Genomic DNA, 57,358 nt, shown 5'->3' on the forward strand with positions numbered 1-57,358 from the left:
CCCGCCCGGCCGGTGGCGGGGGGGGCCGGGGGGATCCACGTTGTCCACGGTTTTGGCGGGGGGGCCCCCCCCCCCCCCTGGCGGGGGGGGGGGGGGGGGCCCCCCCCCCCCCCCCGGCCCGCTCAGGCGGGATAGGAGACGTACCGGTCCGCCCAGTAGCCGTCGAAGTCGACCGGTTTACCCGCCATGTCCCAGCCGAGGATGTTGTCCTCACCGGTACTCACCAGCAGCTCCAAGAGGACCTTCGTCATCGGCCCGGAATGCTCCTCGTGCCAGGAGTCCCGGTCGTTGTAGGCGACCGCCCACTCGTCCGGATCCGCCGGGCCGGGAACCCACCAGAACGATCCCCCCGCGCCGTTGGTCCCCCATGGGTAGATCCCGCCCGGCTCCGGGAAGAGCCGGTACGGGACACCCCGCAGGTATTCGAGATCCTCGTCGCCGAAGATCTCGAGCAGTTCGGCGTTCTCGTTCTTGACGTTCGCGCACGCATCGACACTTTCGGCGGGATTCGAGAAGGAGACGACGCCGCGGAATCCTCCGGAGGGAAAGCGGGTCAGCAGTTCCTTGTAGTCGCCGGGGAGCGGTGTCCCCAGTTCGCGTTCGACGGTGGTCCAGTCCGTCCCGGGCACGAAGTCCCCGGGCCGCCATCCGACGAGCTCGCAGATTTCGTCGACGTACGACCGTTTCGGCACGTCCGTCCTCCGTTCTCTTGATCGTCAGGCCGTCCGGAAGGCGGGACAGGTTTCCTTGACGAGGTTACCGGTGGGAATGTTCTCGATCTTCGCGAAGCACTTCGCGCCGTTCGAAGCGATCGCCTCGATGAAGATCCACCTCGGCATCGCGGCGGTCTTGGTCGCGTACTGCACGTGGACCTCGTAGATGACCGAGACGTCTTGACTGGGATACCGGTCCAGCATGTCCCCCACCGCGTTCTCCACCTTCTTGACGTCGGAGAGGTTGACCTTCGACCACTGGGTCACGATGTTGTCCACCAGCATGGAACCGTGGAGCCTGGCGGGCACCAGGTGTCCCTTGTGGACAGCCGTGCCGTTCAGCTTCGGCGGCGAGGTGTCGGGGTGTCCGACGGGCGCCGCCGGTTCTCCCGATCGTTTCGCCGTCTGGTTGACGCAGACGATGCCTCCCGTGGCGCGTTTGGCGTCGTTGCCGAGCCAGGTGAAGTCCTCCATGGGGTAGTTGAAGGAGATGTTCGCCGGGATCACGCTCTTGAAACAGCCCTCCACCTCCCGCTGCCGGGCGATGGTGCTGAGCCGCTGTCCTGGTTGAGGACTGACCGCGGGCTGCTTCTTGTGTTCGTCCTCCACCTTCTTGCGCAGTGCTTCCCTGTCCACGACCTGGCAGGCGGGCGGTGCCGCCGCTGCCGCCGCGGCGGGGTTCTTGCATCCCTTGAGCTGCCTGATCAGGTCACGCAGGTTGTCGGTGATGCGGCGGCCGAGCATCTTCACGTCCTTGAAGGTGCGGATGCCCTTCACGATGCGCACGGTCGCCCCGACCGCGTCCGGGATCTTCCGCAGCACCGACGCGATCTTGAGGATCGGCAGCGCGTTGATCACGGTCATCACGCAGGAGATGAAGTCGCCTTCCATGAAGCACCGCTTCGCGTCGGTGTAGCCGATCAGGTCGAGGATGACCTGGCCGCCTTCGTCGACGATGAGGTCCATGAGGCCCCTGTTCGCGTCGGCACGGGCACGGTTGTACTCGTCGACACCCGCTTGCCCCTTCTCCGTGCGCAGCAGTTGCTCTTCCTCCGGCGTCAGCGCGGGAACCTCGCTGTCGTCGGTGATGGCCTGTTCGGCCTCGGCGCGTTCGCGTGCTTCTTCCTCCTGGCGGAGCAATTCCTGCATCTCGGCCAGCTGGTCCTGGATCGCCTTGGCGTCCGCCGCCGCGTTCGCCGCCCGGTCCTCCACGTTCTTCGCGTACTTCTCCGCGTTCGTGGCCGCGGAATCGGCGTCCCGGGCGTGATCCGCTGCCCGGTTCGCGGACTCGCGAGCGGCGTCCGCGTCACGCTGGGCCTGCTCCGCCGCTTGCTGAGCGGCGACCGCGTCCTGCTGTGCCCGGGTGGCGGCGGCGGTGGCTTCGTTCGCCGCGCGGGTCGCGTCGTCGGCGGCCTTCCTCGCCGCGACGGCGTCGGCCGCCGCCTGGTCGGCCGCCCGTCCCGCCAACGCGGCGTCGGCCGCCGCCTGATCGGCAGCCGCACGTGAGGCCTTGGCGTCGGCCTGTGCCTCGGCGTCGACGGCACCCGCCTCGGCCGATGCCTTCCTTGCCGCGGCCGCGGCCACCGCCGCGGCGGCCGCGGACTGCTGGGCCGCCGCCGCCGAATTCGCCGCGTTGGCCGCCGAAGTGGCGGCCGCCGCCGCGGCCTCGAACGCCGGCTTCACCTCGACCCCGGCGTTCCTGGCCGCCTCGGCGGCCCGGCTCGCCTGCGCGGCGGCATCGGCCGCGGCGGACTGTGCGGCCCGGACCTGGGTGTCGCCGACGTCCTTCGCCCGGTTCGCCACCATGAGCACGAAGTCCGCGTCCAGGTCGTCGCCGGTGAACGGGCTGACCAGGTTGATCGCCTGGTCGGCCGGGGCGGCGATCCCGGCCCCCGACAGTCCCGCCGCGACCGCCGCGCGGGTCGCGATCCCCGCCTGGGTGGCCGCGGTGGCGGCCTCCGCCGCGGCGGCGTTGGCCTCCTCCTGGGTTCGATGCGCGGCGGTGAGCGCGTGCTCCGAGTGCACCGCGGCCTCCTGCGCCAGGTTCGCCGCGTTGCGGGCGTTCTCGGCGGCACGCGATTCCGCGGCCGTCGCCTCCTCCGCCGACGCACGGGCCTTCATCGCCTCCGCGTGGACGGCGGAGGCTTCCCGCTCGGCGCGCGCCGCCGCCTCGTTGGCGCGGGCTGCCGCGGCTTCCGCTTCGTTCGCCGCCGTACGGGACTTCTCCGCCGCGACTTCGGCTTCCCTGGCCGCCGCCCGCGCCTGCGACGCCGCCGCCTGCGCTCGATCCGCGTGCGCCCGCGACCGGCCCGCGGCGGCCTGTGACTCCGTCGCCGCCGCACGAGCCGACGCCGCCGCCTGGCCGGCCTGGGTGGCGAGGCCGTCGGCCGCCTGCGCGGCGTCCCTCGCCGTGTTCGCCTCGGCCCGGGCCTGAGTCGCCGCGGCCCGCACCTTTTCCTTTTCCTCTTGGAGGATCTCCGACGACGCTTCCGCCCGCGCGGCCAGCTGTTCGAGCGCCTGGGCCTTCTTCGCGGTCGTCTCGGCCGACTGCCGCACCCGTGCGGCGTCCTCCCGAGCCTGGTGGGCCTTGCCCTCCTCGACACCGGCGTTCTGGTCGATGCCCGCCGCGATCTGTTCTTGACGCCGGGCCTCCTTGGCGGCGTCGGCGGCGATCTGTTCCTGTCCTTGGGCGGCGACGCGCTTCTCGGAGGCGATCCGCTGCTGTGATTCGGCCTCCTGCCGCTTCTGCTGGGCGATACCCGCCTCGCGTTTGGCCTTGTCCCGCTCGCTCGCGGCTTCCCGCTGCTTGGCCTCGGCCTCCTGCCTCTTGAGAGCCGCCTGACCACGCCACTGTTCGGCTTCACGCCGCTTGGCGTCGGCGATATCGCGTTCCCGCTCGGCGTCCGCACGTGCCTGCTTGACCTTCGCGGCGTGTGCCTTGGCGTTCTGCAGCGCGGTTTCCGCGTCGGTCTTCGCCTGCTGTGCCTGTGCCGCCGCTTGAGCGGCCGCCGCGGCCTGTTCACCGGCGGCCGTGGCCAGGCGCTCCGCCGCGTCGGCGTGGGACTGCGCGTTGGCCCGCCAGCGGCGGGCGTTCTCTTCCCTGGCCCTGGCCTTCTCCGCCGCGTCGGTGGCCGCGGCGTCGGCGGCGATCGCGTCGATCGCGTGCGCCGCGGTTTCGGCGGCCTGCTTCGCGGCGTTCGCGGCGGCCGCCATGCCTTGGACGACCTTCGCCCACTGGGTGCCGTGCGGCATCTGGTTCTGCACGAGGATGTCCACCTGAGCGCTCGCCAGCGCGGCCGCCGACTGGGCCTGCTGAGCATCGGTCCGCGCGTCCCGGACGAACCGGGCGGCGTCGTCCTTCGCCCGCTGGTACAGCTCGGGGTGATAGCTGTTCCCCGCCTGATCGGCGGCCAGCGCCCGCGCGGCCTCCCGGGACGCGTTGGCCGCCAGTGTCATGTCGTTGGCGGTCCGCTCCAGCGCTTGGACGCCGCTCACGTGCGCGGAGAGCAGGTTCTGCCGCGCCCGCATGACCCGCGCGATCCGTTGCGCCAGTTCCGAGTTCGCTTCGGCTTCCTTGCGCTGTCGTTCGAGTTCGGCGAGCCGGCTCTCACGGGCCTCCGCGTCGCGTTTGGCGGCGGCCAGGTACCCCGTCTTGAGATATTCCTCGATCGCGGCATCGCCCTGGGCCAGCGCGGCCTTCGCGGCGGCGGAGACCTCGGGTGTCCCCCGGTCCGCGGCGATCTGCACGTGGGCGCGCCGCCGGTCCCGGATCTCCTTCTCGTAGGCGCCGGAACGGCGATCCTGTTCCGTGGCGATGTCCCGCCCGAAGGCCAGGAAGTTCTCGCGGTCGTAGGCGTTGCCCCGCAGCGCGCGGTCGACGGCGGCGTTGAACGCCGGGCCGCCGGTGCCCGCGAGGGACTGGATCACCGCGCGGTTGCGGTCGTCGGCTTCCTGCTTACGGCGTTCCGCCCGTGCCTTGGCTTCCTGGTGCCCACGCTCGAAGAACGTCGTGATGGCCGCGTCGTCGCCGGCTTCGGCCTTCTTCAAGGCTTCCCGCGCCGCCACGCGGACTTCCTCATGCTCGTCCAGCGCCGCGATGTCGGCGAGCAGATCCAGCTGCAACTGCCGCAGCAGCGCCTCCTCTTCAGGATCGATCGTCGCCGTCGCCGGGGCGGGCGTCGCCGCGCCCGGCGGTGTGGCGGGCGCCTGCTGCGCGGCCACCACCACCGGGACGGCGGGCGCGGCGGCGGCGAGTTCCAACCCCGCGCCCGAGATGACCAAGGCCGTGGTCACGGTCAGCACGACCGCGCCGCGGCACCATCCGGAGGCGAGTGGCCCCCGTCTGGCGCGTCGCGTCTTCCTTTTCATGGCACACCACTCCCCAGTAGCGGAAAGATTTCGTTAATCGCGCACGAGAAGAATCCCGGGAGGGTTTCCGGGCACCGGAGAAAACGGGACGGGTGCAGCTGCCCGCCACCCCGCCCCGTCGACCGTCGATTACCCGTCTCGGCGTTGAATCGAGCACACCGGAGCCTTTTTCGAATTTACTCGAAAGAAAAGGCCTTCAGTGCTTGAAAAGAGATGCCCGGCTGAGCTCAGCCCGCGGGCGACATTTGGTCTCGATGCTCTTTCGCATGCTTTTCGACACTCGCCCAGTACTGGGTCTGCCCGTCGGCGAACGTGCCGTCGGCGGCCCAGTTGGCACGATTCTTGTCCGCCCTGGTGGCGATCATCGACCAGACCGGGTCGACACTGGCGTTCGCCCGGTCGATCACCGTCCGCCAGTACCGGGCCTGCTCGGCGCAGGCCAGCGCTTCGTTCTCCCAGACCGCGCGGGCTTCGTCGGCTTTTTCCCTGGTCGTGGCCCATGCCCGGGCGGCGACCGCGCGGGCTTGCTCCGCCGCGGCACCCTCGGCCGCGAGAGCCTCCCGCTCGGCTTCCTCCGCGTCCGCGATCAGCTGCGGGATCAAGGCGTAGAAGCGGACACCCGCCTCCTGCGTGCGGATCCGGTAGACCTCGACATCCGTCGCGGCCGCGGCCATCCACTCGGAGGCGAAGAACGCCCGAAGATGACTGTCCGTGCCCCCGGCCCGCAAGGCGTGCTGGGCGGCCAGGCGCACCTGCTCACCCGGATCGAACTCCGCCAGCAACCGAACGAACGCGCGATCCTGGTCGAGAATCTGCTGTTTGTGCTGCTCATCGGCCTCACGAGCGGCGTCGTCGAGCGCCTTCGCCGCCGCGAAACCCGTCCGGAAGAACTGCTCCTGCTGCGCGGCACTGCCCTTGTACGCCGCCGTGGCCTCGGCGTGCACGTTCGGCGAATACTGCGCGCTGTAGTTGGTCATGACCCGCCGCGCGAACTCCTTGTTCCGCGCGTGGTATCCCTCGGCCCGCTTCCTGGCCTCGAAGAACCCCGTCCGGACGAACGCCCGCAGCGCCGGCTCGCCCTCGTCCGACCGCAGCGCCTGCCACGCCGCCACCCTGACCAGATCCTCCGAGTGGTACAACGCGTTCTGGCGGACGATCGGATAGTAAATCGAATTCTCGATACCGGGAACACTCGAACCAATGGCCGTTTCCGTTACTCCATTCGCCGTAGCGACATTTGCGCCGATCCCGATGATCGACACCACGAGGGCGCCGAACAGTGCACGAAGTCTCATCCCCAGAACCCCAGACCCCAGAATTGCGTGCTCGCGCACGCCTGAGGACGACTATGGCACAAGGACACAACACCCGTAAAGGACGTGATCCACATCACAGTCGCAGTCTTTTTTTCGCCATTAACTGGTCTCCTATTCGAACTCGCGATGGAGACCGAATGACGGTCTCGCGCGTTACATCCAAGGAGAGGATGTCTTGAACGGATACTGGGGTCCCTCCGGCGTGCCATCGGCACGGCGAAGAGGGGTTTTCAAGAGATTGATCATCGCCACCGCGATCGTCGCGACGACGGCGGGCGTCGCGACACCCGTCACAGCCTTCGCCGCCCCGCCGTCGGCGCCGGCGGCCGCCGCGCAGTCCACGGACATCGACAAGGGCAATGCCGCCGCCGTCCTGAAGATCGTGGCCGGACCCGATCTCCTGGTCCTCAGCGACCGGGGCTTCGTCGCCGCGATGTACTACGCGGCCGACGACATCGACAAGCAGCATCCGCTCGAACCCGAGCACCAGAAGCTCAAGGAGACGGCCATCGCCGCGCTCGCCGCCGACGGCGAGGCGGCGTCCACGCAATGGATCAAGGTCGGGATCCACGACGCGCACCGGGAAGACGAGAAGATCGTCACCGACCGCCGTCAGCAGCAGGAGCAGGAACGCGCCGCCAAGGCGCTGGCCGCTTCGACCCTCAGCATCCCGGTGGACAACACCGTCCTGGCGAAATCGATCTTCGACTTCATCGTCCACTTGGAACTCAACGCCGACGGCTACAAGGACATGGCCGTCAAGGAGGCCGCCCGCACGGCGCTGCGGGGTACCGCGGACGATCAGTGGCGCTTCCTGACGGTTGTGCTCTTCGCCGAGCACAAGAAGGACGTGGACCGGGTCATCCAGGACGACGCGACCAAGGACGAAGCGGCCAAGGCCGCTGAACGGGCGAAGGCCGCCAAGGCGAACGCCGTGTCGCACACGCTGGGATCCGTCCCTCCGGCGCGGCTGGAGTACCTGGTCAACCTGAAGGACCGGGATTTCGTCGTCGAAATCTGGAAGTCGGTGCCCCGCGACACCGAGGTCCACGGCGCCGCCGAAGACGCCGTCGGCAGCCTCGACCCCGCCGACTGGGCCTTCTTCATCAACCAGGGCGCCGAGGAAGCGCACCTGCGGGACATCGTCAACGAGCTCAACAAGCGCGATCAGGAGTACATCCGCCTGATCACCGAACTGCGCACGCGCGCGGCGAACCAGCTGATCCGGCCGGCGCTGGTCGCCGCCGCGGACGCGGCGCTCGCCGCCAAGCGCAGCGATCGCGAGAAGTTCCTTCGCACCGGCCAATACGAGAACCTGGTCCAGACCTTGCGGGTCGACGCGTACAGCGGTGTCGACGTCTACCTGACCGACCGCAACGGCGACGTGGTGCTCGAACAGTGGCAGCCGGGCGACCGCCCGGAGGCGCGGTGGAGGATCGAGCCGGGGCTGAGCAATCCCGAGTGCTTCTCGTTCCAGTCGGTCAGCCGCCCCAACCACTACCTGCGCTGGCGTTCGGGAGCGTCTTCCGCGGCCGGCACGGCGATGATCCCTCCGCAGTCGCAACGTGTGCGGGCCTACGTCGACCCGACCGACGGCTCCAACGCCTTCAAGGGTGACGCGACCTGGTGTGTGCGGGGTGACGCCTCCAGCGTCTCCATCCGCCCTTCGCGCAGTTCCGGCAAGTACCTGTTCGTCACCGGCGCGATCGATGACGACTCCTACGCGATCGCGACGAAGTGGCACGCCGAGGCTCCGCTGGCCCCGCACCCGATCGACCGGCGCTACGCCGCGGAGCAGCCGCTGCGCGACAAGCTCGGCAAGCCCGTCGGCGACTTCGTTCCCGAAGGGACTTCCAACGGAGTCGGCCTCGGCCACCGGTTGTACGAACGGGGCAGGCTCTACCTCACCGCCGGCAACGACGGGACCACTCAGCGCTTCGCGGTGCAGGCGGTCTACAACGGACCGGTCCTCGACAAGCTCCTCGCACTCGGCGGGCCCGCCGGCGTCGGCGGCGCGATGACCGACCAGGTGCCCACCAAGGACGGCAACGGCCAGGTCCTGCGGGTCGTCAAACCCACGATGGGCGGGCCGAACCTCCACATCGTGTGGAGCGCGTCGACGGGTGTCCACATCGTCTTCGGCCTGATCGGGGAGATCTGGGCGAATTCGGGCGGGGAAACGGGCCCCTACGGCTACCCGCTCTCCGACGAGGGCACCGTCAGTGGCACGAACGTCCGCTACAGCCGGTTCGTCGCGGGCACCATCTACTACGTGCCCGGTAGCGCGATCCGGCAGGTCAAGGGTGAGATCCACCGGAAGTTCGCCGCCATGGGCTTCGAGGCGGGCATGGGCTATCCCGCGGCGGACGCCGGCACCTACGGCCCGGACGGCAGCCCCATGCAGCGCTTCACCTCGGGCTCGGTCTACATCACCCGTAACGGAACCGTCGCGATCAACGGTGACATCCACCGGAAGTTCGCCGAGCACGGTTACGAAGCCGGCGCCCTCGGGCATCCGACGAGCGATATCCGGTCCACTTCGGACGGTGTGGGCAAGGTCGTCGACTTCGCCACCGGTTCGGGCTCGATCTACTGGCATCCCAGCACCGGCGCACGCCTGGTCTACGGGAGCATCAGTGTGAAGTACAAATCGATGGGGGCCGAGCGTTCTTACCTCGGCTACCCGAAGTCCGACGAGACCGGCCTCCCCATGGGCAAGCGCAGTGTGTTCCAGAACGGCCGGATCGACTGGAGCAACGAGAACGGCGGAACCGTCGCCTACCGGGTCGCCGCGGTCCCCCACAAGACGGTCGACCTCAGGGGAGCCAAGTCGGGTCGCTGTATCCAGACGGCCGGTCTCATCGGGGAAGGCGCGTTGAACGACCTCGCCGGCATGGAGCTGTGGGACTGCGTCGGCGGCGTCAAGCAACTTTGGGACGTGACCCATCTCGGCAACAACGTCTACGTCCTTAAGAACCGCCACTCGGGCAAGTGCCTCGACCTGCGATACGGCGAACTGCACAACGGCAACTCGATCGTCCAGTACCAGTGCCACAACGGGACGACGCAGCAGTGGGAGTTCACCACCACCGCTGACGGCTCGGTCGCCCTACGCAGCGTGCATTCGGCGAAGATCGTCGAAGCCGCGGGTGGCGCGAACCCCAACGCCACCGCCGTCGTCCAGCAGGTGGACAGCGGTCAGGCACACCAGCGATGGACCGTCCACCCCTACTGATCGAAGACAACGCTTCGTGAGGAGCAAGTGCGATGACGGCCGCGACCCGAATCAAGGTCGCGGCCGTTCCGCACCGAAGGCCGTCACGAATCCCGGTGTCCCGCCCAGCGCGGCCGGGTCGCCGGCGCCGGGCCCGGTGGCCTGGCCGCCGCGCTTTCCGTCCTTTTGCGACCGCCCTGATCGGGTAGCTTCACACGATTGACTGGTCCGCGATGTCGAAGATGGACAAGAATGCGGGACACGGTTGTCTTCCGTTGATCGAGGCAGGCGTCAGGACCGTCGTGGTCACCCTGAGCCGTGGCCTCGCTCGGGCTCCGATCTCAACGACAAGGACCAAACATGTCGACTACACACCCCACTGTGGTCATCACCGGCGGGACCGGCGGCATGGGGCTGGCAACGGCAAGGCTCATGGGTCACCACCACCGAATCGTGCTGGCAGACCTCGATCGGACGCGCCTCGACGATGCGGTGCGCGAGCTGGCTGTGGCCGACGTCGAAGCAATCGGAGTGGTGTGCGACATCACCGACAAGGAGTCCGTCGAGCGAGTGTTCCAGCGCGCGGAGTCTGAAGGAGGTCACGTTCGCGCAGTGGTCCACGCCGCTGGAATCAGTCCGCACATGGGTACGGCGGAGCGCATTGCCCGCATCAACGCGACCGGCACCGTCAACATCGCGCAAGCCTTCCTCGCGCGGGCCGCGGACGGTGACGCGCTCGTCAATGTGGCATCGACCGCCGGACACAGTGTTCCCAAGATCCTGATCCCGCGCAGTGCATTCCGCCTCGCCGAGCAACGACCTGACGACTTCGAGAAGGCGATCGTCAGTCGCGCGAGGTTCGTCGGCCGGAAGCTGAAACCCGGACTGGCCTACGCGATCAGCAAGAACTTCGTCCACTGGTACAGCCGTTACCTCGCGGCCGAGTTCGGCGAACGGGGAGCGCGGGTCGTTTCCGTCTCTCCAGGGAGCTTCGATACCGCGATGGGGCGCCTGGAGGAGAACCACGGCGCGGGCGACCTGGTGAAGGCGGCAGCGATCAAGCGATTCGGCAAGCCCGAGGAGATCGCGACCGTGCTCGCGTTCTGCGCGAGCGAAGCACCCGGCTACCTGACCGGCATCGACGTCCTGGTCGACGGGGGCACCAAGGCCGGGAAAGAGTTCGCGAAGGTACAGAAGAAAGCTCTCTAGGAGGAGAGCCTCGCTCCGTCCACCACGTGGCGTCGTTGAGCGCCTTCTCGATGAACGGCACCAGCCTGCCGACGATCGGCGGCTTCATGACCGAGTAGTGGTCGCCGGGGAGCCAAGCCTTCTACACGGCTTCCGGGCACTGGTTGCGGAGGCCGGGCGCCGCCCGCGATGACACGGACGCCCTGCGTGCGTCGGGGCCCCGCGGCGGGTCAGTCGTTCAGCGCACGACGACGCTCGCCGTCGCGCGTTACGGGCAGCGTGAGGGCGACCGCAGCGACGGCCACCAGGAGCCCCGCGATGACCAGGAACGCCCGTCCGTAGTCCGCGGCCAGCGCGTCCGGGGTGTCGAGATCGCTTCCGGCGACGGTGACCAGCACCGCGAGCCCGAGCGCGCCGCCGAACTGTTTGGTGGTGTTCATCAACCCGGAGGCGGCACCGGCGTCCGCGGCGTCGATACCGGACGTGACCGTGGTGGTGATCGGAGTATTGAGCAGCCCGCTGCCGACCGAGAACACGATCGCCGGTCCCAGGATTCCGAGCAGGTAGCCACTGTCCGCGGTGATCCGGCTCTGCCACCAGAACCCCACGGCGGCGATCAGCGCACCGGCGACGATCACCACCCGGCCCTCGACGTGGCGCATCAGCCAGGGCGTCACGCGTACACCGACGACTATGGCCACCAAGGTATGCGGCAGAAAGCCCAGACCGGTCTGAAGCGGCGAGTAGCGCAAGGACTTCTGCATGTACAGGGTCAGGAAGAACCACATCGGGTTCAGGCAACCCCCGGCCAGCAGTAACGCCATGTTCCCCGCGATGAGCGCCCGCGACCGGAACAGGCGCAGCGGGATCAGCGGCGCACGGGCGAACCTCGCCTCCACCACCACGAACAGGACCACCGCGACGGCACCGGCGGCCAGGGCGACGATCGTCACCGACCCGCCCCAACCATGAGTGCGGGCCTGGGCGATGCCGTAGGTCAGCAGCGTGAGACCGGCGGTGGCCAGCGTCGCCCCCGCGACGTCGAGGTGGCGCCCCTGCCCGCGTCCATCGTCCTCGCCAAGGAAGCGGGCTGCCAGGAAGATCACGGCGGCGCCGATCGGGACGTTGATCAGCAGAATCGACCGCCACGTCAGGTACTCGGTGAGCACGCCGCCCACGAGGTTGCCGGCCGTGCCGCCCGCGATCCCCACGGCGGTCCACGTGGCCAAGGCCCGCGTCCGCGCGGTGCCTTCGGCGAAGGTGGCGGTGAGGACGGTCAGGGTGGCGGGGGCGAGCACGGCGGCACCCAGACCCTGCACCGCACGAGCCACGATCACCAGAGACGCGGAGCTCGCCAGCCCCCCGACGAGGCTGGCACCCGAGAACACGACGAGTCCGATGCCGAAGATCCGCTTGCGGCCGAAGAGGTCCGCGAGCCGGCCGCCGAGCAGAAGGAACCCGGCGAAGGCCAGCGCGTAGGCGTTGACCACCCATTGCAGCCCGGCCTCGTCGGTGCCGAGCGCCCGCTGGATCGAGGGCAGCGCGACGTTGACCACCGAGATGTCGAGCACCACCATGAACTGCGCGGCGCACGCCAGCGCGAGCACGACCCCTCCCGCAGTCCCCGGCTCGTCCTTACTCGTCGCGCCGGCCGGCAGCCGGCTGCCGGATGCCTCCCGCCGCCCCACTGATCCTCACCACCAATTCGACGACCCCGTTATGATACAGACGTACCATATACATGCGTATCATAAAAAGTGTCACCTGGCGGAGGGAGTACTCGGTGCCGAGGACGGTGGACCACGAGGAGCGTCGTGCGCAGATCGCCGAGGCACTGGTGCGGGTCGCGGGGCGGGACGGCCTGCACGCGGTGACGATGCGGGCAGTGGCCGCCGAGTCGGGGGTTTCGCTGCGGCTGGTGCAGTACTACTTCGCGACTAAGGCGCAGCTCATGCTCGGTGCGTTACGGCATCTGGAGCGGCGGAGTCATCAGCGCTGGGCGCAACGGCTGGCCGCGTTACCGGACCCGGTCTCGCCAAGGGCCTTCATCGAGGCCTTCCTCGCCGAGGCCCTGCCCACCGACGAGCAGAGCCGCGTATTTCACCTCGTCGGCACCTCGTACGCGGTGCTGGCCATGACCGACCCCGAGCTCGCCGAAGAACCCTTCGTCGCCGGGGTGGACAACCTGGATCAGCAGCTCGCGGACGCGCTGGCGCGGGCCCAAGCCGACGGCCTGCTGGCGCCGGAGCTCGACGTCGCCGCCGAGGCCGCGCGCCTGCTCGCCCTCAGCCACGGGCTGGGCACCAGTGTGCTGATCGGACAGCGCAGCACGGAAGCCGCTCACTCCGTGCTGCGCTACCACCTGGACCAGCTGTTTGGCTGAGCCCTAGTGGCTGCCGGGGAGTTCCCCGGAAAGCTTGCCGTGCATACGGGCGCTGTGCCGGCTGAGCCCGATGATCTCCACCGTCTTGCCACGCGCCTCGTACTTGGTGGCGATCACTGCATCGCCACAAAACTCGAGCCGATCCCTCACGCCCCCGCCGTCTCATCACCGCTCAGGGAATGGGATACCGGTTCGACCCGTAGCCCGCCGAGCCGATCGGCCCGGGAGTCCCGAGCCGATCGGCGGGTGATGCCGGTTACGGGAAGTACGGGTTGTCGTAGCCGTACTCCTTGCAGGAGTCCACCCCCGGCCGGATGTCCGTGCAGACCCGCAGCGTGGGACCGTAGATGCCGTTGGTGTCAGATCCCGCGATGCCCTTCCAGGTAATGGTCTTGTTGCAGCCCTCGTTGTTGTCGCGCCGCTTGCCCTGCCACTCGCTCGTCCACCCCTTGTTGATGATGAAGTAGAAGTAGACGGGGTTCCCGTCGCACTTCGCGTCCTTCAACGTGATGTCGGCTTTGAAGCTGCCACGGCCGGTCCACGTCAGCGTCCCGCTGAAGCTCGCGCCGCCGTCGGGCGACTTCCCGGAGATGGATTTCGACTGGTCCGCCGACGCGGATCCCGCGCCGACGAACGTCAGCGCGAGCACCATGAACGCCGACACAAGACATGCGACAAGCCTCGAACGAACTCTCATGACAATCCCCTCGTGATCTGCCGGCCGGGAGAACAGGCCGCGCTGGATCAGCAGATTACCGATGCCGGGTACCGATTTCTGTCAGGTGAACACCCGACAGCAAGGGGAAGACGGACGATGGATGAGCGCCCGCCGCCCCAGCCGCGGAGCGCGAGACCGCCAGAACCCTCCAGAGATGTGGGCATGGTCCCCCGAACCTTGTCCCGTACTGGTTCTTCCTACGACGACGCGGTTCACGGCAGTTCGTGTGGGTTCAAGTGAGCATCCGCAGGCCGGCGGCGGCGAGCGGCGCGACGGCGGTGCCGGCAAGCTCCGGCACGATCGGCGGACAACTACACCGCGCGTACCTGTCACCAAGCCGCCTCATCGGAAAGGTCATGTCGGTCCGGCACAGATCAGGACCTACAAGATCCAGGAAACACGCCCTGATGGTGAAGGCTATGGGCGGACGGCGACGGCGTCCACTTCGAAGAGCATGTCCGGCAAGGCCAGCGCCGCGACGCCGAGAAGTGTCTGCGTGGGTGGCCGCCCACCCCAGATCCGCCCGATGAGCGTACCGATGGTCTCGAGCTTGGCGGCGTCATGTCCGACGACGTACGTCCGAAGCTGCACGACGTGACTGAAGTCGAGCCCGACCTCCTCCAGCGCGATCCTCACGTTCTCCAGCGACTGTGTGACCTGGTCGGTGAAGTCGCCCGACGTGACGTGACCGTCGGCATCGGATGCGTACTGGCCGGCGATGAAGACGAGTTCACCGGCTGTGGTGGCGATGTGGCTGTAGCCGAATCGCACCGGGTCGTGCAGCCCGGACGGGTTGATGATGTCGTGCGCCATGAGTACGTCCTCCACCGAATTCCGACCTACTTCGGGGTAGGTCGCCGGCTGTCCGTGGCAACGAGCAACAGCGCCGTGCCGCGTGACACCCCCGCCCATCTCCATGATGCTGGATGCGACATACCCAGAAGGCGAGAACAACCCGCCGGCCATCCGTATTCCACTGGATGGCCGAGAGGGCTCGTACGCCGGTGACGCGGTCGGTGGCGCAGGCGATCGCTTATCCGGCACCGCCGTCGACAGAAGCACCTCACTGCCTTGCCCCGACGCGGAAAGCCTGGTGGGCCACCGTCCTTGCGATGACCCACCAGGCTTCGTCCCGCGGCCGGTGACCGCGGTGGCCGGTCAGAAGGTGACCGTGAACCCGTCGATCGAACCGGTGTCGAACTTGTAGACGTCCTGCGCGCTCAGCTTCCAGGTGCCGTTGGCGTTCTCCCCGGAGGCGTCGACCGTGTACGTCTCGTGGACACCGCCCGCGGAACCGACCCCGCCGGAACTCTTCAGCCGGTAGGCCTTGCCGCTCGGCCCGATCAGGTCGAGCACCAAGTCACCCGTGTAGGTGTGGCTGATGTCGACCTTCACCGGCAGCGACGAAGACGCCCTGCCGTCGCAACCCTCCTGCGTCAGCGAACTCGTCACCGCGGCGCCGGCGTCCGGAATCGCCACCGGGGTGGTGTTCGACTTCGCCCCGCACGTCGGCACCGGACCGCCGCCCCCGATGAACGACACGTTCAGCAGCTTGTTCAGCGAACCGCTGCCCGGATTCTTGACGACCCCGTCGGAAGCGTTGTTCACCAAGGCGTCGCGCACCTGCTTCGGCGTCGCGGACGGGTTCGCCGCCAGGTAGAGCGCGGCCGCGCCGACGACGTGCGGCGTCGCCATCGAGGTCCCGCTCATTCCCGCCGTCCCACCGCTGCTCGGGCTCAGCGACGTGATATTGCTACCCGGCGCGAAGATGTCCGTGCAGGGACCGTAGTTGGAGAAGCCGGACCGGTTGTCGCTGGAGTCCGTGGCGTTCACCGTGATGGCTTCCGGCACCCGGGCGGGACTCGTGTTGCACGCGTCGGTCGACGCGTTGCCCGCCGCGACACCATAGACCACGCCCGACGCGATGGACCGCTTGACCGCGTCGTCACCCACACCTGGCGCGTCCATGGTGAGACTCATGTTCGCCACGGCCGGCTTCACCGCGTTGGCCGTCACCCAGTCGACCGCGTCGATGATGCCCGAATCGGGGCCGGAGTTGTTGCAACCCAGCACCTTCAGCCCGACGATCTTGACCTTCTTCGCCACTCCGTAGGTCTTGCTGCCGATCGTACCGGCGGTGTGGCTGCCATGGCCGTGGCAGTCCTTGCCGTCACCACCCATGAAGTCCTTGCCGAGACTGGCTCTGCCTTCGTACTCGGGGTTGTCGGGATTGATGCCGCTGTCGAGGTCGTACGCGGTGACCCCCTCACCCTTGTTGTTGTAGGTGTACTTCTTGTCCAACGGCAGAGCTTTCTGGTCGACACGGTCCAGGCCCCACGTCGGGTTCGTCTGCGTGTCCGCGCCGCGGGCCGTACCGTCCTGGTAGACGGCCTTGACCGACGGGTCCGCCGCGAGCCGCCGCGCCTGCTTCTCGGTCATCTTCTTGACCGAGAAGCCGTTCAGTGCCGCGGACCAGGTGGACCGCACCTCGCCGCCGAAGCGTTCGGTCAGCGACGACGCCGACGCCTGCGCGGTCGCGACACCGTCCTTCAGCACGACGATGTACTGGTCGCCGTAGTGCTGTTTCGCCTGCACCACGACACCTTCGGCTTCGGCCGCGACGGCGTTTCCGATGCCCAGCGCCAGCAAGGGGGTCAGCGCGCCCAAAGTCAGCAGTAACTTACGCATGGATGATCACCTCAGGATTCTGGGAGGTCACTGGACGGTGAGCGTGTACGTGGCGGTCGAGATCTTGCCGGTACCGTCTTTCGCGGTGACGGTGATCGGGTAGGTGCCCGCCCGGTAGGGGGCGTAGATCCGCATCTCGGAACTGCCGCCGCTGGAGATGTTCTGCGGGGTGAAGAACGGGGCGATGGGCAGGCCCTGTCCCGAGGCCGAAAGAGCGATGGTGCCGCTGCCGCCGGTCGCGGAAACCATCGCGCTCAGGAATCCCGAGGCGCGAACGGTGCCCGACGCCGGGTTCACCGTCACCTTGAGGTCACCCGGCTGGCTTCCGCCCTTCCCGACGGTCAGCGTCAGCGTGGTGGTCACGGTGTCGGTCGTTCCCTTGCCGGAGACGGTGATCGTGTAGTCCTTCTCCGGGGTGTTCGCGGCGGTCTCGATCGTCAGTTTCGCGGTGTCACCGGAGTTGATGGACGACGGCTGGAAGGTCGCCTTGGCGCCGTCCGGCAGCCCGGACGCGGTGAGCGCGACGCTCTCGCTGCCGTTCTTGCCCGGCTTGCTCGTGATCGACGTCGAGATGTACTTGCCGGGGTCGGCCTTCACCGAGCCGGGCGAAGCCGCGAGGGTGAACTTGTCGGTGCTGGGCACCTCACCGATCTGCTGCTTGACCCAGTCGCCCATCTCGTTGTTGAGCCTGCTGTAGACGCTGTACCACCGGAAGTCGCTGCGGCTCCACGACGTGATGCCGACGACGACGCCGTTCACGATGAACGGGCCACCGCTGTCACCGGGAAGGACGGTCTTGCGGCCGTCGGAGTACCCGGCGCAGATCATCGTCTTGGGGTCGACGCCGTTCTCCACCCCGGTGCACTGGTTCGCGGGGACGATCGGCAGCGTCAGCTTCTGCAGCGTGACGTCGGCGGGGCTGTCGTTGTGGGTCTTCTTGCCGTAGCCCAGGCTGAAACCGTCCTTGCCCGGCGCCTCGAGGCCGGTGTCGGCGGAGGTGGCGACCTTCGCGTAACCGCCGGCGGGGACGGGGATGTCGGCGTCGGTGGTGATGATCGCGACGTCGTAGCCGTACCAGGGCTGGGTGAACTTCGGGTGGACCTTGTAGTCGACGGCCTTGAGCTGCGTGCCGCCGGCGCTCACCAGATCGTCGAGTCCATAGAGGACGGACTTCTCCCCGGCCAGTTCCTTGCAGTGCGCCGCGACCATCACCTTGCGGGGCGCCACGACGGAACCGCTGCAGCTCTGCCCCTTCGGCCGGGGACCGCCTTCACGCAGTGCCGCGATGGCGAAGGGATAGTCCTTCACCGAAGCGGGCACGCCGCCGATGCCCTGGGCGTGGGCGCCGTCGGGAATCGGGGCGGCATCGGTGGGAGCGATCGCCGAAGCGGTCGATTGGGGTGCCGCCCCGGCGGTTCCGCCGGCCACGGGGATCGACAGCGCCGCCACACCCAGTGCCAGCAGTCCGAGAACTCTTTTCCTTCTCACGGTGTTTCCTTTCAGCAGGGAGGAAATCAGAAGGTCAGGGCAAAGCTGTCGAGTACGCCGGTGTCGAACCGGTAGACGTCCTGGACACGCAACTTCCAGGCGCCGGAACGGTTCTCGCCCGAGGTGTCGACGGTGTAGGTCTTGAAGAGGTCGATGGTGCTGGCGCCGCCCGCCTGCTCGAGGTTGACGACCTTGCCGCTCGGCGTGATGAGGTCGATCTTGAGATCGCCCGTGTACGGGTGTTTGATCGCCACGGCCACCGAAGTGCCGGAGGTTCCCTTCGCGTCACAGGAACCGATGGTCACGGTGCTGACCACGGCTTCACCGGCGTCCGGGATCGCGACGTCGTCGCCGTTGGTGCCGCCCGCGCAGGACGGCGGGTTGGGCGTGCCTCCGCCGAGGAAACCGGTGTACAGCAGCTTGTTCGGCGATCCCTTGGCATCGGAGATCTTGCCGGGCGTGGTGTTGTCGAGAAGCGCCTTGGTGACCTGCGCCGGGGTGGCCGACGGGTTCTCGGTCAGGTAGAGCGCCGCCGCGCCCGCGACGTGCGGGGTGGCCATCGACGTACCGCTCATCTGCTGTGTACCGCCGCCATTGCGGGTGGAGGTGATGTTGCTGCCCGGTCCGAACAGGTCTGTGCAGGTGCCGTAGTTCGACGACTGGGACGAGTTGAAGATCGACCGCCTGTCCTGCGCGTCGCTCGCCGCGACCGTGATCGCCTCCGGCGTCCGAGCCGGCGAGACGTTGCAGGCGTCCTGCCCCTCGTTGCCCGCGGCGACCGTGACGGTGATCCCGGCCTGGACCGCGCCCCGCACCGCTTGGTCCACAGTGGACGTCGCGCCGCCGCCGAGGCTCATCGTGAGCACCGCGGGCTTCTTGGCGTTCTTGGTGACCCAGTCGATACCGGACACGATCGTCGACCACGGCGCGCTGGAATTGCAGCCGAGTACACGGACGGCGACGATCTTCACGCCCTTCGCGACGCCGTAGGTCGTGCTGCCGACGGTGCCCGCGACGTGCGTGCCGTGGCCATGACAGTCCGACGCGTCGCCGTCATTGTCGACGAAGTCGTAGCCGCTGCTCGCGCGCCCGCCGAACTCGCTCTGCCGATAGTCGGTCCCGGTGTCGAGGACGTAGACGGTGGCACCGTCGCCCTTGTTGGCGTAGCCGTACTTCTTGTCCAGCGGCAGATCTTTCTGGTCGATCCGGTCCAGTCCCCAGGTGGGATCGTTCTGGACGTCGGTCGCGTACGCGATGCCGTCCGGCTCGACCGAGGCGACCGCGGGATCCGCGGCGAGCCGCTCGGCCTGCGCTTCGGTCATCCGGCTCGCGAAACCGCGCAGTGCGGCGTTGTAGGTGCGGGTGACCTGCCCGCCGTAACCGGCTGCCAGTGCCTGGACGTTCGTGGTGGTGGCCTGTCCCGCCTTGAGAGTGACCAGGTAGGCGCCGGGTATCGTCGTAGGCCCCCCTTTCAGGATCGCTTGGCTCCCCGCCGACGCGGTGGCGGGAAGTCCGAGTGCGGTGCCGGAAAGGGCAAGGGCGAGACCGGCGACCACGGCGGCCCTTCGAGTGCGGAAACGTTCAGCCATCGGCATACTCCTCTGGAGCGGGGAAAGACAGGGAGAGAGACGAACGTGATCGCGACCACGTTGCGACAACTGTGAAATCTCAAGCCAGGGGAAACAATAGTGGTCCTCCCGCACCGGCTACTCAATTAAATAGCGCGAAGTCCTGACCAGGGGTTTTCTTCAGGAAAACAGCTACAACGCCGATCGCGGAAAAATATTCGGTACAGTAGCGAAAACAGATGCGGGAACCCACTTATTGGCGCGAGCACACAAATGCGGACCCGATTCTGCGATCATCGGTTGAGCGGCGCGGTCAGGCTGTCGTCGAGTCGTGTGGAAGGGAGAGCCGGGTGCGCAGCAATTCCTCGCTCAACACCGCACGCGAAGGCAGATCGAGTTTGCTCAGCGCCCGGCCGATATGGGTCTCGACCGTGCGCGCCGACAGGAAGAGCCGTTCCGCGATCTGGCGGTTGGTGAGATTTCGCGCCGCGAGGAGCACGACTTCACGCTCGCGGGGTGACAGAGCCTGGCCGTAGCCTCGGCGCCCACGCCGCGGGGTGCGGGGGTCCTCGCGGCGGACCAGGACCCGGCGGCACCGCTGAGCGTCCACAAGGGCCCCGAGCGCACGATAGGTCGTCTCGGCCGAGGTGAACGCACCCAGGAGTCGCTCCTGGTCATCGAGTTGAAGATGGCATTCACCGGCGAGTTCGTCCGCGCCCGCGGCGGCGTAAGGGCGCGGCAGGGCGTGATATGCCTTGGCCGCCTGGCTGAACAGTTCGGCGGCTTCGGCTGGCCGGGCGCGGGCGAGCAAGCCCTGGCAGAGTATCTCCGCGGCGTGCGCCAGTGGTGCGTCGCGACCGGCGATGCCTTGCCGGTACTCGGCCACAAGCTCCCGGGCGGCGCCGGCCTCCTGCCGGTCGAGCATGATCCGCACGGCCAAGGGCATCAGCTCCGCCGCCCAGACCCAGTTGTTCTTACGGCGCAGACTGTCCAAACCGAAATCGGCGAGCCGCCATGCCGCGGCGAGATCCTTTCCCGCGAGCAGCACCGCCACTCGCCCGGCGAACGCGGACGCCTGCAGCGGCGCGCTTCCACCGGCGAGGGCGAAAGCGGCGTCGAAATTACTCAGTGCCGACGCCCGATGCCCCAGCTCGAAATCGCGCCAGCCGAGTGCGAGCAACGGTTCCGCGGCGAGCGAGCTTTCGTGGCCGACCCGGTCGGCCAGGCGACGGGCATCGGTCTCCACCTGTGCCCACGCTCCGGTCGCGACATCGATCCGGAGACTGGCTCCGTCAGCCAGAGCTTCCAGATACGGCTGGTGCTCATCCAGGATCAGGCGGCGCGCCGTCGCGAGGTACGTCCGGGCGACCGGGTAGTGACCGTTCCACGCGGCCGCGTCGGCGAGATTGATGTAGGTCCGGCTGACCTGCCGTCGCACGTCCGCCGACGACGGCGAGGCCAGGAGGGCGCCGACGTCCTGCCAGACTCCGGGATCGGCCACCTGCATCCGGCTGGACATCCGGTTCGCGGCCACCGCGGCGAGCACCTCGACGTCGCGGATACCCTTGCTCGCCTGTTCTGCTTGGTCGAGCCAGCGCAGGTTCTCCTCGACCGGCACCGCTCCGACATGGGGTAGTGCCAGCGTGGCCAGGCCGCGGGCGAGCAGGGCACGCTTGCCGGAGAGGTCGCTGAGTGCGAGTTCGATCTCCGCACGCCCGGCGTCCACCTGCCCGGCCTGGTTGATCAGCACCCTGCCGAGGTTGAGCCGGATCTCGCCCCGTGCCGTCCTGGTCAGCGACCAGTCGCGCAGCGCGGTGCGGAGCAGCTGAACCGTGCCCTCGTCGACCAGGCCATGCACCATCTCCCTGCTGAGCCGGACGGCGAACTTCTCTCTCTCCGCCCGCGGTAGTCCTGGGCCCTCGATTACCGCCGCGAGCAACCGGACGGCGTCGTCCGGGCTTCCCTCCGCCATCGCGCTGTCGACGGCGACGGAGGTCCATCGGACCCACTCCGCCAGTTCACCCGCCTCGCGATGGTGATGAGCGATCCGTGCCGCGGCCGGTTCCGTACCGGCGGCGAGCAGCCTGGCGGCGCGCGTGTGCGACAGGCATCGACGCGGTCCCGGAATCGATTCGTACACGGTGTCGGCCAGCAACGGACTGCGGACTCTGTACCGGTCCTGCCCCAAATCCAGCAGGAATCCGGCATCCAGTGCGCACATCAAGGCTTCGACGATTCCGTCGTCGCCCACACCGGACACCTCCGCGAGCGCGCGGCTTCCCGACGGATGCCCCAGCACCGCCGCCGCTTCGACGAGCGACGCGCAGCCGGGCGAGGTCTCCGCGAGCCGCGCGGCCACCGACGTGGCCCAGGCCGACGGGAGAACGGACTCCGCGAGCTTCATCGCGGACCGCTCGTCCGCGACCTCCGCGATCGCCTTGACTACCGCGCCGACCGCGCCGGCGACTCCGCCGGTCCGCCGGTGGATCCGCTCGGCGAGTTCACGCGACCCCACCATCTCGGCGACATGCTCGATCTCCAGCGGCTCCAGAGTGAAATGTGCGGTCACCCCCGACCGGGGAGGCCACCAGGTGGCCCCGGGCACGGGTTGCCGCCGACCTGGCACCGAACTGGTCACCACAGCCAGGCGTGGTGAAGGGCAGGCCGCCAGATAGCGCAGGAGATCGCGCGTCTCCTCGTCGGCGTCGTGGACGTCGTCGACGAGGAGGACGGTGCGCTCGTGCAGCGTCAGCAGTTCACGCAACGCCCTGAAGACCAACGCACGCGGCGAACCGGCCGGCTCCAGGGGCGGCGGCAACAGGGCCTCGAGTTCCGGTAGCAGTGGCCGGAGACAGCCCGCGAGGGGTGACAGCATCGCGGCCGATGCGGCCCACTCGACGGTAGCTGCCTTCAGGGCCTCGAGTACCGGCCCGAACGGGACGGGATCGGCCAGTCGCGCGCAACGCGCCTCGATCACGATGGAGTCCTGGCGCTCGTGACTGCCGAGCCTGCCGAGCAACGTCGTCCGCCCGGCGCCGGGTTCACCCTCGACCACGACAAAGGCGGCAGGCCGGTCGACCTCCTTGACCACCTCGGGCCACTCCGGACGGCTCGTCATCAATGTGGCCGGGCAAGGTCGACAAGACAGTCGAACAGAACCTCCGCCGCGTCACGCACCGCATGCGAGGTGGCGTCGAACGTTCCGATGGCTCCGGAGAGCTGCTCCCAGGCAGGCCTGCCCACCGCCCGGGCGATCACGGCCCTGACCGCGGCCGGTTCGCCGGGCAGCGAGCGCAACGCATCCCCTCCCCTGCTGAGCCCGCTACCCGGCGCGAGTGCGTCGAGGCACCGCGCGAGCACCTCGCCGATGAGCCGGAGCGCCACCGGACGTGAGGAACCCCGTAGGTACGGGGCGACGTCCGGCATGGTGGCCATCCGGTGCGCCACACCCGCCACCATGCGCTCCCTGACCAGGTGCAATTCGAGAGGGGACACCACAGTCTCCTGGACTCGCTTCGACACGGTCTTCCCTTCGGCAGGCAGTCCCCTACACCTTCTACCCGGACAATGGCACTGACCAGAAGAAAGGCAATAAGTAAGGGCCCTGAGCAATCCGGGTTTGGTCGCCGGCGAGGTGACAGTGCAACCACGCGGTCACCGCGCCCACCAGCCGGTAGCGAGTCTCCCCCTGCCGGACGTGCGTGATGCCCTTTGGCCGGCCGGACACGATCGAGGACACATCCAATCGACCTGCCCCTCGACGCCACGGTGACCACACCGAACGGCACTCGTGTCACCCTCGAATCCATGACGGACGAGGCCGCCGTTGTCCGGATCGAAGAAGCCCCCGCACCGCCGGGCGCTGTTCCCCCGCCGCCCCGCGGACCTGTTGGTGGTACTTCTGCTGGTGAGGCCGAAGAACCCGGTCCGCCGAGAGGTTGTTCGCGCCACCTGTTCCGATATGCGGAGACGACCCGGACCGGGCTAGGCTCGGCTCCCGACCGGTTGGTGAGGCAGGGAACGGGTGAATTCGTCGGCGGAGCCCGCGGCATCACGGGGAGTCGTATCGTTGGTCCATCGGACCAGCTACATCGGCCGTGAGCGCTTGACGAGGCAGGCCGTGGCATCGCTGGACACCAGCCCGGTGATCACGTTGACCGGCGCGGGTGGGGTGGGCAAGACGCGGCTGGCCGCGGCGGTGGCCGATACCGTCGGCGGGAAATACCCCGATGGAGTGACGCTCGTCGAGCTGGCGGAGGTCCAGGACGACGGCCTCGTACCCAACGTAGTGGCCGAGCGGCTCGGGTTGTACGACCAGTCCGCGCGCCCGCAGCTGGAGGTGGTCGCCGGCTTCCTGCGATCCCGGCGGCTCTTGCTCGTGTTGGACAACTGCGAGCACGTCCTGGAGGCCGTCGCCGGTTTCGTCACCGCGCTCGTCGCTGCTTGCCCGGAATTGAGCGTGCTCACGACGAGCCGTCAATCCCTGGGAATCCTAGGAGAGCAGGTACTGGTGGTACCTCCGTTGTCGGTACCGGACGCCGAAGCGGCCAGTACCGCGGCCGAACTGGAGGCCTACGAAGCCCCGCGGTTGTTCGCCGATCGGGCGCGCGCCGTAATGCCCGCCTTCGAGATCGGTGACGGGAACTTCCGGGACATCGCCACGATCTGCCGCGGATTGGACGGACTGCCGTTGGCCATCGAACTGGCCGCGGTACGACTTCGCGTGCTGTCGGTGTCGCAGCTCCGTATCCGTCTGGCCGATCCGCTGGCCTTGCTGTCACGGGGACGCCGAGGCGGCCCGGCCCGGCACCGGACCCTGCGCGCGATGATCGACTGGAGCTACGCGCTGTGTTCTGAATCCGAGCAGCGTGTCCTGGCCCGCGCTTCGACGTTTTCCAGAGGGTTCGCGCTGGCTGCCGCGGAACGGGTCTGCGCGGGCGACGGGGTCCTGGCCAAGGACGTACTCGACCTGGTGCACGGGCTGATCGACAAGTCCCTGCTGACCGCGGAGGAGGTCGGGGGCGAGCTCCGGTACGGCATGCTGGAGACGCTGCGCGAATACGGCGCCGAGCGGCTGGCCGAGACGGGCGAAACGGAACGCGTGGCCCGCCTGCACCGCGATTGGTGCGCCGACCTCACGGCTCGTTACGCGGCTGCCTGGATCGGGCCGGACCAGGTCGCCTGGCTACGGCGGATCTCCCTCGAACACGCCAATCTCCGCGCCGCGCTCGAGCGGTGCGCCGCCTCGCCGGACGAGGCGGTCGTCGGTCTGCGGATGATCAATCAGCTCGACGTGTACTGGTCCGCACGCGGACTGCTCAACGAAGCGCACCGATGGCTGGACAGGCTGATGGCCGCCGCGCCGCCCGAGACCCCGGAGTGGCCGCAAAGTCTTCTGCTCCGCACGTGGTACTCCGTCCTTCGTGGCGACGCCGACGCCGCGAAGGACGACGTGCGCATCAGCCGGGAACTGGCCGCGCGGACCGGCGGTGAGGTCACCGCCGCATACGCCGAAGCGATACGGGCGACCGCGGTCCTCTACTTCGGCACCGAGCCCGTCGACTGGTTGGGCTCGGTCAGGGAGGTGTTCGGGCGGCATGGGCTACCCGCGGCCGAAGCGTACGCCGAATTCCATCACCGGCACGCGACCGCGTTCGACGGCGATCTCGAAACGGCCAGGGAGCGGTTCGCCGCGAGCATCGCGGCCGCGGAGGCTACCGGCGAGCTCTACTGGCGGTCCTGGGACTGGTGGGCGTTGAGCGTGACGGAGGAGCTCCACGGTGACCCGGACGCCTCCGAGCGGGCCGCGCTGGAATCGTTCCGCTTGCAGCAGGTCCTGGGCAACCGATCGGCCGAACCCCATACCGTGGTCGCGCTCGGGTGCGCGGTCACCCACCGCGGCGACTGGGTCCGCGCGGCGACCCTGTTCGGCATCGGCAGCACGATGTGGGCGGCCATCGGCACCGATCCGCGGCATTTCGGCAGGTTCACCGCCCACAACGTCGAGGTGGCGGCACGGGTCGTCGAGACCCTGGGCCTCGACAAGGTCAAGCAGCACTACCGGTTCGGCAAGTCCCTTTCCCACCAGGACGCCGTGCGCTACGTGCTGGAGGGGTCGGCGGCTACGACGGCGAGGGCGTCGAACGGCCCCCTGAGCACGCGGGAATCCGAGGTCGCCGAACTGGTCACGCGTGGGCTGACCAATCGGCAGATCGCCGCCGAGCTGTTCATCTCGCCGCGGACCGCCGACACACACCTCAGCCACATCTACACCAAGCTCGGCGTCGGCTCACGCGCCGAACTCGCGGCCTGGGTGGTGCGCCGCGCCGATACGCATATCGGAGATCCGAATACGTAGTTTCCCGGATGGAGCCGGCCAGCCCGATCGTCCAGGCTCGAAGATCGTCAGGCAGGGCGACTTCAAAGGAGAAGACGATCATGAGCGCACGAAGGAGCCGGTTGACGGCGGTGCTCGGGCTGGCCATCGGTGCCGTGGCCGTGGTGGCGCCCACGGCCACGGCCACGCCGTCGGCGACGGCTTGCCCGGATCTGGACGTGGTCTTCGCTCGCGGGACCACGGAGATCCCCGGCCCCGGCGTCGTCGGCAAGCCTCTGATCCCAGCCGTTCAGCGGGCTCTTCCCGGCAAGTCGGTCAGCTCGTACGCCGTCGATTACGCGGCCTCGATCGACCAGAGCAGCGCGGGGCCCGGTGCCACCGACATGACGCGCCACGTCGTCCGCCTGGCGGCGGCCTGCCCGGGCACGAAGTTCGTGCTCGGCGGCCTGTCGCAGGGTGCCAGCGTCACCGACATCGCCATCGGCGTGAAAAGCGGCCTGGGTTCCGGTGAGACCGTTCCGGCCGGCCTCGCCGACCGTGTGGTGGCGGTCGTGGTCTTCGGCAACCCCCTCGGCGGTCTGTTCCGGCAGACGATCAAGGACACCAGCCCCGTTTACGGGCCGAAAGCGCTCGAAATCTGCAACCTCGGCGACCTCGTCTGCGGCGGACTCGGGACTCGCGGACCTGGTTTCGGGCATTTGTCCTACTCGTTCGACGGAAGCGTCGAGATGGCGGCAGGGTTCATCGGCCACAACTACCGCTGATCCGGAAAGGCTCGCACCTCCGAATGGACGCAAGCGCGTCAAGCTGATCATCCGTGTCGTGGAGCCGGATGCGGCTCCGAACGCTCCGTGTTCGACCGCATGGAGCAAGTCCCTGCCCTGCTCCAGACGAGGATGCCGAGCGGAGCCGGCCGAATGTTTTCCCTCCGGGGAAAAGAGGTGGTGAGCACGTCAGCCACCCTCGATCCTCTTGCCAGCGCCATACAGCGCGGTCACCAGTAGTCGATCGAGGGGAATCGCAATGAAAAACAGACTTCGGATGATGGTCCTCGCGGGCACCGTGGGGATGGCAACCTTGGCCTTCGCGGCGCCGGGGGTCGCCGCGGAGCCACAGAACTCGGGCGTGCCCACCGACGTCGTGATCGGGCAACCGGTGTCGGCCGCCGAAGCCGCCGCCCTCGACGTCTCGATCCAGGCCGACAAGCACGGCTGCAGCGGCAACGAGGCGTCGAACAACACCTACGTCCACGTCTGCTTCGTACGCAACGGCGACAAGATCTTCGTGAAGGACGACGAGGCGAACAGCCGTTCGGCCGTGGGAGCGCTCCGCTTCAAGGACGGAGGCACGTGGAAGACGCGTGGCTGCCTCAACCCGCACTCGCACGCCAGCGGTATCTGGGTGTACTGCAGCTTCTCCGAGGCCGATGAGAACACCACGGCCCACTACCAGGGGTTCGACGTGAACAGCAGTGGCACGGCTGACCACCACACCCGGTGGCATTCCGAGTCGACCAGCTGACGGGCCAGGCACACGGGGGACGGCCGGTCCCGCGAGGAGACCGGCCGTCTTTCACCCGTTCTGTGCGGACAGGTACGGGTGAGCCGTCGCGGTCGGTGCTCAGGCACAGCGAGCAGACCGTCTCGCCTGCCGCGGAGGCCGCCATGTCCGGCCGTTCGTAGAACCGGCCCCCGGTGATGGTCGCCGATCAACCGTCCATCCGGGCCGCCGGCGCTTCGCGCATCGCGAACCTGTAAAGCATCTTCGCACCACGACGGGACCCGACATCGCTGTCCGAGAACAGTTCGGTCACCTCGAGTTCGACGGCCTGATCCCCGGCGATCCTGCGCATGATCGCGGCCAGGACGTGGTCGTCGACCCCGACCGCCACCTCGAAGTACCGCACCCCGTCGCTCCGGACCCGCAGTGCCATGTCCGCCACCATCGCGTACGCCAAGTCCTCGGGAGCGGGACCTCGCCGGACGGCGGCCTGCCACACGAAACAGCTGGAGGAGTCGCGGGGTTTGACGTAGCCGAGCAGGAAACCGGCCAGTCCGGTCCTGTCGACGGCGACCAAGGACGTGGAAGCGAAATCCCGGCAAACGCGGACATAGGTGCCGGGCGGCTCGGCTTCCGTCCCTTCCGAGCGGCACGCGAGTTCGTACATCGAGGCCGCGTCGAGCACATCGGGTCTTCTGAGCACAAGGTCTGTCGTTCTCACGGCTGATTCCCGCACCACAACCCCCATTCGGTGATCGACTCCATGGACAGGTGTCAGTCTCCGATACCCCGCAGTACCGTCAGCGCGCCGGCGGCGGAACTGTCGACCTCGGTCTCGACTTCGGCGAGTTCATGGAGCGCGGCGCACGCCGCCGACACACGGGGCACCTCACGCGAACGACTCGCGGCGGATCGGAGAAGATACGGCAACCGCGACCATCGACGGGCCGCGGTACGCAGCACTCGACGTTGACACGCCCTCGTCGTCCCGAATCGAAGTTGCTCTCCGAGAAATCGGCAACGAAACAAATGGTGTTGCGCAGCGGTCCAGCAGCCGTGCAGTACGCCGGGATCGGAGGCGAGAACGGGTTCACGGGAAATCCGGTCCGCGAGACGATCCAACGCCGACGCACTGTCGTCGTTCCAGCGGTCCGACGATTCCACGATCGCGGCAGCCGAGCGTCTTCGGACAACAAGGTACCGCGTTCCGGCAGGCACCGGCGTCGCATATCCGAAGGCCATCACGGTGCGAAGACGATTCGGCGCGGAGCCACGATGAGGGACGGCCATAAGCTCCGCAAGGTCGCCTTCCCGGATCCAGTCGCGGAAAGGCGCGTCGGAACCTTCAGCGCCCGCCTCGACGAAACGATCCTCAACGTGCCAACTATGACCGTCGAGACCGTCGATGAGCAGGAATCCGGCTTCCGCGTCCGGTCGGCGCCACTCCCTTGGCCGGCGTCCCACCACCAGTGCACAACCATGCCGTTCGATTTCACGTGACAGAATCCGGCGAACCTGGGCGAAATCGGTGCAGCCGCCGTAAAGAAGCCGGGAACCGTCACCGAGGCGGTTGAGCGGGCAGTTGTGATGCGAAACCATGACGAGACCGTCGGCTCTACGCAGGTCCATATCGAACCTGATCGACGCCGCGAGCCTGCCTACCCGGTCAGTACTGCCGCAATGATCCAGATAGGCGGCGATATTGGCGGTGTAACGACTCAAACCTGCTTCTGCCGCCGGGCCAACCATCGACAACCTTCCGAACGCGAACGACTCGGCGGGCGACACGATTATCGTCACACCGGCCGAACATCGACTCGTCGCTATTCTGCCGCGCAGCGTATTCCCTTGCTGCGAATTGAGTCTGGCTCTCGCCGAGCATAGTGCACATCATGGGATGACCCATCCGCTGACCGGGTGACGACCGGCACTCGAACCCGCCTCAATTCTACGAATATCGTAGCCGCTACGACGATCATTGCGAGCACCCGAATAGAAGCTCGAATTTCGTTACCGATTTCCGTCCCGGCTTCCATAAGCGTAGCGCGGTAAGCGCTTGCGGCCGATTCGACGACGAGGACTCGCCCGGACCGGCCGCTGCCCGGCGTGATCGGCAGAACCCTCGAATGGCGGATGTACAGCGCCACCATTCGAGCGCAAGCCTGGAGTCGGCGACAGGAAATCGCCGGTTCGCAACGGCAAGTCGTCACGTCAGGACAAGTCCCTTGTGGACCAAGAAGATCTGTCCGGCAATGACAGGGCCGCCCACGTTCCCCTGGTGGCGCCATGCCCCTTGAGAACTCGGTCCGACCGGTCTCCTTTCCCGAGCCGGCGGCGGCGGTCGACGTAGCTGTGCCACCGATCGGTGGCGTTCGGAGACGTGATGCCCGAAGGATCCGTGGAAGAACTGATACTGGGAAGAATTCTCGAACAGCGCGCCGAGTCGCATCGGCACGAGCCGTTCCTGGAATTTCGTGACGTCACCTTCACTTTCGGCGAGGTGGACACCCGGACGAACCGGCTCGCGCAGGGACTGGCGGCGACCGGCGTAGGGGCAGGCGACCACGTCGCCGTGATGCTGCCCAACTGCCCGGAGATCGTGTTCGCCATCTTCGCGCTGGCCAAACTCGGAGCCGTCGCGGTACCGGTCAACACGGCCTATCGCGGTGACCTGCTGAGACACGTTCTCACGAGTTCCGAATGCTCTTCGGTCATCATCGATCAGCCACTCGCGAGCCGTCTTCCCACGGCTCCGGAACTCCTGCCGGATCTCCGCCGGGTGATCGTGCGCACCGAGCCGGGAGCCGGTCCTCCCGATGTCCGCACCTTCTGGGACACGACCACCCTGGCCGACCTCATGGTGCACCAGGACGTCCGTCCCGATCACGCCGCCTGCTTCTCCGATCTTCTGGCGATCATGTACACGTCGGGATCTACGGGTCCGTCCAAAGGCGCGCTGGTTCCGCACGCACTGGCACTGGCATGCGCGCAGGACGTCACGGACTTCGTGAACCCGGACGGCGAGAAGATCTATTGCCCGCTGCCACTGTTCCACGCGGCCGGCCTGTGGGACGGCATGATGTCGGCACTGCTGACCGGCGGGACGATCGCCGTCGTCGAACGTTTCAGCGCCTCTCGGTTCTGGGACGACGTGCGTCATTTCGACGCCAAGGTGGCCATCTCGGTGTTCTCGATGCTGCCCATCCTGCTCAACCGGCCGCCTACGCCACGAGACAGAGAACATCCGCTGAAGGTCTTCTACACCGGGAAGTCCGCTCTGGACGCGAAGTTCCACGAACGCTTCGGCGTCCGTTCGGTCGAGGCGTACACCAGCACCGAAGCGGGTGTGCCGATCGCGAGCCCGTTCGGCCGGTGGCGCACCGGATCGTGCGGGGTGGTCAACTCCAGACGCTTCGAAGCGGCAGTGGTCGACGACAGAGACCGGCCGCTGCCACCGGGTTCCGCCGGCGAACTGGTCCTGCGTCCCAAGCAGCCCTACGTCCTGACGGGCGGCTACTACGGACGGTTCGACGCCACCGCGCGCGCCTTCCGCAACATGTGGTTCCACACCGGTGATCGGGTCAGGCAGGACGATGACGGCTATTTCTATTTCCTGGACCGCATGGCCGACGCGATCCGGCGCCGGGGAGAGAACATCTCCGCGTTCGACATCGAATCGCAGGTGAACTCGCACCCCGCCGTCCAGGAGTGCGCCGTCTTCGGGGTTCCTTCGGACCTCGGCGAAGACGAGGTGAAGATCGCGGTCGTTCTCCGGCAGGACTCCGCACTGACCCATGAGGAGCTGCTGACCTACTGCCGGGAGAAGCTGCCGGGCTTCATGGTGCCCCGCTATGTCGAGTTCGTTCACGCGTTGCCCCGCACGGCGACCGACAAGGTGGCGAAGCACGAACTGCGGGCCGCCGGCGATCACGGGATCACACCATCCACTTGGGACAGTCGCGAACTCGCCCACGTGCCGGAACCGGCGACGGAAGGGGTCGGATGAACTGGGACGACTCCCCCGGGCAAGCCGCGTTCCGCGAAGAGGTACGGCGATTCGTCCGAGACCGCTTTCCGGACTCCTATCACCCCGATCCGGCCGCCGAGCAAGGTCTCGAACCAGAGGATGTCCGGGGGTACGACTGGATGGCCGACCGGCGCAGCGCGGATCCGGCCCGGGCCCGCGGAGCCCGCGAGTGGGCCTCCGCGCTGGCCGCGCGCGGCTGGATCGCGCCGCGCTGGCGCCGGGAGTACGGCGGAGCGGAGATGTCGGCGTCCGAGGAGTTCGTGCTCTACGAGGAGCTGATGCGAGCAGGTGTACCGGCGGTCAACGGGCTCGGCGTCTTCCTGCTCGGGCCGACACTGCTCGCACACGGCACGCCCGAGCAGCGGGCCACGCATCTGCCGCCGACCGCTCGGGGCGAGCGGACCTGGGCGCAGGGATTCTCCGAGCCGGAAGCCGGATCCGATCTCGCGGGCCTGCGCACCCGCGCGGTGCGGGAGGGCGGGCACTACGTGGTCGACGGGCAAAAGGTGTGGACCTCGCTGGGACAGCACGCCGACTGGTTGTTCGTCCTGGTCCGCACCGGTGACGACGCCGGGGCACCGCGCCACCGCGGCATCACCTTCCTGCTGATCGATGTGAAGACCCCGGGAATCACCATCCGCCCGATCACCGACATCCGGGGCGCGCGTCCCTATTCGGAGATCTTCTTCGAAGGTGTCCGCGTCCCCGTGGCCAACAGGGTGGGCGAAGAGAACCGGGGTTGGTACGTCGCCATGGACACCCTGAGTTTCGAACGCGCGGGTATCGGCGCGACGGTCAAGCTGGAGCAGGATCTCAAGCGCCTCGTCGAGTTTCTCAGGTCCCCGTGCGGGACCGCCTACCTGCGGCCGGAGTGGAGGCACGGCGCACGGGCCGCGGTGGCGCGTCGCTACGTCGAGATCAGAGCGCTGTACAACATCGCACGCAGTTCGGCGTCACCATCAGCCGCCGTCCCTGGCTACGAGGCCTCGGTCAACCAGGTGTTCGGCGCCGAACTGCAGCAACGGCTGGCGAGGACCGGAACCCGGGTCTTCGGCGGCCACAGCGTGCTGCGGCGCGGGGAGGCGGGCCGATCCGCACCACTCGACGGCGCCTTCACCCGCCTGCGGCTCGACGCGATCGCCTCCACTTTCCTCGGCGGCACTTCGGAGATCCAGCGCAACGTCATCGCGACCAGGGGCCTCGGGCTACCCAGGGGCTGAGCAGACGCGAGGAGGATTCGATGTACGACGGACTGAATGTGACGGTCAAGGATCGAGTGTGCTGGATCACCCTCGACAGGCCGGACAAGCTCAACGCGGTGACCCCGGAAATGATTCACGCCCTGCACCGGGTTTTCACCGAGATCGACGAAGACCCGGACGTCTGCGTGGCCGTACTGCGTGGTGCGGGCGACCGGGCGTTCTGCGCCGGGATGGACCTCCGATGGTCCGAATCACTGACGAACGCCGATCGCGTGGAGCAGGGCAGGCTCGGCTCCAGGACCTTCGCGATGATGGACCGGCTGTCGATCCCGGTGTTCGCGGCCGTGCACGGTTACGTCCTCGGCGGCGGTCTCGAGCTGGCGCTCGCCGCCGACTTCATCGTCGCCCACGAGGACGCGAAGCTGGGCTTGGTCGAGATCACCTTGTCGGCAAGGCCGCCGTTCCGGCCGAAGATGACCGAGGACGGCGACCCCGATCAGCCCGAAGCCGGCGGCAATGCTCCGGGATGGGGCGGCGTGAAACGACTGCCGGCACGGGTCGGACGGGCGCGCGCCAAGCAGATGCTGTTCACCGGGATCCGGTTGGACGCCCGGCGCGCGTTCGAGTGGGGACTGGTGAACGAACTGTTCCCGGCAGCGGATTTCGACTCCGAGGTCGCCGCGCTCGCCGAACGGATCGCCGCGATGAACCGGTACAACCTGCGCCTGGTCAAGGAACTGGTGACCGGCGGCTACGACTGGATCGAACCACACCCTGTCTGACTCCCGGAGGAGGGACCCGTGCTCCGTATCTATCGGATCGCCCATATCGCGGTGGTCACGCACGATCTGGCCGGGCAGACCGCGCTGATGACGAACGTCTTCGGCTTCCGGCCCCTGCGCACTTGGGACAACCGTCGTGACGGCGTCCGGGGTGTGAGCATGGCGGTGCCCGGCGCGCACGGCCAGTACTGGGTCGTTCTCGCCCCGTCCGGCCAGGACTCACCACTCCGGGTATGGCTCGACGAACACGGCGGCCGCGGCGGGCTGCACCACGTGGGAGCGGAAGTGCCGGATCTCGATGAGGCCGTGCTGGAACTGGAGCGGCACGGTTTGAAGATCACCGATTCGATACCGGGCCGGTGGGTGGAGGCCTCGCTGTCCCCACCACGTCACGAACCCGGTGTCCTGTGGCGCCTGCGCGGTCCGGGTCAGCCGGCGATGGTCGGCGACGACGAGACCACGGCGATCCCCTCGGCCGACACCGAGGGACCGGCGCTCGGCATCGTGGGCATCGACCACATCTGCCAGGCCTTTCACGACCGCGACGAGCTGGCGGACTGGTACGAGGAGCTGGCAGGCTTCGTCCAGGTCTGGCGGACACCCGACGACGAGATCCCGGACATGGCCGACCTGGTGCTCAACATCCCCGGCTCCACGATCTGCTGGGAGGTGATCACCGGTCGTGGCGAAGATTCCTTTGTGGACAGATTCCTGGCGCGGAACGGACCCGCGGCGCACCACGTGACCTTCGAGGTCTCCGATTGGGATGACGCCATGGCCGCCTGCGACGCGCATCGAGTGCCGACGTTCGGGCTCGACGAAGGTGTGAAGGACGGCGCCGCTTGGAAACACACCTTCATCCATCCCAAACACACAGGTGGTGTGCTCGTTCAGCTCTTCTGGGAAGCGGAGCCGGGAGTCTGGGCCCGTTCGGACAAGATTCCGCCTGCCAGGAAGAAGTGATCATGGACCTCACCCTGACCCCCGAGCAGGAGCTCATCCGAACCACCGCCAGGGAAGTGCTACGGGCGAAGACCGCGATGGCGGGAGCCCGCGCCGTCCGGTCCGGTGACGGCTTCTCCTCCGGGCTGTGGAAGGACATGATCGAACTCGGCTGGCCGGGACTGTCCATACCGGAAGCATTCGACGGCGTCGGCGAAGGGTTCTTGGAGAGTTGCCTGCTGTTCGAGGAACTGGGCGCCGTACAGGTTCCGAGCCCGCTGCTGACCACGACGGCCTGCGCCGGGATGCCGATCGACCGCTTCGGCACGGCGGGGCAACGATCGTCCTGGCTCACCCGGCTGGCCTCCGGCGGGCAAGTGACCTATGCGCCGGCCGCGGTCGGCACGGGTTCGATCGTCACCGCGGTCGCCGACACGGACCACTTCACCTTGAGCGGGACCGCCGATCTCGTCCCCTTCGCCGCGACGGCCGACGGATTCCTGGTGATCGCACGAACCGGTACGGGCTCGACGGCGTTCCTGGTCGATATCGCGCAGACGACGGGGATCACCGCGGACAGGCAGCCGGCCATCGGGCCGACCCCGTACTTCCGGGTCCGGTTCGAAGCTGCCCCGGTCCCCGCCGACGCCATGCTGGGACGAGCCGGGGGCGGACACGAGGTTCTCGAAACCGCCGAGGCGTTCGGCGCCGCCGCGACCTGCGCGGAGATGGTCGGCGGCGCGCGGCGCGTACTCGACATGACCGTCGAATACGCCTGTCAGCGCCATCAGTTCGGCAAGCCGATCGGGACCTTCCAAGCGGTGCAGCACCACTGCGCGAACATCGCCATCGACGTGCTGACAGCGAGATTCATCGCCTACGAGGCGATCTGGGGCCTCTCGTCCTCCCCTGCCCTCACCGACGACGTGGCGCTGACCGTCGCCTCCGCCAAAAGTTGGGTGAGCGACGCGTATCAGCGAGTATGCGCGCTGGGACATCAGGTGCACGGAGCCGTCGGCTTCACCGCCGAGCACGACCTGCACCTCTACCTCCTCCATGCGACGAGTTCGGCCCTCGCGTTCGGCGACGCCGACACTCACCTGGACCGCGTGGCGGACGCGCTCGGTCTGCCGCACTGACCGAATCCGACCGGGAGAACCGAGATGGGAGTTCTGAACGTGGATCACTCACGGCCGTTCAAGGTCCGCGACTTCTCGTCGCACGAAGACCTGCGCTTCGCCTATCTGAATCTCAAAGCTCATCCTCGTGGGGAAATGATGCTGAACCGGCTCGTCGAAGCCGGCTTCGTTCCCAGCCTGATCATCGAAGAAGACTCCCTGCTCGCCGAGAAGGGCCGCGTCTCCCAGCTTCGGAAGTTACGGCAGGCTGTCGGATTCGTCCCACCCAAGCCGACAGCGCAGCTCTGCGCCGAACACCGCATCGAACACGTGACGGTGGACGACCACAACAACGCGGCCACGCGCGAGGCGCTGCTCGAAGCGAACCTCGATCTCGGTGTACTCGGCGACACCCGGATCCTGCGGACCCCGGTGATGGACGCCGTACCGGGCGGGATCGTCAACGTCCATCCTGGACGGTTACCCGACGTCCGAGGCAACAACCCGTACATCTGGGCCGTCATCCACGGCCTGCCTCAGGGCGTCAGCGCCCACCTCATCGACGCGGGAGTCGATCTCGGCCCCCTGATCCTCGTCCACGATATGGATCCACCCCTGGTCGCCACGTTGCCCCAGCTGCTTCTCCAGATCAACGAGGCGTGCGGTGACGTCGTTGTGGCCGCCCTCGACCGGCTGGTCCGGGGCGAGGCGACCTTGACCGACCAACCGCGTGGCGGCGGGCCGGCCTTCCGTGAGGCCCGCCCGGAAATCTGGGCTCTCGCGGAGAAGATGCTGTCGGAGAAGGCCGAAGAACACGCTGCCGCGGCCCACGCCTACTGAGGGATGTGAAACTCGTGAACACCCGCAATGGAACACAGCTCCGCTTCGAGCCGCTGGACGCGCCGCTCGGCGCCCGCGTCGTCGGTCTCGACATCCGGGAGGTGCCGAGCGAGAGCGTCTCCGAACGGATACGGGCCGGTCTGGAGGAGTTCGGGGTACTTCTCGTCCAGGATCAGGAGATAACGCCGGATGAGCAGGTCCGGTTCTGTCGCGCCTTCGGCGAGCTCGATCTCCCCCCTCGCTTCGAAGACCGGCAGGCCGGGAACCCGGAGATCTTCGTCATCGGCAACCCCTCCGAAAAGGCCGTCCTGTTCGCCCCCGACGACGAGAACGGCGAATCGGACGCACGACAACTCGAGTGGCACGCGGATCATTCCCAGTACGCGGCACCGACCTGGATCAGCATGATGTACGGCGTCAAGGTCCCACCCGAAGGTGGTGACACCCTGTTCGCCTGCACGTACTCCTCCTATGAGGCGCTGGACGAGGTGACGAAGAAGCAGTTCGACGACGTGGTACTCCTGCACTCGGTCCGCGGAGTGAACGATTTCCTTCGCGAGCTGGGCAAACCCGAGATCATCAGCGCGGCGGAGCTGGAGCTTGAAAGGGAGCCGCCGCAACGTTGGCCCCTCGTCCGCACACACCCCCGAAGCGGGCGGAAAGCGCTCTACTTCGGCGCGCGAATGTGTGTCGGCGCGGTCGGCATGGACGAGCGGGAGGGTCGCGAACTCATCCGCACGGTGACCGAACACGCGTGCCGTCCGCAATTCGTCTATCGGCACAAATGGCGCCAGGGCGACGCCGTCCTCTGGGACAACCGGCGGGTGGTCCACGCCGCCACGAACTTCGACACCAAGAGGTACAAGCGGGTCATCCACCGAACCACCGTGAAGGAGGACATGCCGATCCGATGACCCGGATACGAACACGCACCGACTGGGCCGACGAAGACTTCGACGACACTCGGCCCGCCGGCACCGCGGGCTTGCTGGCACTCGCCACCGACGTCAACATCGAAGACGACCTTCGAGGGCTTCTCCCGTCCGCCATCAGGTTGTGCACGACACGGATGTCGAACACGAATCCGATCACGGCGGAGACCCTGCGTCAGACGGCGGACAGGATCACCCCGGCCGCCGCGGGCATCCTGCCGGGTCAGGATCTCGACGTCCTGGTCTACGGGTGCACGGCCGGGGCCGCCGTCATCGGCGACGACACGGTCGAGCGGCTTCTCCTGGCCGCGAAACCCGGTGCCAGATGCCTTTCCCCGGTGAGCGCCGCCGCTGCCTCGTTGCGGCACCTGGGGATCAGGCGCCTGTCGATCCTCACGCCCAACGTCCGGCCACTCAACGAAGCCATCGCGGATTATTTCGCGAACGAGGATTTCGACGTCGACAACATCACCGGTTTCGAACTCCGGCAGGATCCCGACATCACGCGCGTACCGCCGTCGGCGATCGTGGACGCGGCCCGCGAAACCTGCACAGCGAGCGCCGACGGGCTGCTGATCTGCTGCACCTCGCTCCGGGTGACACCGGTGATCGGGAAGATCGAGAGCATGATCGGCCGCCCGGTGGTCACCAGTAACCAGGCCCTCGCGTGGGCGATCGCCGACGCGCTCGGCCAGCGCCTTAACTGAGGCGGGCCGGTCAGAACGCGATGTCGCTTGGCCGGGCTCGGGCCTTCGCTGAGCGCTTCAGGGGGTCGTGTTCTGGTGCCGGTGCCGCTGTCGGGCCGCGTCCCTCACCGTGTGGATTTCGGGACATCAGATGTCCCGAAATCCACACACCCCGAACTGATGGACAAAGGTGGCCGATGGAGTCAGAACGCGTCGAGGCCCAGCTTGATCGCGAGCCCGACACCCGCCAGCGCGATACCGATCCGCAGCAGGTCGGTGGGCAATCGGCGTGCCACCACTGGGCCGAGCCAAGAACCGGCGAGCAGACCGATACTCAGCGGGAGCACCAGCGTCCAGTCCACCGGGCCGAACAACGCGAAACCGACCGCGGCGACCACGTCCGCCACGACCATCAGCACGTTCTTCAGCGCGTTGGCGCGAAGCAACGTCTCGCGCATGGTCGCGAGCAGCACGGCCAGCACCATCACCCCGGCCGCCGCGGCGAAATAGCCGCTGTACACCGAAACCGCGAACACGCCGCCGAAGGCGAGCCATCCGTGGCGATGCCCGGAACGCTCGTCCCCGGCGGTCTCCGTGGTCCGCCGTCGTATCAGGATCAGTATCGAGGCGCCACCGACGAGGAACGGCACGACCTTCTCGAAGAGACTGGGCGGGGTGAGCAGGACCAGCGCCGCGCCCGCCGCGCTGCCCAGCACACAGACCAGCGCGAGCCGCAGCAGGACCCGGCCCTGCCCGGACAACTCTTCGCGAGAACTGTGTACGGCGCCGATACTGCCGATGGCCAGCGAAATCGTATTCGTCACATTCGCGGACACCGGCGAAAGACCTGCGGCCAGCAACGCGGGATAAGAAAACAGCGACGCCAGTCCGGCGATCGTCCCGGACAGGCCTGCGGCGAATCCCGCACCCACGAGCAGAGCGAACACTTGGAGCGTCACGACTTCAGGCTAACAGCGACGATCAAGGGAAGCGACCCGCCGCTCACCATCCACGATGACTAAATCGGAACTCGCCGATTTCGAAATCGTGTCGAGCAATCATCGGAACTCTCGGCTTCCCGAACTAATGGACAACGGTGGTGTGACGGGTCTGGCTGACGTGCGTGGGTGAGCGACGATTCGGGTGCGCGGGCGTCCTCGTCGACTTCGCGAGGAGCCGACCGCCCTGGACGGCAGAATTCCGGACCGACTCGCGCCCCCCGTGCTAAGTGTCCACAAGGGATACTGCACGCCGATTGCCCAACCGGTTGATGTCGTGATTGTAACCGCACATGCCGTGCGCACCCGGGCCCGGCGCGGTCGCCGCCGAGCACTGATACATGCCGGGAATGCCGACGGAATAAGGGGATGCCGCGATACGCGGGCCGAAAACCAGCTGCCGCGCGTCTTTCGCGCCGGTGATGATGTCGCCGCCGACGAAGTTCGGGTTGCCGACGGCCAGTTCCGTGGTCGTGCGCACCTGCGTGCCGACCACCCGCTCGCGAAAGCCGGGGGCGAAGCGTTCGAACTGCGCGATGATCGCTTCGGTGGCGTCGCCGGTGTATCCGTGGGGCACGTGCGCGTAGCTGTAGACCGGGTGGACGTTTCCCGCCGACCGGCCGGGGTCGGCGAGGTATTGCTGACCTGCCAGCACGAACGGACGCTCGGGCATCCTCCCGGCGGCGATCTCCCGCTCTCCTGCCGCGGTTTCGGCGAAGGTGCCGCCGAGGTGGACCGTGCCTGCTCGGCGGGCCTCGGCGTTGGTCCAGGGCACGCCGCCTTCGACGGCGAAGTCCACTTTGAACGCTCCGGGGCTGCGCCGGAAACGAGTGAACCGGCGGGAGACCGCACGCGGCAAGCGGTTGCCGAGGATCCGGGCGATCGATTCCGGCGTGAGATCGAACATCGTGATGTCGGCGGGCGGAAGCTGGCTCGCATGTCCGATGTGGACACCGGTTTCGATCTTCGCGCCGAGGTCGGCCAGCAGGGCGGCCATCGCGTCCGGGATGGACTGCGACCCGTTTTCGGCGACCACCCAGCCGTTGCGGTGGCCGCCGGTGAGGATGCCGCAGCCAGGTCTGAGGAATCGACCGCCTTGTTATACGCCTGGACGAACCTTTCGGAGGTGGCGAGCATGTCACCACCGGACTCGGCCGCGCCGCCCCCGCCGTCGTTCAGGGTGACGACCAGCGCGGTCACAGCGCCACCCGCGAGACCGAGCACCCCCACCACGATGCCGACGATCAAGCCCGCGTTGGACTTCTTCGGCGATGATTCCTGCTGCCACTGTGGTTCGATCACCGCACGAACGTTAGTGCGCTCTGATGAAAGCTTGATGACAACGATCCAGCACGGCGAAACGCCGTGGCCGAAGCGATCGTCTGGTCAGTCAGTCTCTCCGGGTGGCGTGGACGATTTCACCGGGGCGGCGACCGCCGGCAGAGTGTGCATCGCCTTGACAGCAAGCATCGTGAGCGGCGTCGCTATCACCAGTACCGCCGCGGCCTGCACGGCGGCGATCGCGATCATGACGTCCAGGTCCGCGGTTCGCGCGGCGAACTGGAGGTAGTCCATCAGCGTCACGACACGCTGCCCCAGTGCGGTGAGCGCGAACAGTGCCAGTGTCGTCGACCAGGACACCGTGGCGCTTCGCCAGCTCATCCCGGGCACGCTCAAGTACATGACGGCGGCGACGAAGACAGCGGTGCAGACCACGCCTGGCCAGTCCACCAAGGCCGGAGCAGTGAAGGAGGAGAGCAGCATCGCGATCGTCAGGAGGGAGACACCGACCGGCAGCGCGATGAGCCAAGGCCGTGCTTTCACCGGTGAAGCCTGCCGGTGGAACGCGGCCAGCGCCAGCACCGGCACCGCGTCCACGAGGAGCCCGGTGACCCGGGAGAGGCCGTACGCCCCCTCGACGGTCGCGAAATCCACGGCGAAGAAGACCACGGATGGGGCCAGTGCCAGTGCCGCGAGCAGGCGCGCCGAGCGCCATCGCCCGGTCACCAGGGACAAATAGGCCGCCACCCACACCAACCCGAGCAGGGCCTGCACGTCGGCGACCTGATCGACGGCCACCACGTTCGTCACCCAGGGAGACCACAGGCCCGCCCCCAGACCGGCGAGAGCCGCCACCGCTTGCACGAGCAGCCCCACCAGCGCGAGCCGCCGCACCGTCTCACCCCAGGCGAGGTAACGGGGCGGCGAGCCGTCACCCCCGAGCCGCAGTCGCACCGCCAATGCCACGACACTGGCGACTTCCGGCAGGCTCGGCCGACCGTAGTCGGCGGCGAACTCCGCGTCTTCGGCGTCCTCGGGTTGCTCGCTCTGCAGGAAAGTGGCGACCATGTCCTCTTCCCACGCCTGCAGGTAGGAGGCGGGAAGCAGTCGCAGAACCCGCCGGTATCGGTCCTCCAGGCGGTTCATGCCAGGCCCCCGGTGTCCGCGGGCCGCCACGCGCGCAGCCGTTCCGAGGCGGCACGGGCGTTGGAGGCCTGCCGCTGGACCTCGGCCGCGAGGGCTGTGCGCCCGGTCTCGGTCAGCCGGTAGTACCGGCGGAGCCGCCCGTTGGCGACCTCTTCCCGGTCCGGCTCGACCAGGCCGTCCGCGACCAGCCGGTCCAGCACGCCATACAGCGTTCCGACCTTCAGCCGCACACGGCCGTCCGAAAGATCGCTCACCTCGCCCACGATCCCGTACCCGTGACGCGTCGTGTCCACCAGCGCGGTGAGGACGAAGAACGCCTGCTCCGTCATCGTTCGACCTGCCATGGAACCCAATATATCGCGAACCGATATATTGTGCCATGCGGAAGCCGGGGTACCGGCGTTGCCTGCCGCCGGATCGAAACACGGCATCGGCGAGCGCGTTCCCCATGAACGGCGCGTCGACCCGCGATCGAGCGGTACAGACTGGACCAGAGCGCTGCTACCTGCTCAAGGCCCCGGAGGTCCGGAGCTGATCGGCGCCGACCTCGGCGGCCCCCTGGGCGAGGGGAGCAAGTATCAGGCCGCAGCCCGTATTCGCCCGCCTTGTCCTCTGCGACCTGCCGGGCAAGGCAAAGGCTCGATCAGCGCCCGCACCCCATCACGTCCGGGAATACGAAGCAGGCCTCGCAGAGCCACTCCGATGTCCGGTAATCCTGCGACCAGCTCTGCCGGACTCCGGAATATCTCACGGCGATGTCACCCAAGATCAATCTCAAACTCGTGCCATGTCGGCTGCGGCGACCGGCCGGGCTCGCCCACGGGCTTGACGGGTCGCAGTCGAGTGGTTGCGTTGGGCGACGTGGTTGCGACATATCTTGCCTGTGGATGAGCCGACCTTCGTCCCAGCGCTGTGGCTCCGTGGGGAAAACGTCTGGCGGTGCATGACCCGAGGCAAGGGTCTTTCTGGGGCTGGCCATCGAGGTCCCCTCAAGGGAGGCCCCACCTGCCTGCCGGGTCACGAGAGCTGCTGCGCACATATGTCGCCGGGGCAAGTTCAGCGTCGAGACCGGCGAGGATTTGTATGCGTACCCCGAATCCTGAACCAGGTATCCGGGCCAGGGCAGGGACCACGTCGACCCGCAGACCGCCGTCCTCGCCGGGAACGGCGGACACCCGGCCATGATGCGCAGCGGCGATCGAGTGCACTATGGACAGTCCGAGCCCGGCACCGTCGCGATGGTTCGTGCGGTCGGCTATCAGGCGGCGGAACGGCTGGAACAGCGAGTCGACCGACTCGGTCGGCACGCGTTCGCCGGAATTGCGCACGCTCAGTGCGGGCTCGTCGCCGACGACGACCTCGACCCAGCCGCCCGGGTGGTTGTCCTTGATCGCGTTGTGCACCAGGTTGGCGATCAGTCGTTCCAGCAGGACGGGGTCTCCGGGCACGGTGCGTTTCGCCGATTCGCCGCGCAGGGTCAGCTCATCCTGTGAATCCGGCGTCCTCGAAGAACCGCACCCATGGCTGGAACAGCGCGGGTCTGCCGAAGACACCGTGCAGGAACAGCACTGGCGGCCTCACCACGGCTCAGTCCTTTGAGGCTGGCGTTCCACGCCACCACATGGCCGCACCGATTCATGCCGTTCCGTACTCCGAAGTGCCATGACCCGCTTCCCTGCTCCGGTTCGATTCAAGACGTGTGGCCGAGTCGAGGAAGTCTGGCTCTGTCGCGTGTCATTTGCGTGTCACCGGCGCGGTGTCAGCGGGTTCGGCGTCGTCGTCGCGAAGCACGACGGCTTGGAAGATCGCCGCCAGGACCTCGGCCGGGATCTTCGCCGCGCGGTCGACGTTATTGGTCAATGCGGCGTGGACGTTCTCCAGGGCATCGATCGCAGCCTGTTCGGTGCTGCTCCTCACCTCCGGCACTGCCGTGGTCAGGGACGCGGCGAAGGGCGACGTCGTCGAGCATCCCGCCAGGACAAGGCAGCAGTGACCCATCAGGACGAGTCAATAGGGTTCCAGCGGGACGTACTCACAGGTGCCAGTAGGTACGTCGAGATGCGTAGGCGCTATGAGCGCGTAAGCGGATGTGAAATCCCGAACCGGACCGTAACTTCAATGGAGCCCCACACTTACTTTGAACGGAGATACGGCAAGAATGGGCTCGACTCGTTTTACGATTTCGGCAGCGTACGTATGGATCGCCATGGTCGCTTTCGGTGGCATCGCCGTCGAAACCCTCGTCATCTACCCGAACGTCTTTCACGACGTTCCCGCCTCACTAACCGAGTCGGTAAAGTTCTTCGCGGTCACCGGGCCGGCGGACTTCTTCCCGCCGTTGGGCCTGGCCACCGCGGCCGCGGCGGTGGCGGCCGTAGTGACGCTGTGGCGGATCAGGCGGGCCAGGTGGTGGGTCGCGGCGAGCCTCGGCACGCTGGTGATCGGCGAATGGCTGTTTTCGATGATGTATTTCTGGCCGCGCAACACGATAATGTTCGACCAGGGAATTGCCGTGCACACGGCAGACGTTTTACGACAGGCCGCCGTCGAATTCGAAACGGGCCATTGGTTTCGGCTCGGCATGAGCGCGGTGACCGCGACCTTGGCGTTCGTCGGGCTTCTGCGCGCCCACCGTGACCGCTCGCTCGCCGGGAGCCCGGCATGAACGAAAAGTCACAACGGTCGACCGGCATCCCGTTCCCGCTGCTCGTCGGGCTCGCCGCCCTCGGTGTTCCGAGGGTGATCGGCCACGATCTCTCCCTGGTCAGCCCTCTGGTCAACGGTCTGCTGGTGTTCCTGCCCCTTGCGATCTGGGTCGCGTACGTGCTGTGGAAACGGGTGCCCAACCCCTTTGTATCCCTCTTCGTGGTGGGCCTGTTCTACGGCATCCTGCTCGGCATCACTCACCAGATCCTGTGGACAGAGGCGTTCGCAGGTGTCCCGCCCCGGCTGGGGGGCAACCTCGGTGAAGCGTTGTCGCCTGCGGGCGAGGCTGTGGTGCTGCGGATCTTTGCCTTCGGTAGCAACCTGTTCACCGGGGCGTTGATGGGTGCGGGGACCGGCGCCGCGGCCTGGCTACTGGTCAAGGCAGTCCCGGCATTCCGTCACAGGTAGTCAACCGGTCAGGAGGAGCGCGATCCACACCCCGTCTACCGCCGGTGACCGGCGGCAACTCGCGATCGACACCGGGCTCGGCATGCTCGTCCTGGTCGCGGTCGGCACCGCCATCACCGCGAACTTCGGCGGTCCGTCCGCTCCTGGACCGCCGGCCTATGCGTTCGGAGCCCTGTTCGGCGCACTCATGCTGGTACGCCGACGCTGGCCAGTGGCGACCCTGGCCATCACGGCGGCCGCCCTACTCGCCTACTACGCATTGTCCTACCCCCCGATCGGCCTCGCCGTCCCGGTGGCCGCGGCGCTTTTCTCGGCAGCCGAGTACGGCCGGCTGTACTGGGCCGTCGGCACAGCCGCGGCTTTGCTGGTGATCTCCACGGCCGTGCGGATCGGCCAGGGGGACGACCTGAGTTACGTGCTCGGCCTGGAGGTACCCACCTCCGCCGCGCTGATGGCCGCGGTCGTCGCGCTGGGAGACAGCGTCCGGTCACGCCGCGGCTGGCGCGCCGAACTCGTCAAACAAGCCCGCAGCGCCGAACTCGAACGAGAGCGCGAAGCAGCTCGACGCGTCGAGCAGGAACGCTTGCGGATCGCGAGAGAACTGCACGACCTTCTCGCTCATACGGTGTCCGTGATCTCCCTTCACAGCGATGTCGCGCGAGAGTCACTGCGGGACGATCCCGAGACCGCGGACCGTTCGCTGGCCGCGGTCCGCACGGCGTGCCGGGATGTCAACCAGGAGTTGCGGGCCACGCTCCACGCATTGCGTCAGCCCGAGAGCGCCGACGACGCCCCCATTCCGGGCCTCGACCGGCTCGATACCCTCGTCGCAACCGCCACCGCGGCCGGACTCGACGCCCAAGTCCGCACGCTCGGTTGGCCGGTGCCCCTGTCCGCGATCGCGGACGCCACCGCGTACCGCGTCGTCCAGGAATCACTCAGCAATGTGCTGCGGCATGCCGACGCCACTACCGTGCTGATCGAACTGGACTACAGCGAGGACACCCTGGTGATTCGGATCATGGACAACGGCCGTGGGGCTCCCGCCGACGCCCCGAGGGCAGGCTGGGGCATCGCCGGCATGCGGGAGCGGCTGACCCTGCTCGGCGGCGAACTGGACGCGCGGTCGCGTGGTGGGAAAGGGTTCGTCGTCGAAGCCCGCATTCCCGCACGGACGCCGTCATGATCCGGGTGCTGATCGTCGACGACCAACCTCTGGTCCGTGAAGGGCTCCGCGCATTGTTGGAGCGCGCCGACGACATCACCGTCGCCAGTGACGCCGCCGACGCGGATTCGGCGGTCGACCTTGTCACCAGGGACCGACCCGACGTGGTGTTGATGGACATCCGGATGCCCGGCGGTGACGGCATCGAGGCGACCCGCCGCATCGTCGCCGACGCGGACCTGCGGCACGTGCAGGTCATCGTGCTCACCACGTTCGACACGGACCAGCACATCCTCGACGCGGTACGCGCCGGCGCGGCCGGGTTCCTGCTGAAGGACACCAGCCCCGAAGATCTGCGTGACGCGGTGCGGATCGTGGCCCGCGGCGAAGCATTGCTCTCGCCCGCCGTGACCAAACGCGTGATGCAGGCCGCGGCGGCGGCACCCAGCCTGCGCTCGGCAGGCAGGCTCGAGGTGCTCACCGACCGGGAACGCGAAGTACTCGCGAAGGTTGGTACCGGGCAGTCGAACGCGGAGATCGCGCAGAGCTTGTTCATGAGCCCTGCCACGGCACGCACCCACGTGGGGCGGCTGCTCGGCAAACTCGGCGCCAGGGACCGGGCTCAGCTGGTCACGATCGCCTACGAGACCGGGCTGATCACTCCTGGAGCGGTCGACGACCGTCAAGCTTGAGACCCGGACGCGACCGGACCAGCGAGCGCCGACCCGATCAGCATCGCGAGCGCCGCCATCAAGCCGATGCCCCATTCGTTCAGGCCGACGTACTTCTTCGCGGTCATGTACTACGCGGCGCTTCGGCCGGAAGAGGCCGCCATGCTGTCCAAACAGGATCTCCAATTGCCAGAGCGTGGATGGGGCGAACTGCTCCTGTCCGAGACGGCACCGATCGCCGGTGCCGCGTGGGCCGATTCTGGTGGCCGGCGTGACCGTAGGCAGCTCCAGCAACGCGGTAGAGGCGAGGTTCGCACCGTGCCATCACCCCCGCCGCTCAGCGCGATCCTCCACACGCACCTGGCGAAGCAGGGCGTGGCGGGGCACGGACGACTGTTTCGGTCGGTGCAGATCTCGCCGAGTCGACGATTGCGAGGGTCTGGGACAACGCGACGGGCGGCGTTCCGAACCCAGTGCGCCGAATGGGCCGGGCACTCCGTGGCGGTACTGCACCAGATCTACGCCAAGGTGATCGCCGGACTGGAATCCGCCGCACATCAACGGATCGAGCAAGCCCTGGGCTGGACGGAGAGCATGGATGAGGACCAGTGACGCCGCCTTATGCCGCGTGCCGCGAAACTTGGGGGCGTATTGGGGGTGGCCACCCGTAGGACATCGGTTTCAGCCGGACAACACGACACCGGCCCCTCACCTGGTTTTCCCTGGTGAGGGGCCGGTTTTGGCTGGTCGTTCCGCGTGCCCCCGGTGAGATTCGAACTCACACTGGACGGGTTTTGAATCCGTTGCCTCTGCCAGTTGGGCTACGGGGGCGGTGCCCGGTGAACTTTACGGGATCACGGGTGCGCGCCTTCCGCCGGGCCCGGGGTGTGATGCCCGTCTGACGTGGTGAACGCCATCTAGCCGTCTGGATCGTTCCCGGTAGGCTTCAGGTTCGCGGACAGACCGCGGACCGAACTGCCCGACGACCTTCAGGAGGACCCCGGTGACCGAGCAGGCTGCCGAGGCCAATGGTGCCGTCGCCGCACCCCAGCGGCGGGTGCTCGTGGCCGAAGACGAGGCCCTCATCCGGCTGGATCTCGTCGAGATGCTCCGTGAAGAGGGTTACGAGGTGGTCGGTGAGGCCGGGGACGGCGAGCAGGCCATCAACCTGGCCACCGAGTTGAAGCCCGACCTGGTGATTCTCGACGTCAAGATGCCCAAGCTCGACGGGATCGAGGCCGCCTCCAAGATCACCGGCGACCGGATCGCGCCGGTCGTCATCCTGACCGCGTTCAGTCAGCGCGACCTCGTCGAGCGGGCCAGGGACGCGGGCACGATGGCGTACCTGGTCAAGCCGTTCGCCAAACGCGACCTGGTGCCCGCCATCGAGCTGGCCGTGAGCCGGTTCGCCGAGCTCCAGGCCCTCGAGTCCGAGGTCGCGGGCCTCACGGACCGGCTCGAGACGCGTAAGGTCATCGACCGCGCCAAGGGGCTGCTGATGAGCCGTCAGGGGCTCACCGAGCCGGACGCTTTCCGCTGGATACAGCGCACCGCGATGGACCGCCGGACCACGATGAAGGCGGTCGCCGAGGCGGTCGTCGAAAGCATCGGCTGACCTCCACGCCCGGAAAAGGCCACCTCCGTCGCCGGAGGTGGCCTTTTCCGGTTCAGAGGCCGCTTGCCGCCCGCATCACCCAGTGGACGTCGGTGTTCTCGGCCGTGCCACCCAATCGGGTGGCGCCGGGGCCTTCGGCGGTGACCGGGGTGTCGGAGCCGGTGTGGTCGTGGGTCGTCCAGTCGACGGTGAACTTGAGCTTCGAACCCGGGACGTCGAACGGCCCGTCCTGATCAGGGTCGGTATCGGAGGCGTCGTAGTTCTCGATGGCCAGCCCGCCGGTCTCGTGGTCGCCGCCGATGATCACCAGCGTGCCGGGATGCGTGCGGACGAACCGCATGACCTCGGCGACGGTGGCGTCGAGCGCGCGGCCCGCGTCGATCACGCCGTGCGCGTTGTTCTCGTGCGACATCCCGTCGGTTCCCTCTTCCTCCAGGAACAGAAAGAAACCGCGCGGGTTCTTGGCGAGGATGTCCAGCGCCTTGCGCGCCATCTGCTGGAGCGGCACCCGCGGCGCGTACTTCCCGACACCGTCCGGGCCGTAGTCGACCATGTCCTCGTTCGCGAACAGACCGAGGATCCGGTTCGCGCGCGTGGTCCGCAACTCGTCGCCGTCTCGCACGTAGGTGTAGCCCGTTCGCTGCGCGCGTTCGACCAGGTTGCCGTAGGGGCTGCGGCTCTCCTCCCCCGGCTTGTCCGGCCAGAGCCCGGGATTCCCCTTCGGGTACCACCAGTCCTCGCCGCCGCCGAGCAGGACGTCGGGCCGGCTGTTCTCGATGTACTGCTTCGCGATGTCGCTCTGCGAGTCCCGGCTGGACACGTGTGCCGCGAAGGCCGCCGGCGACGCGCCCGTCACCTGCGCGGTGGTGACCAGACCGGTCGACTTCCCCGCCCGTTTCGCCCGTTCGAGGATCGTCTCCAGCGGGCGCCCGTGGGCGTCCACCCCGACGGCGCCGTTCCGCGTCTTGTGCCCGGTCGCGAGGGCGGTGGCCGCGGCGGCCGAGTCGGTGACGATCTCGTCGGGGTCGTCCGAGGACGTCCGCACGAGGCCGGTGGCCGCGAGCCCGTCCATCGCCAGCTTGCCGTTCTTGCCCTTGAGCGCCAAGCGGAGCAGGTCTCGCTGACCCAGGCCGAGGCCATCGCCCTGGATGTAGATGATGTTGCGCGCCGAGCGCGCCCCGGACCCCGCCGTCGTCGTGTCCGCGACGGCGGCCGAGCCACCGCACAGGACCACCAGCACCGTCGCCGCCGCCAGACCACGTCCGCGCACATCGCCTCCTATTAGTTAGGAACCTTTCCTAACAGAGAAACCATGCGAAGACCAGAGGTCCGTTCAGTCGCGCAGGATGCCCGCGTCGTGCGCGAGGATCGCGGCCTGGACACGGTTCGCGCAGGCCAGCTTGGCGAGGATGCGGCTGACGTGGATCTTCACCGTGCCGTTCGACAGCCGCAGGTCCTCGGCGATCTCCGCGTTGCCCAGCCCACGCCCGACCCGCACCAGGACGTCGAGCTCCCTGGCGGTCAGCGCCTCGATCCTCCGTCTGGCACGCGCGGCCCTGTCGGCGTCGGCCGCGTCGGCGTCGCGGAACCGGTCGATGACCTGCTTCGCGATCCGGGGTGACAGCACCGCCTCGCCGTCGGCCGCGGACCGCACGGCCTGGATGAGCTGCACCGGATCGGTGTCCTTGAGCAGGAACCCGGCCGCTCCCGCGCGCAGGGCGCGGGCCACGTAGGCCTCGTCACCGAACGTCGTGAGCATGATGACCCGCACGTCGCGGGCGATCTCCTCCACCGCGGCGAGCCCGTCCATCCTGGGCATCCTGATGTCCATCAGCGCGACGTCCACGGTGATCCGCCGGACGGCGTCGATCGCCTCCGCGCCGTCCGAGGCCTCGGCCACGACGTCGATGTCGCCCGCCTGGTTCAGCAGGAGCCGCGCGCCGGCGCGGAGCAGCGGTTCGTCGTCGGCGAGCAGAACCCGGATCATTGCTCCTCTTTCGGTACGGGTACCTCGAACCAGGTCTTCTCCACCAGCCCGTCGTCGCCGTAGCAGAACCGGAAGATGGCGGCGGTTTCCGCGTCGGGCGGATCGGCGGCCGCCGTGTAGAGGCAGTAGGTGTCCTCGGGTATCGGCGGCTCGTGCCCCTGCGCGGCGACCTGCGCCGACGGTTCGTTCGGGCCGAACCACTCCTCGACCTCTTGCGGTGTCATCCCGATCCTGACACTGGCGAGCGGATCCTCTTCGTCGGCGGGCGTCAGCGGCGGCACGAAGGCCAGCGTGGTCAGCAGCAACGCGGCGACAGCGGCCAGACCGGTCGTGAGCAGCAGACCGGACTGGATCCGGCTCGGCCGCTCCTCGGCCGTCGCTTCGGCGATCGGTGCGTCCGCCCGCAGCGGCAGGCCGGCCGTGACGGCGAAACCGCCTTCCGGATCCGGCCCGGCCGTGAACACGCCGCCGAGGAGACGGACCCGTTCGCGCAGGCCGGTCAGCCCGCGTCCGGTGCCGGGGAGCCGCTCCGCCGGGGCCTGCTCGGCGCTGTTGCGCACCGCGACCTTCACCAGGTCGGGACCGTGGTCGACGCCGACGGTGACGGACGCCGCGGCGGCGTGCTTGTGCACGTTGGTCAGCGCTTCCCGCACCACGCGGTGCACGGCCCGGCGGACCGAGGGCCGGACGCCGTCGATGTCGGCCCCACGCCAGTCGAACGCCACGTCGAGGCCGGCGTCGCGCGACGCCGCCACCAAGTCCGCGATGTCCGCTTTCGTACCGGCGGCCTCGGTGGCTTCGGCGGGTTCGGCCGGTTCCCCGCCCGGCCGCAGGATGCCGAGGGACTCCCGCAGTTCTTCGAGCGCGAGCTTGGCCGTCGACCGGACATGCCCGGCAGCCTGCCGCAACTCGGGATCCTTGTCCTCGGCGGCGACCTCCAGCGCGCCGGAGAACATCGTGATGAGGCTGAGCCGGTGCCCCAGCTGATCGTGCATCTCCTCGGCGAGCCGCGAACGTTCCTCCAGCCGGGCGCGATCCCGCAACGCCACCACCAGCCTGGCCTGCTGCGCCTGCATCGCGCCCGCCAGCGCGGGCAGGACGAGACAGGAGACCGTCGAAACGGCGATCACCACGAGGACGTACTGCCAGCGGAAGGCGGGCTGGGTGAGCAGCACGACCGCGGCCGGAAGCAGTGCCGCGAGGCCGAACAGCGGCCACCTCCGCCCCCGGGTCCCCGCCGTGTGCGCGACGACCGCGAGCGCGACGCCAGTCGCGGGGTACAGCCCGAACAGCACCGTCGCGGCCAGCAGTGCGGACACCGTGAACCGGCGGCGCAGCAGCATCAGCACGACGGCGCAGGCGATCACCGCGGTCAGCACGGGCGCCGAGGGGGAGAACACCTCCGGCCAGCCCCACGCGGGCAGCAGGTCGGCGAGGAAGATCGTCACGCCCGCGACGAATCCGGCGAGGAGCACCTCCCCGAGAACGGCGCCGAGCCGCCGGTCGGCCATCTTCACCCGCCCAGCATCACACGGGTCCGGTGGCGCAGCGGGCCGGGGCGGCGGGAAGCGCCAGGTCGACCAGATACCGGCTGACGGCATCGTCCACACAGGACGATCCTCCGCCGTAGACGGCGTGTCCTACGTCCTCATTGGACAGGAGCACCGCGGACTTGAGGCTTTCCGGCAGCCGGCGCGCCCAGCCATACGGCGTCGCGGCGTCCTTCGTGGTCCCGACGAGCAGGATGGGCGGCGCGCCGTCCGCCCGGATCGTCCGGGACGGAGCCGCTCCGGCGGGAAGGAAGGCGCAGCCGAGCGCCTCCGTGCCGGACGAAAGCCGGGAAACGCGGCGGAGCTCTCGCGCGGCGTCCTCGTAGGCGGCCAGCTCGGTGGGATGGGCACGGTCGAGACAGTTGACGACGGTGAGCGCGTCGGTCGTGTCGGTCGAGGCCTCCGGTTCGTCGGCGGGTTCGTCCGACGAGTCGTCGGACGGAGCATCGGCGCCGAGGATGATCCCGGACAGCTCCGCCCAGTCGGCCGGGAAAGTGAGCTTCGCGGAGATCTCCCCGCGAAGAGCGTCTCCTTCGCCCGCTTTGTCCGCTTTGGCTAGTACCCGGTCCACAGTGGCGAGTATTTCGGTCTCATCCTGGCCAGGGCACGGCTTGCCCGTCCTGGCCGCGCACTGCTTCGCGTAGGTCAGCAGGGTGTCTTCCACCCCCTTCGCCTGCTCGACGGTGTCGGCCCGCCAGTCGAGGTAGGTGTTGTCGACGCCGTCGAGCACCATGGCACGGATCTTCTTCGGGAACCGGTCGGCGTACAACTGCCCGATCCGCGTGCCGTAGGAGTAGCCGAGGTAGTTCAGTTTCTCCTGGCCGGTGACCACCCGCAGGACGTCGAGGTCGCTGACGACGTCGTCGGTGCCCAGATGCCGCAGCACGTTCTCCCCGGTGTTCTTCAGGCACGCCTCGGCGTATTGCCGGGCCTTCGGCACCTCGGCACCGATCAGCGGCAGGCCGCCGGGAGCCTTCGAAGCGGGTTCGCCCTCGGTGTCGCAGCGGAGCCGCGGTTCGCTGCCGCCGATCCCCCGCGGATCGAAGCCGACCAGGTCGAACCGTGCCCGGACCGCGGCGGGCCACGTGTCCGCGATGTCCTTCACCATGGCGATCCCGGATTGCCCGGGGCCGCCCGCACCGGCGACGAGCGTGCCGAGCCGCTCCCCCGGCCGGCTCGCCACGGCCTTGATCACCGGCAGGGTGAACTTCGGTCCGTCGGGCCGCCGGTAGTCCACGGGCACGGTCAGCTTCGCGCACTGGAGGGCGTCGCAGGGCCGCCAGTCCAGCGTCTGCCGGTAGAACGGCGCCAGCGCCGCCTCGTGCACCGGTTCGTCCACTTTGGTCACCGGTGCCGGGCTTCCTTGCGACGTGGTACATCCGGTACCCGCGGCGACCAGCGCGATCGCCAGCATCACGCACTTCCAGCTCACTCGGGACTCCTGCCTTCGGGACACAGGACGATCCAACCCCGTCGCCCTCCGCGCGCACGACCCTCGACAGGCTGAAAGAGGCCGCCGTCGTCGGCCGCGGGGACTAGGCCGAAAGACATACCCGCGATCAGTGAGACCCAGACCACACGATCGTGTCGTGACGATCTTCGCGCGGCTGGGTCTATGGAGTGTGGAAGCGAAGGAACTTCCACCGCAGGCAACGGAATCCGAACTTCAGGAGATCGCGATGACGAACACCGCCACCACCGCCAAGCCGAACTCGAACTCCGCCGCCCCGGCCGAGAACAGCGCGCTCGTCTCCACCCAGGGCGTGACCACGATCGCCGACACCGTCGTGCAGAAGGTCGCGGGCCTCGCGACCCGCGAGATCACCGGCGTCCACGCGCTGGGCGGCGGCGCCGTCCGGGCGTTCAACGCGCTGCGCGAGCGCATCCCGGGCGCCACCGCGTCCGCCGGGCAGGGTGTCTCCGTCGAGGTCGGCGAGCGCCAGGCCGCGGTCGATCTGCAGATCGTCGTCGAATACGGCGTCGCGATCGCGGATCTCGCCAAATCGGTGCGCCGCAACGTGATCGGCGCCGTCGAGCAGATGACCGGGCTCGAGGTCGTCGAGGTCAACATCAACGTGTCCGACGTGTACATCCCGGGCGACGACGACACCGACGAAAACACCGAATCCACCCGCGTCCAGTGACCATCGGCGCCGGTTCGCGCCCGACAGCAAGGAGAACGTTCATGAACGCCACCCATCTCGGCCTGTTGACCGGTCTCGTGCTCGGCGTGGCCGGCGCGTTCGGCGGCTTCGGCGCCTTCCTCGTCGTGCTCGTGCTCGCCGTCCTCGGCCTGCTGGTCGGCCGGTTCCTCGACGGCAAGCTCGACCTTTCGGCCCTGGCGGGCCGCGACAGGGGCTGATCGCCATGACGACCATGACCGCCGCCGCGCCCGGATCGGACGGGCGCGGCGCCCTGACCGTGGCCGACGGCGCCGTCGAGCGGATCGCCGCACGGGCGATCACCGAACTCGACGGCGTCGGCGGCGCGGCCTCCCGGGTGCTCGGGATCGCGGTCGGCGGTGAAGACCTCGACCAGGGCGCCAAGGTGAGCGCGCATGTCACCGGCTCGACGGCCACATTGGACGTCCGGCTCTCGGTGAAGTACCCGCTTTCCGTGCGGGCCACCGCCGAAAGCGCGCGAGAGCATCTGATCCGCCGCGTCGGCGAGCTCTCGGGCCTGGCCGTCACGCGGGTCGACATCACCGTCACGGCCCTGCATTCCACGGAGACCGAAACGAGGAGGGTTCGATGAAACGGCGCCCCCGCCGCACTGTCCCGGCCGTGCTGGTCGCCCTCGTGGTGCTCGCCGGATGCGTACTGGCCGCCATCGTCGCGGTCCAGACGATCATCGGCGAGAAACCGTGGATCAGCTACGACGCCGTCGCCTCCGCCCTGCACGGCACCCGGTGGAGTGACCCGCTTCCGGCGATCGCCGGTGGTGTGGTCGCGCTGCTCGGTCTGCTCCTCCTCGGTGCCGCGATCGTCCCGGGACGGCCCACCGTGCTGCCGCTCGACGGCGGCACGGACTCCGGCGCCTCCCGGCGCAGCTACCGGTCGACGCTGCGCACCGCGGCGTCCACTGTGGATGGTGTCTCGGCGGCGAAGCTGAAGGTCAAGCGGAGCAAGATCGTCTCGGTGGTCACCACCGGGCGGACGAACACCGCGGGGCTCGCCGACGCCGTCCGCGCGGCCATCGAGCACCGCCTCTCCCAGATCGGCCCCGCCACCGTCCCGGCCGTGCGGGTCCGCGTCAAGGCCACCAGGAGCGCGTCATGACCGACCTCAACCGTCCCGCCCGGCTGAACCGCACCCTCCTGGTGCTGACCGGGATCGTGTTGCTCGCCGCCGGCGGGTTCGCCGTCGGCACCCATTTCGGCCGGATCCCGCTGCTCGATCCCGGCGCCACGCTCGTCCCCGGCACCGCCATGCCGCCCGGATGGGCCTGGTACGCCGTGGCAGGCGTCGCGGTGATCGCCGGCCTGCTGGCGCTGCGCTGGCTCATCGCGCAACCAGTCCGCAAACCGAAGTCCCACACCTGGCGTTTCGACCAGGAGACCGGTTCCACCGCGCTGGCCGCGAGCACCGCGGTGGACCCGTTCGCCGCGGAGGTCGCGACCTATCCCGGCGTCCACGCCGCGCACGCGACACTCGGCGGTTCCCAGGACGCGCCGGTGCTGGCCGTGGTGCTGAGCGCCGAGCAGGACGGCGATGTGGCCGCCATCCGCGAGCGGATCACCGAGGAGGGCCTGCCGCGCTTGCGTCAGGCGCTGGATCTCGCCGAGCTTCCGATGACCATCGAGTTCCGGTTCTCCTCGAAGGCCGGTTCCCGCATCCAGTGAGCCCCGTGCTCGACCGGACCTTGCTCGGCTACGGCGACATCGGGTGTTCCCTGCGGCGGCACTGGTGGCCGGAGGATCACGCGCTCGCGGGCAAGGTCGCCGTGGTGCCCGGCGCGAAAGCCGGCCTGCGAGCGGCTGACCGTCCTCTAGACCAGATCCACCATGACCACCGCCGGAACGGTCGGCGCGGGCGAACCTCCGGCGGGTTCCGCGGTGATGCCGACCCGGTCGATCGCGCCCGGCAGGTCCACCAGGACCGGACGAGTCCGATGTGGACCGTCCGGCGCCAGCAACCCGGCGGAATGCACGCCGCTCGCCCCGATGAGCCAGACCTGATACGCCTTGCCGGGCGCCAAGGGCGGGAGGTCGCCGGCCAGTACGACGACCTTGCCCTTGCTACGCGAGGTCACGACCGTGGTGGCTCCTCGTTCGCCGCCCTTGACCGTCGAGGCGTCGGGCGCGGTGAGCACGGCGTTCACCGAGGCCAGCTGCCGCTGGGCGGGGTCGGCCCCCGGATCGGTGGTCGTGGTGACCAGGCTGAACACCAGCGCTCCGACGGCGGCCGCCGCGGCACCCCAAAGGGCGATCCGCGTCTTCACCGGCCCGCCCCGGCTCGCGACGGCGACCAGCGGAGGCCACTGACGCGTACGGGCGACCTCCGCGAGCGTCGCTTCCCGCAGCCTCGGCGGTGGCGGAGTGGCGAGCGCCGAGCCCAGACGTGCGGCGGCCTCCCGCAGCTCCCGGACCTCCTGGCCGCACGCGGGACAACCCCGCAGGTGCCGTTCGAAGGCCGCCGCCTCGTCCTCCGTGACGGCGTCCACGGCGTAAGCCCCGGTCAGCGTGTGCAGCTCCGCCGTCATTGCCCGACCCCCAAGCAGTCACGCAACCGGATCAGGCCGTCGCGGATGCGGGTCTTCACCGTGCCGGGCGCGGTTTTGAGCACTTCCGCGACTTCCGGGTACGTGTAACCGTTGTAGTAGGCCAGCACCACCGATTCCCGTTGCAGGTCGGTCAACGCGGACAGGCATTGGCGCACCCGTTGCTGCTCCAGATTGCTGATCGTCGACTCGGCGACCTCGTCGAACGGGCGGCGGAAGTCGAGCCTTCCCGCGCGATCGTCCCGGTCGAGCGCCGCCTGATGCGAACGCACCCTGTCCACGGCCCGCCGGTGCGCGATCGTGAGCACCCAGGACAGCGTGCTCCCCTTGCCCGGTTTGAACCGGGCGGCCGTCCGCCACACCTCCACCAGGACCTCCTGGGTGACCTCCTCGGCGAACGTGCCGTTGCGGACGACCCTGTTCACCACTCCCCACACCGGTCCCGCCACGACGTCGTACAGGTCGGCGAACGCCTGTTCATCACCTGCCGCGACCCGTTGCAGCAAACTCGTCTCGGCAGGCTCCGCTCCGGTGCCACCGCTTCCGCGCGGACTCGTCCGCACTCCCTCGACCATCAAGCCGCCTCCACCTCACCCGACGCCCGGCTACGCGGTTCCGTGACGTCCGGGAGGTATTCGGTGCCGAGTGCGGCTCGGACTGGTCCGGGCTACCCCTGTTCTTCGAGCACGTCGTCCATTGTGGACTTCAGATGCCGCAGGAATGCCTCGAACCTGGCGATCTCTTCCGCCGGGTACTCCGCCACCAGCGCCGCGAGACCGGCGCTGAACGGGCCGAAGAACTCACGCGCGGGCCCCTGGATGTCCGGGCCGCTGCGCAGGGTCACCCTCCGCCGGTCGGCGTTCTCCCTGGTCCGCACCACATAACCGAGGTCCTCCAGCCGGTTCAGCAGGTTCGTGGTCGCACCCGAGGTCAGTGCGATGCGTTGGCCGAGCCGAGCCGGGGACAACGGGGAGCCGGTGTCTTCGGCGTAGAGGATCTCCACCAGGGCGGCGGCGTCGGTGGCGTGCAGGCCGAGCCAGTCCGCGAAACGCCGGGTGAACTCGGTGTAGCTCGCCCCGAAGCTCCGGAGGCCGTCCAGCAG

The 57,358-nt window shown here is 68.2% G+C and carries 50 protein-coding genes, 1 tRNA gene and 1 pseudogene (1 of these 52 only partly in view); 25 read left to right on the forward strand and 27 right to left on the reverse strand.

Annotation, left to right across the window (positions count from 1 at the left end):
• Positions 1-122: 122 nt before the first annotated feature.
• The 3 genes from ACZ3HL_RS23050 to ACZ3HL_RS23060 form a co-directional block, all read right to left on the reverse strand.
• Positions 123-692: an SMI1/KNR4 family protein gene (locus tag ACZ3HL_RS23050; RefSeq protein ID WP_465533523.1), complete on the reverse strand. Its 570-nt coding sequence runs from the start codon at positions 690-692 to the stop codon at positions 123-125.
• 24 nt (positions 693-716) lie between these two features.
• The gene (locus tag ACZ3HL_RS23055) at positions 717-5,081 is read right to left on the reverse strand and encodes a DNA/RNA non-specific endonuclease (protein ID WP_465533525.1); all 4,365 of its coding nucleotides are present in this window, start codon (positions 5,079-5,081) and stop codon (positions 717-719) included.
• Positions 5,082-5,308: 227 nt separating this feature from the next.
• Positions 5,309-6,376 (reverse strand): hypothetical protein, encoded by a 1,068-nt coding sequence (locus ACZ3HL_RS23060; protein WP_465533527.1) that lies wholly within the window; start codon positions 6,374-6,376, stop codon positions 5,309-5,311.
• A gap of 259 nt (positions 6,377-6,635) precedes the next feature.
• Here ACZ3HL_RS23060 and ACZ3HL_RS23065 point away from each other — a divergent pair, with 259 nt between their 5' ends.
• Together ACZ3HL_RS23065 and ACZ3HL_RS23070 are read left to right on the forward strand one after the other, a co-directional pair.
• The gene (locus tag ACZ3HL_RS23065) at positions 6,636-9,632 is read left to right on the forward strand and encodes an RICIN domain-containing protein (protein WP_465533529.1); all 2,997 of its coding nucleotides are present in this window, start codon (positions 6,636-6,638) and stop codon (positions 9,630-9,632) included.
• Between the two features lie 360 nt (positions 9,633-9,992).
• Entirely contained in the window at positions 9,993-10,820 is an 828-nt protein-coding gene (locus ACZ3HL_RS23070) for an SDR family NAD(P)-dependent oxidoreductase (RefSeq protein ID WP_465533531.1), read from the forward strand.
• Positions 10,821-11,029: 209 nt separating this feature from the next.
• Here the strand turns inward: ACZ3HL_RS23070 and ACZ3HL_RS23075 are convergent, their stop codons facing one another.
• Entirely contained in the window at positions 11,030-12,406 is a 1,377-nt protein-coding gene (locus tag ACZ3HL_RS23075) for an MFS transporter (protein ID WP_465533533.1), read from the reverse strand.
• Positions 12,407-12,582: 176 nt separating this feature from the next.
• Here ACZ3HL_RS23075 and ACZ3HL_RS23080 point away from each other — a divergent pair, with 176 nt between their 5' ends.
• Positions 12,583-13,182, forward strand: coding sequence for a TetR/AcrR family transcriptional regulator (locus ACZ3HL_RS23080; protein WP_465412585.1), 600 nt, complete (start codon positions 12,583-12,585; stop codon positions 13,180-13,182).
• Positions 13,183-13,438: 256 nt separating this feature from the next.
• On the opposite strand, the gene ACZ3HL_RS23085 is transcribed toward ACZ3HL_RS23080, so the two are convergent.
• From ACZ3HL_RS23085 to ACZ3HL_RS23115, 7 genes are all read right to left on the reverse strand, one after another.
• On the reverse strand, positions 13,439-13,879 hold the full coding sequence (locus ACZ3HL_RS23085; protein ID WP_465533535.1) for a hypothetical protein: 441 nt from the start codon (positions 13,877-13,879) through the stop codon (positions 13,439-13,441).
• 438 nt (positions 13,880-14,317) lie between these two features.
• The gene (locus ACZ3HL_RS23090) at positions 14,318-14,713 is read right to left on the reverse strand and encodes a RidA family protein (RefSeq protein WP_465412583.1); all 396 of its coding nucleotides are present in this window, start codon (positions 14,711-14,713) and stop codon (positions 14,318-14,320) included.
• A 345-nt stretch (positions 14,714-15,058) separates the two neighbouring features.
• On the reverse strand, positions 15,059-16,588 hold the full coding sequence (locus ACZ3HL_RS23095) for a S8 family peptidase (protein ID WP_465533537.1): 1,530 nt from the start codon (positions 16,586-16,588) through the stop codon (positions 15,059-15,061).
• Between the two features lie 27 nt (positions 16,589-16,615).
• The gene (locus ACZ3HL_RS23100; protein WP_465533539.1) at positions 16,616-18,076 is read right to left on the reverse strand and encodes a trypsin-like serine protease; all 1,461 of its coding nucleotides are present in this window, start codon (positions 18,074-18,076) and stop codon (positions 16,616-16,618) included.
• A 26-nt stretch (positions 18,077-18,102) separates the two neighbouring features.
• Positions 18,103-19,665, reverse strand: a complete 1,563-nt coding sequence (locus ACZ3HL_RS23105; RefSeq protein WP_465533541.1) for a S8 family peptidase — start codon at positions 19,663-19,665, stop codon at positions 18,103-18,105.
• A 292-nt stretch (positions 19,666-19,957) separates the two neighbouring features.
• Positions 19,958-22,762, reverse strand: a complete 2,805-nt coding sequence (locus ACZ3HL_RS23110; RefSeq protein ID WP_465533543.1) for an AAA family ATPase — start codon at positions 22,760-22,762, stop codon at positions 19,958-19,960.
• Positions 22,762-23,139 (reverse strand): hypothetical protein, encoded by a 378-nt coding sequence (locus ACZ3HL_RS23115; RefSeq protein WP_465533545.1) that lies wholly within the window; start codon positions 23,137-23,139, stop codon positions 22,762-22,764. The genes ACZ3HL_RS23110 and ACZ3HL_RS23115 overlap by 1 nt, the downstream gene beginning before the upstream one ends.
• Before the next feature lie 625 nt (positions 23,140-23,764).
• Here ACZ3HL_RS23115 and ACZ3HL_RS23120 point away from each other — a divergent pair.
• The 3 genes from ACZ3HL_RS23120 (at position 23,765) to ACZ3HL_RS23130 (ending at position 27,502) form a co-directional block, all read left to right on the forward strand.
• Entirely contained in the window at positions 23,765-26,002 is a 2,238-nt protein-coding gene (locus ACZ3HL_RS23120) for an ATP-binding protein (RefSeq protein WP_465533547.1), read from the forward strand.
• Between the two features lie 80 nt (positions 26,003-26,082).
• Complete coding sequence (locus ACZ3HL_RS23125) at positions 26,083-26,745, forward strand: cutinase family protein (protein ID WP_465533549.1); 663 nt, start codon at positions 26,083-26,085, stop codon at positions 26,743-26,745.
• A 259-nt stretch (positions 26,746-27,004) separates the two neighbouring features.
• Positions 27,005-27,502 carry a hypothetical protein gene (locus ACZ3HL_RS23130; protein WP_465533551.1) on the forward strand — a complete coding sequence of 166 codons (498 nt, stop codon included), beginning with the start codon at positions 27,005-27,007 and terminating at the stop codon, positions 27,500-27,502.
• Positions 27,503-27,689: 187 nt separating this feature from the next.
• On the opposite strand, the gene ACZ3HL_RS23135 is transcribed toward ACZ3HL_RS23130, so the two are convergent.
• Both ACZ3HL_RS23135 and ACZ3HL_RS23140 read right to left on the reverse strand, forming a co-directional pair.
• Complete coding sequence (locus tag ACZ3HL_RS23135; RefSeq protein WP_465533552.1) at positions 27,690-28,202, reverse strand: GNAT family protein; 513 nt, start codon at positions 28,200-28,202, stop codon at positions 27,690-27,692.
• Positions 28,203-28,255: 53 nt separating this feature from the next.
• A complete protein-coding gene (locus ACZ3HL_RS23140) occupies positions 28,256-29,281 on the reverse strand; it encodes a hypothetical protein (RefSeq protein WP_465533554.1) in 1,026 nt (341 codons plus the stop codon).
• 598 nt (positions 29,282-29,879) lie between these two features.
• Between ACZ3HL_RS23140 and ACZ3HL_RS23145 the strand changes: the two genes are divergently transcribed.
• Genes ACZ3HL_RS23145 through ACZ3HL_RS23180 form a run of 8 tightly spaced genes read left to right on the forward strand, consistent with a single transcriptional unit; the run spans position 29,880 to position 38,031 of the window.
• On the forward strand, positions 29,880-31,487 hold the full coding sequence (locus tag ACZ3HL_RS23145) for an AMP-binding protein (RefSeq protein WP_465533556.1): 1,608 nt from the start codon (positions 29,880-29,882) through the stop codon (positions 31,485-31,487).
• Entirely contained in the window at positions 31,484-32,728 is a 1,245-nt protein-coding gene (locus ACZ3HL_RS23150; RefSeq protein ID WP_465533558.1) for an acyl-CoA dehydrogenase family protein, read from the forward strand. Before ACZ3HL_RS23145 ends, ACZ3HL_RS23150 begins: the two co-directional genes overlap by 4 nt.
• Before the next feature lie 20 nt (positions 32,729-32,748).
• Positions 32,749-33,492 (forward strand): enoyl-CoA hydratase/isomerase family protein, encoded by a 744-nt coding sequence (locus tag ACZ3HL_RS23155; RefSeq protein WP_465533560.1) that lies wholly within the window; start codon positions 32,749-32,751, stop codon positions 33,490-33,492.
• Between the two features lie 18 nt (positions 33,493-33,510).
• Entirely contained in the window at positions 33,511-34,455 is a 945-nt protein-coding gene (locus ACZ3HL_RS23160) for a VOC family protein (protein WP_465533562.1), read from the forward strand.
• Between the two features lie 2 nt (positions 34,456-34,457).
• Positions 34,458-35,573 carry an acyl-CoA dehydrogenase family protein gene (locus tag ACZ3HL_RS23165; protein ID WP_465533564.1) on the forward strand — a complete coding sequence of 372 codons (1,116 nt, stop codon included), beginning with the start codon at positions 34,458-34,460 and terminating at the stop codon, positions 35,571-35,573.
• A gap of 24 nt (positions 35,574-35,597) precedes the next feature.
• The gene (locus ACZ3HL_RS23170) at positions 35,598-36,392 is read left to right on the forward strand and encodes a formyltransferase family protein (protein WP_465533566.1); all 795 of its coding nucleotides are present in this window, start codon (positions 35,598-35,600) and stop codon (positions 36,390-36,392) included.
• Positions 36,393-36,406: 14 nt separating this feature from the next.
• Positions 36,407-37,306, forward strand: a complete 900-nt coding sequence (locus tag ACZ3HL_RS23175) for a TauD/TfdA dioxygenase family protein (protein ID WP_465533568.1) — start codon at positions 36,407-36,409, stop codon at positions 37,304-37,306.
• Positions 37,303-38,031, forward strand: coding sequence for a maleate cis-trans isomerase family protein (locus tag ACZ3HL_RS23180; RefSeq protein ID WP_465533570.1), 729 nt, complete (start codon positions 37,303-37,305; stop codon positions 38,029-38,031). Before ACZ3HL_RS23175 ends, ACZ3HL_RS23180 begins: the two co-directional genes overlap by 4 nt.
• Before the next feature lie 182 nt (positions 38,032-38,213).
• Here the strand turns inward: ACZ3HL_RS23180 and ACZ3HL_RS23185 are convergent, their stop codons facing one another.
• The 6 genes from ACZ3HL_RS23185 to ACZ3HL_RS23210 all read right to left on the reverse strand — a co-directional run bounded on the left by ACZ3HL_RS23185 (position 38,214) and on the right by ACZ3HL_RS23210 (position 43,352).
• On the reverse strand, positions 38,214-38,969 hold the full coding sequence (locus ACZ3HL_RS23185) for a sulfite exporter TauE/SafE family protein (protein ID WP_465412562.1): 756 nt from the start codon (positions 38,967-38,969) through the stop codon (positions 38,214-38,216).
• Positions 38,970-39,234: 265 nt separating this feature from the next.
• The gene (locus tag ACZ3HL_RS23190; protein WP_465533572.1) at positions 39,235-40,044 is read right to left on the reverse strand and encodes a phytoene desaturase family protein; all 810 of its coding nucleotides are present in this window, start codon (positions 40,042-40,044) and stop codon (positions 39,235-39,237) included.
• Between the two features lie 350 nt (positions 40,045-40,394).
• Positions 40,395-41,435 (reverse strand): hypothetical protein, encoded by a 1,041-nt coding sequence (locus ACZ3HL_RS23195; RefSeq protein ID WP_465533574.1) that lies wholly within the window; start codon positions 41,433-41,435, stop codon positions 40,395-40,397.
• The gene (locus ACZ3HL_RS23200; RefSeq protein ID WP_465533576.1) at positions 41,432-41,779 is read right to left on the reverse strand and encodes a PadR family transcriptional regulator; all 348 of its coding nucleotides are present in this window, start codon (positions 41,777-41,779) and stop codon (positions 41,432-41,434) included. Before ACZ3HL_RS23200 ends, ACZ3HL_RS23195 begins: the two co-directional genes overlap by 4 nt.
• A 645-nt stretch (positions 41,780-42,424) precedes the next feature.
• A complete protein-coding gene (locus tag ACZ3HL_RS23205) occupies positions 42,425-42,883 on the reverse strand; it encodes a sensor histidine kinase (protein ID WP_465533578.1) in 459 nt (152 codons plus the stop codon).
• Between the two features lie 286 nt (positions 42,884-43,169).
• Complete coding sequence (locus ACZ3HL_RS23210) at positions 43,170-43,352, reverse strand: hypothetical protein (protein WP_465533580.1); 183 nt, start codon at positions 43,350-43,352, stop codon at positions 43,170-43,172.
• Between the two features lie 241 nt (positions 43,353-43,593).
• Here ACZ3HL_RS23210 and ACZ3HL_RS23215 point away from each other — a divergent pair, with 241 nt between their 5' ends.
• The 5 genes and pseudogenes from ACZ3HL_RS23215 to ACZ3HL_RS23235 all read left to right on the forward strand — a co-directional run.
• A complete protein-coding gene (locus ACZ3HL_RS23215; protein WP_465533582.1) occupies positions 43,594-44,100 on the forward strand; it encodes a DUF1772 domain-containing protein in 507 nt (168 codons plus the stop codon).
• Entirely contained in the window at positions 44,097-44,549 is a 453-nt protein-coding gene (locus ACZ3HL_RS23220; RefSeq protein ID WP_465533584.1) for a hypothetical protein, read from the forward strand. The genes ACZ3HL_RS23215 and ACZ3HL_RS23220 overlap by 4 nt, the downstream gene beginning before the upstream one ends.
• Positions 44,485-45,735 carry a sensor histidine kinase gene (locus ACZ3HL_RS23225; protein ID WP_465533586.1) on the forward strand — a complete coding sequence of 417 codons (1,251 nt, stop codon included), beginning with the start codon at positions 44,485-44,487 and terminating at the stop codon, positions 45,733-45,735. The genes ACZ3HL_RS23220 and ACZ3HL_RS23225 overlap by 65 nt, the downstream gene beginning before the upstream one ends.
• Positions 45,732-46,406, forward strand: coding sequence for a response regulator (locus tag ACZ3HL_RS23230; protein ID WP_465412558.1), 675 nt, complete (start codon positions 45,732-45,734; stop codon positions 46,404-46,406). Before ACZ3HL_RS23225 ends, ACZ3HL_RS23230 begins: the two co-directional genes overlap by 4 nt.
• A 93-nt stretch (positions 46,407-46,499) precedes the next feature.
• Positions 46,500-46,997: pseudogene (locus tag ACZ3HL_RS23235) on the forward strand (tyrosine-type recombinase/integrase); the annotation flags it as partial.
• 145 nt (positions 46,998-47,142) lie between these two features.
• Here the strand turns inward: ACZ3HL_RS23235 and ACZ3HL_RS23240 are convergent.
• A tRNA-Leu gene (locus tag ACZ3HL_RS23240) sits at positions 47,143-47,216 on the reverse strand.
• A gap of 172 nt (positions 47,217-47,388) precedes the next feature.
• On the opposite strand from ACZ3HL_RS23240, the gene ACZ3HL_RS23245 reads away from it, so the two are divergent.
• Positions 47,389-48,000: an ANTAR domain-containing response regulator gene (locus ACZ3HL_RS23245; protein WP_005157321.1), complete on the forward strand. Its 612-nt coding sequence runs from the start codon at positions 47,389-47,391 to the stop codon at positions 47,998-48,000.
• 52 nt (positions 48,001-48,052) lie between these two features.
• Here the strand turns inward: ACZ3HL_RS23245 and ACZ3HL_RS23250 are convergent, their stop codons facing one another.
• The 4 genes from ACZ3HL_RS23250 to ACZ3HL_RS23265 all read right to left on the reverse strand — a co-directional run bounded on the left by ACZ3HL_RS23250 (position 48,053) and on the right by ACZ3HL_RS23265 (position 52,969).
• Positions 48,053-49,270: an alkaline phosphatase gene (locus ACZ3HL_RS23250; RefSeq protein ID WP_465533588.1), complete on the reverse strand. Its 1,218-nt coding sequence runs from the start codon at positions 49,268-49,270 to the stop codon at positions 48,053-48,055.
• A 63-nt stretch (positions 49,271-49,333) separates the two neighbouring features.
• A complete protein-coding gene (locus ACZ3HL_RS23255; protein WP_465533590.1) occupies positions 49,334-49,987 on the reverse strand; it encodes a response regulator in 654 nt (217 codons plus the stop codon).
• Positions 49,984-51,498 (reverse strand): sensor histidine kinase, encoded by a 1,515-nt coding sequence (locus tag ACZ3HL_RS23260; RefSeq protein WP_465533674.1) that lies wholly within the window; start codon positions 51,496-51,498, stop codon positions 49,984-49,986. The genes ACZ3HL_RS23255 and ACZ3HL_RS23260 overlap by 4 nt, the downstream gene beginning before the upstream one ends.
• Before the next feature lie 16 nt (positions 51,499-51,514).
• Positions 51,515-52,969: an alpha/beta hydrolase gene (locus tag ACZ3HL_RS23265; RefSeq protein ID WP_465533592.1), complete on the reverse strand. Its 1,455-nt coding sequence runs from the start codon at positions 52,967-52,969 to the stop codon at positions 51,515-51,517.
• Between the two features lie 247 nt (positions 52,970-53,216).
• Here ACZ3HL_RS23265 and ACZ3HL_RS23270 point away from each other — a divergent pair, with 247 nt between their 5' ends.
• Genes ACZ3HL_RS23270 through ACZ3HL_RS23290 form a run of 5 tightly spaced genes read left to right on the forward strand, consistent with a single transcriptional unit; the run spans position 53,217 to position 55,378 of the window.
• Positions 53,217-53,681, forward strand: a complete 465-nt coding sequence (locus tag ACZ3HL_RS23270) for an Asp23/Gls24 family envelope stress response protein (protein ID WP_465412554.1) — start codon at positions 53,217-53,219, stop codon at positions 53,679-53,681.
• Positions 53,682-53,722: 41 nt separating this feature from the next.
• The gene (locus ACZ3HL_RS23275) at positions 53,723-53,899 is read left to right on the forward strand and encodes a hypothetical protein (RefSeq protein ID WP_005154991.1); all 177 of its coding nucleotides are present in this window, start codon (positions 53,723-53,725) and stop codon (positions 53,897-53,899) included.
• 5 nt (positions 53,900-53,904) lie between these two features.
• A complete protein-coding gene (locus ACZ3HL_RS23280; RefSeq protein ID WP_465412553.1) occupies positions 53,905-54,291 on the forward strand; it encodes an Asp23/Gls24 family envelope stress response protein in 387 nt (128 codons plus the stop codon).
• The gene (locus tag ACZ3HL_RS23285) at positions 54,288-54,815 is read left to right on the forward strand and encodes a DUF6286 domain-containing protein (RefSeq protein WP_465412552.1); all 528 of its coding nucleotides are present in this window, start codon (positions 54,288-54,290) and stop codon (positions 54,813-54,815) included. The genes ACZ3HL_RS23280 and ACZ3HL_RS23285 overlap by 4 nt, the downstream gene beginning before the upstream one ends.
• Positions 54,812-55,378, forward strand: coding sequence for an Asp23/Gls24 family envelope stress response protein (locus tag ACZ3HL_RS23290; RefSeq protein WP_465533594.1), 567 nt, complete (start codon positions 54,812-54,814; stop codon positions 55,376-55,378). Before ACZ3HL_RS23285 ends, ACZ3HL_RS23290 begins: the two co-directional genes overlap by 4 nt.
• A gap of 146 nt (positions 55,379-55,524) precedes the next feature.
• Here ACZ3HL_RS23290 and ACZ3HL_RS23295 read toward each other — a convergent pair whose 3' ends face one another.
• The 3 genes from ACZ3HL_RS23295 to ACZ3HL_RS23305 form a co-directional block, all read right to left on the reverse strand.
• The gene (locus ACZ3HL_RS23295) at positions 55,525-56,238 is read right to left on the reverse strand and encodes an anti-sigma factor (protein ID WP_465533596.1); all 714 of its coding nucleotides are present in this window, start codon (positions 56,236-56,238) and stop codon (positions 55,525-55,527) included.
• Positions 56,235-56,831: an ECF RNA polymerase sigma factor SigK gene (gene sigK / locus ACZ3HL_RS23300; protein WP_465412549.1), complete on the reverse strand. Its 597-nt coding sequence runs from the start codon at positions 56,829-56,831 to the stop codon at positions 56,235-56,237. Before sigK ends, ACZ3HL_RS23295 begins: the two co-directional genes overlap by 4 nt.
• A gap of 92 nt (positions 56,832-56,923) precedes the next feature.
• Positions 56,924-57,358, reverse strand: partial view of a MarR family winged helix-turn-helix transcriptional regulator gene (locus tag ACZ3HL_RS23305; RefSeq protein ID WP_465533598.1) — the 3' portion only. Its footprint extends 33 nt past the window's final position; 435 of the gene's 468 nt are visible here — the last part of the coding sequence; the start codon falls outside the window, past its right edge; the stop codon is at positions 56,924-56,926.

The sequence above is a fragment of the Amycolatopsis sp. NPDC000009 genome, from assembly GCF_055563465.1.

What these genes read in the sequence shown, in the direction of transcription:
- ACZ3HL_RS23255 (WP_465533590.1), bottom strand. Translation starts at nt 49,987, where the DNA reads ATGATCCGGGTTCTGCTCGCCGACGACGAACCGCTGCTCCGCGCCGGC.
- ACZ3HL_RS23125 (WP_465533549.1), top strand. Translation starts at nt 26,083, where the DNA reads ATGAGCGCACGAAGGAGCCGGTTGACGGCGGTGCTCGGGCTGGCCATC.
- ACZ3HL_RS23220 (WP_465533584.1), top strand. Translation starts at nt 44,097, where the DNA reads ATGAACGAAAAGTCACAACGGTCGACCGGCATCCCGTTCCCGCTGCTC.
- ACZ3HL_RS23095 (WP_465533537.1), bottom strand. Translation starts at nt 16,588, where the DNA reads ATGCGTAAGTTACTGCTGACTTTGGGCGCGCTGACCCCCTTGCTGGCG.
- ACZ3HL_RS23085 (WP_465533535.1), bottom strand. Translation starts at nt 13,879, where the DNA reads ATGAGAGTTCGTTCGAGGCTTGTCGCATGTCTTGTGTCGGCGTTCATG.
- ACZ3HL_RS23180 (WP_465533570.1), top strand. Translation starts at nt 37,303, where the DNA reads ATGACCCGGATACGAACACGCACCGACTGGGCCGACGAAGACTTCGAC.
- ACZ3HL_RS23295 (WP_465533596.1), bottom strand. Translation starts at nt 56,238, where the DNA reads ATGACGGCGGAGCTGCACACGCTGACCGGGGCTTACGCCGTGGACGCC.
- ACZ3HL_RS23110 (WP_465533543.1), bottom strand. Translation starts at nt 22,762, where the DNA reads ATGACGAGCCGTCCGGAGTGGCCCGAGGTGGTCAAGGAGGTCGACCGG.
- ACZ3HL_RS23215 (WP_465533582.1), top strand. Translation starts at nt 43,594, where the DNA reads ATGGGCTCGACTCGTTTTACGATTTCGGCAGCGTACGTATGGATCGCC.
- ACZ3HL_RS23130 (WP_465533551.1), top strand. Translation starts at nt 27,005, where the DNA reads ATGAAAAACAGACTTCGGATGATGGTCCTCGCGGGCACCGTGGGGATG.
- ACZ3HL_RS23090 (WP_465412583.1), bottom strand. Translation starts at nt 14,713, where the DNA reads ATGGCGCACGACATCATCAACCCGTCCGGGCTGCACGACCCGGTGCGA.
- sigK (WP_465412549.1), bottom strand. Translation starts at nt 56,831, where the DNA reads ATGGTCGAGGGAGTGCGGACGAGTCCGCGCGGAAGCGGTGGCACCGGA.
- ACZ3HL_RS23165 (WP_465533564.1), top strand. Translation starts at nt 34,458, where the DNA reads ATGGACCTCACCCTGACCCCCGAGCAGGAGCTCATCCGAACCACCGCC.
- ACZ3HL_RS23260 (WP_465533674.1), bottom strand. Translation starts at nt 51,498, where the DNA reads ATGGCCGACCGGCGGCTCGGCGCCGTTCTCGGGGAGGTGCTCCTCGCC.
- ACZ3HL_RS23270 (WP_465412554.1), top strand. Translation starts at nt 53,217, where the DNA reads ATGACGAACACCGCCACCACCGCCAAGCCGAACTCGAACTCCGCCGCC.
- ACZ3HL_RS23060 (WP_465533527.1), bottom strand. Translation starts at nt 6,376, where the DNA reads ATGAGACTTCGTGCACTGTTCGGCGCCCTCGTGGTGTCGATCATCGGG.
- ACZ3HL_RS23275 (WP_005154991.1), top strand. Translation starts at nt 53,723, where the DNA reads ATGAACGCCACCCATCTCGGCCTGTTGACCGGTCTCGTGCTCGGCGTG.
- ACZ3HL_RS23280 (WP_465412553.1), top strand. Translation starts at nt 53,905, where the DNA reads ATGACGACCATGACCGCCGCCGCGCCCGGATCGGACGGGCGCGGCGCC.
- ACZ3HL_RS23290 (WP_465533594.1), top strand. Translation starts at nt 54,812, where the DNA reads ATGACCGACCTCAACCGTCCCGCCCGGCTGAACCGCACCCTCCTGGTG.
- ACZ3HL_RS23055 (WP_465533525.1), bottom strand. Translation starts at nt 5,081, where the DNA reads ATGAAAAGGAAGACGCGACGCGCCAGACGGGGGCCACTCGCCTCCGGA.
- ACZ3HL_RS23200 (WP_465533576.1), bottom strand. Translation starts at nt 41,779, where the DNA reads ATGGCAGGTCGAACGATGACGGAGCAGGCGTTCTTCGTCCTCACCGCG.
- ACZ3HL_RS23230 (WP_465412558.1), top strand. Translation starts at nt 45,732, where the DNA reads ATGATCCGGGTGCTGATCGTCGACGACCAACCTCTGGTCCGTGAAGGG.
- ACZ3HL_RS23195 (WP_465533574.1), bottom strand. Translation starts at nt 41,435, where the DNA reads ATGAACCGCCTGGAGGACCGATACCGGCGGGTTCTGCGACTGCTTCCC.
- ACZ3HL_RS23155 (WP_465533560.1), top strand. Translation starts at nt 32,749, where the DNA reads ATGTACGACGGACTGAATGTGACGGTCAAGGATCGAGTGTGCTGGATC.
- ACZ3HL_RS23150 (WP_465533558.1), top strand. Translation starts at nt 31,484, where the DNA reads ATGAACTGGGACGACTCCCCCGGGCAAGCCGCGTTCCGCGAAGAGGTA.
- ACZ3HL_RS23105 (WP_465533541.1), bottom strand. Translation starts at nt 19,665, where the DNA reads ATGGCTGAACGTTTCCGCACTCGAAGGGCCGCCGTGGTCGCCGGTCTC.
- ACZ3HL_RS23170 (WP_465533566.1), top strand. Translation starts at nt 35,598, where the DNA reads ATGGGAGTTCTGAACGTGGATCACTCACGGCCGTTCAAGGTCCGCGAC.
- ACZ3HL_RS23285 (WP_465412552.1), top strand. Translation starts at nt 54,288, where the DNA reads ATGAAACGGCGCCCCCGCCGCACTGTCCCGGCCGTGCTGGTCGCCCTC.